Source organism: Mesorhizobium sp. WSM4815 (genome assembly GCF_055811575.1).
Genome location: NZ_JBVVQS010000097.1, coordinates 1 through 57,042, shown reverse-complemented (window position 1 = coordinate 57,042; position 57,042 = coordinate 1). Strand labels below are relative to the sequence as shown.

The 57,042-nt window shown below is 61.9% G+C and carries 50 protein-coding genes and 1 pseudogene (1 of these 51 only partly in view); 37 read left to right on the top strand and 14 right to left on the bottom strand.

The window, feature by feature from the left end; translation table 11 throughout:
- The 3 genes in view from AC0L2B_RS19945 to AC0L2B_RS19935 are tightly spaced (at most 42 nt apart) and all read left to right on the top strand, a layout consistent with a single transcriptional unit that may run on beyond the window.
- Positions 1-1,031, top strand: partial view of a multicopper oxidase family protein gene (locus tag AC0L2B_RS19945; protein WP_473746556.1) — the 3' portion only. Its footprint begins 328 nt before the window's first position; 1,031 of the gene's 1,359 nt are visible here — the last part of the coding sequence; the start codon falls outside the window, past its left edge; the stop codon is at positions 1,029-1,031.
- Positions 1,032-1,073: 42 nt separating this feature from the next.
- A complete protein-coding gene (locus AC0L2B_RS19940) occupies positions 1,074-1,562 on the top strand; it encodes a cupredoxin domain-containing protein (protein WP_473746555.1) in 489 nt (162 codons plus the stop codon).
- Positions 1,563-1,587: 25 nt separating this feature from the next.
- Positions 1,588-1,872, top strand: a complete 285-nt coding sequence (locus AC0L2B_RS19935) for a copper-binding protein (RefSeq protein WP_473746554.1) — start codon at positions 1,588-1,590, stop codon at positions 1,870-1,872.
- Positions 1,873-1,999: 127 nt separating this feature from the next.
- Here the strand turns inward: AC0L2B_RS19935 and AC0L2B_RS19930 are convergent.
- Together AC0L2B_RS19930 and AC0L2B_RS19925 are read right to left on the bottom strand one after the other, a co-directional pair.
- A pseudogene (locus AC0L2B_RS19930) lies at positions 2,000-2,199 on the bottom strand (histidine kinase dimerization/phospho-acceptor domain-containing protein); the annotation flags it as partial.
- 23 nt (positions 2,200-2,222) lie between these two features.
- A complete protein-coding gene (locus AC0L2B_RS19925) occupies positions 2,223-2,783 on the bottom strand; it encodes a hypothetical protein (RefSeq protein ID WP_473746553.1) in 561 nt (186 codons plus the stop codon).
- A gap of 460 nt (positions 2,784-3,243) precedes the next feature.
- Here AC0L2B_RS19925 and AC0L2B_RS19920 point away from each other — a divergent pair, with 460 nt between their 5' ends.
- On the top strand, positions 3,244-3,681 hold the full coding sequence (locus AC0L2B_RS19920) for a YqaA family protein (RefSeq protein WP_473746552.1): 438 nt from the start codon (positions 3,244-3,246) through the stop codon (positions 3,679-3,681).
- Between the two features lie 1,006 nt (positions 3,682-4,687).
- Here the strand turns inward: AC0L2B_RS19920 and AC0L2B_RS19915 are convergent.
- The 3 genes from AC0L2B_RS19915 to AC0L2B_RS19905 all read right to left on the bottom strand — a co-directional run bounded on the left by AC0L2B_RS19915 (position 4,688) and on the right by AC0L2B_RS19905 (position 8,097).
- Complete coding sequence (locus tag AC0L2B_RS19915; protein WP_473746551.1) at positions 4,688-5,377, bottom strand: gamma-glutamylcyclotransferase; 690 nt, start codon at positions 5,375-5,377, stop codon at positions 4,688-4,690.
- Positions 5,378-5,636: 259 nt separating this feature from the next.
- Positions 5,637-7,142 carry a winged helix-turn-helix domain-containing tetratricopeptide repeat protein gene (locus AC0L2B_RS19910; RefSeq protein WP_473746550.1) on the bottom strand — a complete coding sequence of 502 codons (1,506 nt, stop codon included), beginning with the start codon at positions 7,140-7,142 and terminating at the stop codon, positions 5,637-5,639.
- Positions 7,143-7,410: 268 nt separating this feature from the next.
- The gene (locus tag AC0L2B_RS19905) at positions 7,411-8,097 is read right to left on the bottom strand and encodes a gamma-glutamylcyclotransferase (RefSeq protein ID WP_473746549.1); all 687 of its coding nucleotides are present in this window, start codon (positions 8,095-8,097) and stop codon (positions 7,411-7,413) included.
- Between the two features lie 728 nt (positions 8,098-8,825).
- Between AC0L2B_RS19905 and AC0L2B_RS19900 the strand changes: the two genes are divergently transcribed.
- From AC0L2B_RS19900 to AC0L2B_RS19885, 4 genes are all read left to right on the top strand, one after another.
- Positions 8,826-12,419: a GAF domain-containing protein gene (locus tag AC0L2B_RS19900; RefSeq protein WP_473746548.1), complete on the top strand. Its 3,594-nt coding sequence runs from the start codon at positions 8,826-8,828 to the stop codon at positions 12,417-12,419.
- Positions 12,416-12,805, top strand: coding sequence for a response regulator (locus AC0L2B_RS19895; RefSeq protein ID WP_473746547.1), 390 nt, complete (start codon positions 12,416-12,418; stop codon positions 12,803-12,805). The genes AC0L2B_RS19900 and AC0L2B_RS19895 overlap by 4 nt, the downstream gene beginning before the upstream one ends.
- The gene (locus AC0L2B_RS19890; RefSeq protein WP_473746546.1) at positions 12,802-14,052 is read left to right on the top strand and encodes an adenylate/guanylate cyclase domain-containing protein; all 1,251 of its coding nucleotides are present in this window, start codon (positions 12,802-12,804) and stop codon (positions 14,050-14,052) included. Before AC0L2B_RS19895 ends, AC0L2B_RS19890 begins: the two co-directional genes overlap by 4 nt.
- 584 nt (positions 14,053-14,636) lie before the next feature.
- The gene (locus AC0L2B_RS19885; protein ID WP_473746545.1) at positions 14,637-14,903 is read left to right on the top strand and encodes a BrnA antitoxin family protein; all 267 of its coding nucleotides are present in this window, start codon (positions 14,637-14,639) and stop codon (positions 14,901-14,903) included.
- Positions 14,904-15,204: 301 nt separating this feature from the next.
- Here AC0L2B_RS19885 and AC0L2B_RS19880 read toward each other — a convergent pair whose 3' ends face one another.
- From AC0L2B_RS19880 to AC0L2B_RS19870, 3 genes are all read right to left on the bottom strand, one after another.
- Complete coding sequence (locus AC0L2B_RS19880; RefSeq protein WP_473746544.1) at positions 15,205-16,035, bottom strand: hypothetical protein; 831 nt, start codon at positions 16,033-16,035, stop codon at positions 15,205-15,207.
- Positions 16,036-16,215: 180 nt separating this feature from the next.
- Positions 16,216-17,697: an ATP-binding protein gene (locus AC0L2B_RS19875; RefSeq protein WP_091593908.1), complete on the bottom strand. Its 1,482-nt coding sequence runs from the start codon at positions 17,695-17,697 to the stop codon at positions 16,216-16,218.
- On the bottom strand, positions 17,694-18,413 hold the full coding sequence (locus tag AC0L2B_RS19870; RefSeq protein ID WP_023798507.1) for a response regulator: 720 nt from the start codon (positions 18,411-18,413) through the stop codon (positions 17,694-17,696). Before AC0L2B_RS19870 ends, AC0L2B_RS19875 begins: the two co-directional genes overlap by 4 nt.
- A gap of 311 nt (positions 18,414-18,724) precedes the next feature.
- Between AC0L2B_RS19870 and AC0L2B_RS19865 the strand changes: the two genes are divergently transcribed.
- The 8 genes from AC0L2B_RS19865 (at position 18,725) to soxA (ending at position 25,065) form a co-directional block, all read left to right on the top strand.
- Entirely contained in the window at positions 18,725-19,195 is a 471-nt protein-coding gene (locus tag AC0L2B_RS19865) for a (2Fe-2S)-binding protein (protein ID WP_254026014.1), read from the top strand.
- 11 nt (positions 19,196-19,206) lie between these two features.
- The gene (locus AC0L2B_RS19860; protein WP_473746543.1) at positions 19,207-21,381 is read left to right on the top strand and encodes a xanthine dehydrogenase family protein molybdopterin-binding subunit; all 2,175 of its coding nucleotides are present in this window, start codon (positions 19,207-19,209) and stop codon (positions 21,379-21,381) included.
- Positions 21,368-21,730, top strand: a complete 363-nt coding sequence (locus AC0L2B_RS19855) for a c-type cytochrome (protein ID WP_473746542.1) — start codon at positions 21,368-21,370, stop codon at positions 21,728-21,730. Before AC0L2B_RS19860 ends, AC0L2B_RS19855 begins: the two co-directional genes overlap by 14 nt.
- Positions 21,717-22,979 (top strand): FCSD flavin-binding domain-containing protein, encoded by a 1,263-nt coding sequence (locus tag AC0L2B_RS19850; protein WP_473746541.1) that lies wholly within the window; start codon positions 21,717-21,719, stop codon positions 22,977-22,979. Before AC0L2B_RS19855 ends, AC0L2B_RS19850 begins: the two co-directional genes overlap by 14 nt.
- A complete protein-coding gene (soxX, locus tag AC0L2B_RS19845) occupies positions 22,976-23,446 on the top strand; it encodes a sulfur oxidation c-type cytochrome SoxX (RefSeq protein ID WP_473746540.1) in 471 nt (156 codons plus the stop codon). The genes AC0L2B_RS19850 and soxX overlap by 4 nt, the downstream gene beginning before the upstream one ends.
- Before the next feature lie 103 nt (positions 23,447-23,549).
- A complete protein-coding gene (locus AC0L2B_RS19840) occupies positions 23,550-23,966 on the top strand; it encodes a SoxY-related AACIE arm protein (protein ID WP_473746539.1) in 417 nt (138 codons plus the stop codon).
- The gene (gene soxZ, locus AC0L2B_RS19835) at positions 23,966-24,286 is read left to right on the top strand and encodes a thiosulfate oxidation carrier complex protein SoxZ (protein WP_473746538.1); all 321 of its coding nucleotides are present in this window, start codon (positions 23,966-23,968) and stop codon (positions 24,284-24,286) included. The genes AC0L2B_RS19840 and soxZ overlap by 1 nt, the downstream gene beginning before the upstream one ends.
- On the top strand, positions 24,286-25,065 hold the full coding sequence (soxA, locus tag AC0L2B_RS19830; RefSeq protein ID WP_473746537.1) for a sulfur oxidation c-type cytochrome SoxA: 780 nt from the start codon (positions 24,286-24,288) through the stop codon (positions 25,063-25,065). Before soxZ ends, soxA begins: the two co-directional genes overlap by 1 nt.
- A gap of 134 nt (positions 25,066-25,199) precedes the next feature.
- Here the strand turns inward: soxA and AC0L2B_RS19825 are convergent, their stop codons facing one another.
- Positions 25,200-25,802: a cupin domain-containing protein gene (locus tag AC0L2B_RS19825; RefSeq protein ID WP_473746536.1), complete on the bottom strand. Its 603-nt coding sequence runs from the start codon at positions 25,800-25,802 to the stop codon at positions 25,200-25,202.
- A 139-nt stretch (positions 25,803-25,941) separates the two neighbouring features.
- Between AC0L2B_RS19825 and AC0L2B_RS19820 the strand changes: the two genes are divergently transcribed.
- From AC0L2B_RS19820 to AC0L2B_RS19795, 6 genes are all read left to right on the top strand, one after another.
- Positions 25,942-26,181 carry a hypothetical protein gene (locus AC0L2B_RS19820; RefSeq protein ID WP_473746534.1) on the top strand — a complete coding sequence of 80 codons (240 nt, stop codon included), beginning with the start codon at positions 25,942-25,944 and terminating at the stop codon, positions 26,179-26,181.
- A 255-nt stretch (positions 26,182-26,436) separates the two neighbouring features.
- Entirely contained in the window at positions 26,437-27,402 is a 966-nt protein-coding gene (locus AC0L2B_RS19815; RefSeq protein WP_473746533.1) for a LysR family transcriptional regulator, read from the top strand.
- Between the two features lie 139 nt (positions 27,403-27,541).
- A complete protein-coding gene (locus AC0L2B_RS19810; RefSeq protein ID WP_473746532.1) occupies positions 27,542-28,555 on the top strand; it encodes an amino acid ABC transporter substrate-binding protein in 1,014 nt (337 codons plus the stop codon).
- A gap of 172 nt (positions 28,556-28,727) precedes the next feature.
- Entirely contained in the window at positions 28,728-29,915 is a 1,188-nt protein-coding gene (locus tag AC0L2B_RS19805) for an amino acid ABC transporter permease (protein ID WP_473746531.1), read from the top strand.
- A 3-nt stretch (positions 29,916-29,918) separates the two neighbouring features.
- A complete protein-coding gene (locus AC0L2B_RS19800; protein ID WP_473746530.1) occupies positions 29,919-31,058 on the top strand; it encodes an amino acid ABC transporter permease in 1,140 nt (379 codons plus the stop codon).
- A 167-nt stretch (positions 31,059-31,225) separates the two neighbouring features.
- Positions 31,226-32,404: a MalY/PatB family protein gene (locus tag AC0L2B_RS19795; protein ID WP_473746529.1), complete on the top strand. Its 1,179-nt coding sequence runs from the start codon at positions 31,226-31,228 to the stop codon at positions 32,402-32,404.
- 100 nt (positions 32,405-32,504) lie between these two features.
- Here AC0L2B_RS19795 and AC0L2B_RS19790 read toward each other — a convergent pair whose 3' ends face one another.
- A complete protein-coding gene (locus AC0L2B_RS19790; RefSeq protein ID WP_473746528.1) occupies positions 32,505-33,383 on the bottom strand; it encodes a GNAT family N-acetyltransferase in 879 nt (292 codons plus the stop codon).
- Between the two features lie 255 nt (positions 33,384-33,638).
- Here AC0L2B_RS19790 and argE point away from each other — a divergent pair, with 255 nt between their 5' ends.
- The 5 genes from argE (at position 33,639) to AC0L2B_RS19765 (ending at position 38,778) form a co-directional block, all read left to right on the top strand.
- Positions 33,639-34,763, top strand: a complete 1,125-nt coding sequence (argE, locus tag AC0L2B_RS19785; protein ID WP_473746527.1) for an acetylornithine deacetylase — start codon at positions 33,639-33,641, stop codon at positions 34,761-34,763.
- A 16-nt stretch (positions 34,764-34,779) separates the two neighbouring features.
- Entirely contained in the window at positions 34,780-35,703 is a 924-nt protein-coding gene (locus AC0L2B_RS19780) for a 2-hydroxyacid dehydrogenase (protein ID WP_473746526.1), read from the top strand.
- Positions 35,704-35,716: 13 nt separating this feature from the next.
- Positions 35,717-36,073: a cupin domain-containing protein gene (locus AC0L2B_RS19775; RefSeq protein WP_473746525.1), complete on the top strand. Its 357-nt coding sequence runs from the start codon at positions 35,717-35,719 to the stop codon at positions 36,071-36,073.
- Positions 36,074-36,240: 167 nt separating this feature from the next.
- Positions 36,241-37,284: a tartrate dehydrogenase gene (locus AC0L2B_RS19770; protein ID WP_473746524.1), complete on the top strand. Its 1,044-nt coding sequence runs from the start codon at positions 36,241-36,243 to the stop codon at positions 37,282-37,284.
- Positions 37,285-37,302: 18 nt separating this feature from the next.
- Positions 37,303-38,778 carry an NAD-dependent succinate-semialdehyde dehydrogenase gene (locus tag AC0L2B_RS19765; RefSeq protein WP_473746523.1) on the top strand — a complete coding sequence of 492 codons (1,476 nt, stop codon included), beginning with the start codon at positions 37,303-37,305 and terminating at the stop codon, positions 38,776-38,778.
- 801 nt (positions 38,779-39,579) lie between these two features.
- On the opposite strand, the gene AC0L2B_RS19760 is transcribed toward AC0L2B_RS19765, so the two are convergent.
- A complete protein-coding gene (locus AC0L2B_RS19760; RefSeq protein ID WP_287174371.1) occupies positions 39,580-40,269 on the bottom strand; it encodes a haloacid dehalogenase type II in 690 nt (229 codons plus the stop codon).
- 320 nt (positions 40,270-40,589) lie between these two features.
- Here AC0L2B_RS19760 and AC0L2B_RS19755 point away from each other — a divergent pair, with 320 nt between their 5' ends.
- Complete coding sequence (locus AC0L2B_RS19755; RefSeq protein WP_473746693.1) at positions 40,590-41,432, top strand: GNAT family N-acetyltransferase; 843 nt, start codon at positions 40,590-40,592, stop codon at positions 41,430-41,432.
- Positions 41,433-41,462: 30 nt separating this feature from the next.
- A complete protein-coding gene (locus AC0L2B_RS19750) occupies positions 41,463-42,839 on the top strand; it encodes an aminotransferase class III-fold pyridoxal phosphate-dependent enzyme (RefSeq protein WP_473516660.1) in 1,377 nt (458 codons plus the stop codon).
- 40 nt (positions 42,840-42,879) lie between these two features.
- Here AC0L2B_RS19750 and AC0L2B_RS19745 read toward each other — a convergent pair whose 3' ends face one another.
- From AC0L2B_RS19745 to AC0L2B_RS19735, 3 genes are all read right to left on the bottom strand, one after another.
- The gene (locus AC0L2B_RS19745; RefSeq protein WP_023798454.1) at positions 42,880-43,356 is read right to left on the bottom strand and encodes an Lrp/AsnC family transcriptional regulator; all 477 of its coding nucleotides are present in this window, start codon (positions 43,354-43,356) and stop codon (positions 42,880-42,882) included.
- A 10-nt stretch (positions 43,357-43,366) separates the two neighbouring features.
- The gene (locus tag AC0L2B_RS19740; protein ID WP_473746522.1) at positions 43,367-44,440 is read right to left on the bottom strand and encodes a tartrate dehydrogenase; all 1,074 of its coding nucleotides are present in this window, start codon (positions 44,438-44,440) and stop codon (positions 43,367-43,369) included.
- A gap of 79 nt (positions 44,441-44,519) precedes the next feature.
- Positions 44,520-45,845 carry an NAD(P)/FAD-dependent oxidoreductase gene (locus AC0L2B_RS19735; protein WP_473746692.1) on the bottom strand — a complete coding sequence of 442 codons (1,326 nt, stop codon included), beginning with the start codon at positions 45,843-45,845 and terminating at the stop codon, positions 44,520-44,522.
- A gap of 687 nt (positions 45,846-46,532) precedes the next feature.
- Between AC0L2B_RS19735 and AC0L2B_RS19730 the strand changes: the two genes are divergently transcribed.
- The 8 genes from AC0L2B_RS19730 to AC0L2B_RS19695 all read left to right on the top strand — a co-directional run bounded on the left by AC0L2B_RS19730 (position 46,533) and on the right by AC0L2B_RS19695 (position 56,913).
- Positions 46,533-48,197, top strand: coding sequence for an ABC transporter ATP-binding protein (locus tag AC0L2B_RS19730; RefSeq protein WP_473746521.1), 1,665 nt, complete (start codon positions 46,533-46,535; stop codon positions 48,195-48,197).
- A gap of 38 nt (positions 48,198-48,235) precedes the next feature.
- The gene (locus AC0L2B_RS19725; protein WP_473746520.1) at positions 48,236-49,906 is read left to right on the top strand and encodes a peptide ABC transporter substrate-binding protein; all 1,671 of its coding nucleotides are present in this window, start codon (positions 48,236-48,238) and stop codon (positions 49,904-49,906) included.
- A gap of 85 nt (positions 49,907-49,991) precedes the next feature.
- Entirely contained in the window at positions 49,992-50,942 is a 951-nt protein-coding gene (locus tag AC0L2B_RS19720) for an ABC transporter permease (RefSeq protein ID WP_473746519.1), read from the top strand.
- A gap of 35 nt (positions 50,943-50,977) precedes the next feature.
- On the top strand, positions 50,978-51,856 hold the full coding sequence (locus AC0L2B_RS19715) for an ABC transporter permease (RefSeq protein ID WP_473746518.1): 879 nt from the start codon (positions 50,978-50,980) through the stop codon (positions 51,854-51,856).
- A 115-nt stretch (positions 51,857-51,971) separates the two neighbouring features.
- Positions 51,972-53,222, top strand: coding sequence for an NAD(P)/FAD-dependent oxidoreductase (locus AC0L2B_RS19710; RefSeq protein ID WP_373420407.1), 1,251 nt, complete (start codon positions 51,972-51,974; stop codon positions 53,220-53,222).
- Positions 53,204-54,709 (top strand): threonine synthase, encoded by a 1,506-nt coding sequence (thrC, locus tag AC0L2B_RS19705; RefSeq protein WP_473746517.1) that lies wholly within the window; start codon positions 53,204-53,206, stop codon positions 54,707-54,709. Before AC0L2B_RS19710 ends, thrC begins: the two co-directional genes overlap by 19 nt.
- Positions 54,710-54,742: 33 nt before the next feature.
- Positions 54,743-55,687 (top strand): homoserine kinase, encoded by a 945-nt coding sequence (locus AC0L2B_RS19700; protein WP_473746516.1) that lies wholly within the window; start codon positions 54,743-54,745, stop codon positions 55,685-55,687.
- Positions 55,688-55,725: 38 nt separating this feature from the next.
- Positions 55,726-56,913, top strand: coding sequence for a glycine C-acetyltransferase (locus tag AC0L2B_RS19695; RefSeq protein WP_473746691.1), 1,188 nt, complete (start codon positions 55,726-55,728; stop codon positions 56,911-56,913).
- Positions 56,914-57,042: the final 129 nt, after the last annotated feature.

Here is a 57,042-nt window from a genome sequence, read left to right as displayed (position 1 = left end):
ATCGAGTCCGCATCTTCGTAACAAACAAGCTGCCGGAGCACACGACGATCCATTGGCACGGCATGATCCTGCCCAACGGCATGGACGGAGTGACCGGTCTAACCCAGCCCGGCATCCCGCCCGGCAAGACCTTCGTCTACGAGTTCGACCTCGTGAAGAGCGGCACATTCATGTACCACCCGCACGCCGACGAAATGGTCCAGATGGCCATGGGCATGATGGGCTTCTTCGTCATTCATCCCAAAGACCCGAAGTTCATGCGCGTGGACCGCGATTTCGTATTCCTGCTGAACGCTTTCGACATCGAACCGGGGTCGTACGTCCCGCGCATCATGGAGATGACGGATTTCAATCTCTGGGCATGGAACAGCCGCGTTTTTCCGGGGATCAGCCATCTTCCAGTGGCGAAAAACGACCGGGTCAGGGTCCGGGTGGGCAACCTGACCATGACCAATCATCCGATCCACATGCATGGCTACGATTTCGAGGTGACCTGCACCGATGGCGGCTGGGTCCGGCCGGAGGCGCGGTGGCCGGAGGTGTCGATCGACATCCCCGTCGGCGCCATGCGGGCATATGAGTTCGAAGCCAAATATGAGGGCGACTGGGCAATCCATTGCCATAAGTCGCACCACACAATGAACGCGATGGGCCACGACGTGCCGACGTACATCGGCGTCGACAACTCCAAAGTCACCGACAAAATCCGCCGGGTCCAGCCCGATTACATGGCCATGGGTGACCGCGGCATGGCCGACATGGGCGAGATGGAGATGCCGCTTCCCGACAACACGATCCCGATGATGACCGGCTGGGGCCAATTCGGCGCCATCGAGATGGGCGGCATGTTCTCGGTCGTGAAGGTTCGCGAGGGCCTCGCCTCGAACGATTATGCCGATCCGGGCTGGTACCAGCACCCGGAGGGAACCGTGGCTTACGAGTGGAAGGGGGATGTCCCCGCTCCGACGAAATCAGGCGACGCAAAAACGATGGCCCCGGCAGCGCACGGCGGTCACGGCAAACAGCGATGAGAACCGAAACCCCTCAACCTCAACCATGAGAGAAAGTGCAGCATGAAACATATAATCGCAGCGACCGTTTTGATGGCGGTCAGTTCGGGAGCAGCTCTTGCCGGTGGAACCCACGCTGGAGGCCATGGCGACAAAGCCGCCACGATGCCGATCGGCAGCCCTGGCGAGGCTGGCAAGGCAAAGCGGACCATCAAGATCTCAATGTCGGAGAAGGACGACGGAAAAATGTTGTTCCAGCCGGCCGTGCTCAAGGTGAAGAAGGGCGAGACCGTTCGCCTGGAGTTCGTCAACAAGGGCCAAGTCGACCACGAATTCGTCATGGACGTCCATGACGGGATCATGGAGCACAAGGCGCTGATGGAGAAATTCCCCGAGATGGAGCACGCCGATCCCAATTCGATCCGGCTGGCGCCCGGCGCCAGAGGCGAGATCATCTGGACGTTCGCCAACGCCGGCGAATTCGGCTTCGCCTGCCTGATCCCGGGTCACTACGATTCCGGCATGAAGGGCGATATCACCGTCGCCCACTAACCCCCAAATCGCAAAGGAAGCAGTCATGAAGATATTGATAAGAGCTTTCTCGACCCTCGCGCTCGCGCTCGCCATCGGCGGGAGCGCGTTCGCACAGGAATACGTGAAAGGCGAAGTCGTCAAAGTCGACGCCAAGCAGAAAAAGCTGACGATCAAGCATGAGCCGCTGACCAATCTCGACATGCCAGCGATGACGATGGTGTTCGTCGTCGCGGAGGGCGGCATGATCGAGAAGGTCAAAGCGGGTCAGGCAATCGAGTTTGCAGCCGACCGCGTCAACGGGCGCATCACGGTCACCGATATCAAGTGATCCACGACTAGCGCCGCGGGTTGCAAATCAACCCGCGGCCGCCGTCCGATCAGGCAAAAACGCGCTTCATGACGAGGGGGCCGCGCAGAATGTTATCCAGAGATTCTCTTTCCAATCGTCAGGTGCCCTCGCGCGCGAAGGCGAGCGCTGCTTCCGTCACCGTCTGAATTTCCTCGATGGTCTTCAGCATTTTTCCTGGAGATCGTGATCCTGGACGAACTCGGCGCGCAGCCGGGTCAGCGGCGTGCGCAGGTCGTGGCTGATCGTCGCCAGCATGCGCGTGCGGTCCTCGACGAAACGCTGCAGGCGCTCCTGCATGCGGTTGAGCGGGCGTGCCTGTCGCTTTGGGATCATCGTCCTATTCTCAAGACCACTTTTCGCCCATCGGAAAGGATTCCTGTTCCTGTGCCAGCTGGAGGTTGTCTGCTGGTCAGCGAGAACACGAATCGGGTTGAGAGTTGCCCGCAAACCATCGTTCCTTCTCCACGCGAAAAGGTAAGATTGATGGTAGTTGTCCCTCGGCATTCGACCCCGGTATTGGTCTGCCCGCGAATAGTTCCGCGCCGTGTGATGCTGTTGACGGCAGCCGTCCCGGAAAAGGAGAGCGTCCCATCAATAGTCTGACCGGAGACTGGTGCCGTAATGATGAGCGGGTTTTGCGCCTGCGCGTAGCCGGCAGCGTAGCCGACACCCCAGGCAATCAACATTGTCGCTAAGATCCGCCGGAAAGTACGGTGCATTTGGACGATTCCTGTTGAGACCGCTGCAGTGCAGACTGCGAGACGGTCATGCTCGGCCTTGCCTGCCAGTCGGTCGTGTCCCACCGCGTGGTGTAGGTCGGCGGTAGCGAAGCCGCTCGCGAGCGCGCCCTCAACAGCGCTGTAGCGAGCGAGCGGTGTAGCGGCGGTCATCGGTGTTCTTCAGTAGGGTTGAGTTGCTGACACAACCTGGTTCGAAGGAACCACCGATGACCAGCGACATGATGAACCTGCGCACGCTCGTAGAGAAGACCCCCCGACGCCGATATCCTGCGCGAGATGATCGGCTTTGCCGCCGAGCCGCTGATGGAGTTGGTAGCGGCCCTGCTTATGACTTGATCCTGCTACCGCATATCCGTGCCCCCTTAATGTTCAGAGGCCATTGGCGGAAGCTCTTGACCTTGCCAGCGACCGGAAGTCCTTATCCTGTGGTTTTGGAGCGATAGGGAAGGCGATGTCGCGTCTAGCAGCCGCGTCGGCCAGGAAAAGTGTTTATCAATCCCGGATATCGGGCACCATGCGAACTACAACAATGTTGAGGGAAAGGCGGTGGCGGACTCATGGTCGTGATCGATGTGCAACCCTGAAGCCCGCTCCGCAAGGCGAAACGTAGATGGATATCTTTGCCATCTACGGCGGCCTGTTTGCGATTGCCTTCGCGGCGGCGACCATCCTCCCGGCGCAGTCGGAGGCCGCCCTTGCAGGGCTTCTCGCCACCGGTTCCTTCTCGCCTGCAATGCTGGTTCTCGTCGCCAGCATAGGCAACATCCTGGGCTCGGCGGTGAACTGGGGGCTTGGTCGAGGGATCGAACGCTTCCGGGACAAGCCCTGGTTTCCGCTGCGTCCGGCGAGGCTCAACAACGCGGTGAAATGGTATCGCCGTTATGGAAAATGGTCGCTCCTGTTAAGCTGGATGCCGATCATCGGCGATCCACTGACCGTGGTCGCCGGGGTTTTGCGCGAGCCGCTATGGAGCTTTGTCGCAATCGTCGCCGTCGCGAAAGTTTCGCGTTATCTGGTTGTCGCCGGAGCGGTGCTCGGTCTGATGTGAAATCGAAACGGCAGCCATCGCAGCAGGCAGCTGCGTTCACCTTTGGTTGCACTGCAACAAAGCGTCCGCATGAAGAATGCTCCTCTTCGAACCCGCGAGCCGGATCACGATTCCCCGGCCCGTGACCATGGCCACGGTGGCGTCTGGAAATTTGGCAGCGCAGAGACTAGTTGGCCCCAGTACATTATTGGGACACAGATATACGGTAGCGATGAAAATCTATGACGCTCGACCCCGTGGCTGGACTCCCGCCCAGGGTGGGAAGTTGCCGTTCGTCTGGTCGATCGGAACGAGCAGGTAGCGCCATGCTCAGACATTCGCGGTGCTTCTCCAGAGCGGACGTTAGCTCATCGGTAGGAGTCGACCTGCGGACCATGCCTGATGGTAGATGTAGGGAACGGCGTGACCCCGAGGGCGGACGCGGTGGAGAGGTCCGGTATTTCGGCGAGGCGTTCCCCGCGCGTCGTCACCGGAACATCGTAGCCGTGAAGCCGAACCGTGACGGTCCCGTCATCGTGAACAAGGGTCACCTCGCCATCGTGATCGTGTCGCACGGCTTGGCTGAAGACCAAGGCCTATTCGATCGACGAATACGAACTTCTTGGCGTCGAGCGCGAGGCAGGCAAGCCGGCTTTCGCGCTCATGGCCGAGCGCGGCACGGACGCTATGTCGGCTCGGCTTTCATTACCTTGAACCGGGAGTTGCGCGAACGGCTCTGGAAACGGGTGCAGGAGCATGCAGGAGCCCCGCCAAACGGGATGAAACGGCCGGCGACGCAATGGTTCAAGCCGGGGCTGATCGGCCGCATGAAGCATCTCCGCGGCGAGGAGAATCTGCGCCATGCCTCGCTGCAGGATTTTCGGGAGGAAGACTAGGGTAAAACTCAGTCATTCTGGCTATGCCGCGAATGGCCGAGATGGGTTAGGCCCTGCCGTTTGAATCGGTCGGCGGCAACGAGCACAGAGCGCCAACTGCAGACGCTTGAAGAGATGTGCGCTCCGTTGGCTCAGAGAACGTTCCGCTCCGCCGGGTTTCGCTCTATCAACTCTGCCACAAGGCGTTGAAGTCGCCAGAGGTTGCGGTCGCGTATCCCCTTGGCTTCGAGGTGAGAAACCGTGTTGAGCAAGTACTCGGCCCCGGTGCCCCAATGACCGCAGGCCCGGGCCAGGACATCGGCAACTGCTTCAAGTGACTGACGACCGGCATAAAGAGGCGAGGCGCGGTTCATAACAAAGGTCAACGCCGGCGTGGCTCCCGAGGCGGTCTCGACCGTGATCCAGCGGGGCATGCTATTGGCCGGCTTGTAGGTGAACTCGCGTCGAAACAATTTGCCGAATTGGCGTTCGAGGTTGTCCTCTGGTAGGTCGTACAGGACGCCCCGGCATTGCCCTCCACGATCGAGGGCCATCATAAGGCCGGGCTGCTCTGGCGTGCCCCGAAAACGGGTCATGCGGAAGCAAAAAGCACGATGCCAACCCCGAGCAGCGCCTAGTTGCTCACCGATGTGCTCGATCTCCGGCTTCCAGATCAACGAGCCGTAAGCGAATAGGCGGGTCGGTGCCTTCGGGGCCGGATGAGCTCGGATCATTTGCTCGACCCAGCGGTCGTAGTCAGCATCGGTGTGTAGCTCGGCACCTGCCGTCAAACCCTGGTCTTGAACGACCTTGTGGACCCGCGCGACATGGTCCGCGGTCAAGGTCAGCTTTCTCCTTTGGCTTGGCATCCCGTGCTCCATCGGATCAGGATCGCGTATCCTTGGCAGATGCTACCGGCGTTGCAAGATACGAACCGACGCACGGCTTGAATGCGCCATTTGCTGACCTTCCTGTCGCTTCTCCAAAGCTGCCGTTCGTGCTTCGGGCGGTGTCGAACCCGAAGCCGACCAAGTGGAGTTACGGTCAAACGTCCCGAAATCGCGAACAGCTGTCATCCCCTCCCGCCGAGGACATGCGGCGCTATTCTGCCTGTGCGGATGCCTTCCTCACGCCTTCGACAAGATGCTCGATATCGGCAGCGTGCTCGAAGACAATGCCATTCTTGACGTAATCCAACGGGGAAAACCCTGCCACAGCGGCCGCGCCTAAGTGGTGCTTGGCGATTTGTAGTTCTCCCATCTGAGCGTAGCAGGCGGCGAGTCGGACGCGGGCACCGGGACCGAGCAGAGGCAATCTCTCAAGTTCTGTTGCCGCCGACCGATATTCACCGATTGAATACAGTGCCACAGACCGATCATAGTGGTACCAGTCCGGATGGACGGGATTGAGGCTAAGCGCCCGGTCTATCCAAGCCAGGCCATCAAGCGGCCTGCCGCGCATGGTCAGCAGATAGCCCATTTGACAAACGGTGTCGGCGTCATGAGGATTGAGGTCGAGCGAGCGTCTGACATGCTGTTCGGCGGCGTCGTGCTGCCTGAGATAAAGCCGAACGATAGCTAGAATTCGGTGACACCGCGGGTCTTCGGGGGCCAGCGTCACACCTTTGAGGGCGAGGTCGAGCGCCCCGGCAAGCACCTTCGTGGATGCCATGGCGTACCCGCCAATGATGACCTGCGACAGCGCCAGATAGGACTGTGCAACGCCGTAATGCGGGTCCTTTTCGATTGCTGCTTCAAACAACTGGCGAGCGTCCTCATTGTCTTGGGGCCGATAGCCGCGCAACGCCGCAATACCTCGAAGCACCAATTCATAGGCGGCAAGACTGTCAGTCGGCTTGCTCGACATCCGTTGCAGCCCGGCATCCTCCAGACGCGAGACGAGGCGGCTGACGATGCGATGCGCGATCTCGTTCTGGACGGAGAAAATCTCGGTATCTTGTGCCAGATATCGGTCACTCCAAAGCTGAACCCCACGGGAGGCCTCTGTCAGACGAACCCCGACGTCGAAAGTGCCGCCCAAGCGTTTGATATCGCCATCGACGAAGTAGTCGGCACCAAGCTTTTCGCCAAGCGTCCTCCACTCTTGGGCCGCTTCGCCGCTCACCGCGAAACTCGTGCTCCGTGCAAGCACCGTTACGGCCCTGAATCGACCCAAACCATTGAGAATGTCTTCAGCAATGCCGTCGGAGATCGCGGTTTCGGTCGGATCGTCGGTTCCATGGTGGAAGCGGAGAACGGCGACTGCTGGTGCGTCTGTTGTCAGGTCGGGTTCCGTTGCGACTGCCAGCATGTAACCTCGCCGGGAGACTGTGCGGACCAGCGCCTGCGCTTCATCCCCGAGGGCCTTTCTGATCTCGCGGACACACTGGGTCAGCGAATCTTCGGTGACCGTCACTTCCGGCCAGACTGCATCGAGAAGCTCCGACTTCGAAACCACACGGCCGGCATTTCGGACCAAGTGCGAAAGGAGGACCTGGGCTTTCGGCCGCAGAAAGATGATCTCACGGTCGTAAGACAACGCTCCGCTGCTGGGGTCGAAGCTGAACTTCCCCAGACGACAGGCTTGAGCTGACGCTTCGGTCGCCATCGAAAGCCGTGTTCCCGAATTGGCTAAGCCAAACCTTTATAGGCCAACGACCTGCAATTCGCATCAAGAAGGGAGGTCGGCTTGGCTCCGACGGACGTTCCAAGGAATGGTCGGTTTCAATGGCTGTCAATGCCGCTTCCAGCCCCTCCGTAATGGAGGCTTGTGACGGGCAGCACCAAAAGGTTGCCGCGCTGCTCGCGAGAAGCTCGAAAAGTTCCTGCCGGATTTCGTTTGTGCGCTCGAGGGAATGAAGCATCTCGCGTTCCTTTCAAGCCCGTTTTTCTGCTTGCAGCCGTTCGGCGACCAACGCCTGAAGCTGCCAGAGCTTCCGGTCTCGGATGCCCCTGGCTTCGAGGTGAGTGATGGTGTTGTAGAGATATTCGGCGCATGAACCCCAGTGTCCGGCTGCGGTCGCCAAAGTGTCAGCCACCTGTCCTAGTTCGAGCGAGCCGGCATAGGCGGGCGCGTTGCGATCGACCACGAATGCGAGCGCTCGGACCGGACCTTGTGCGGTCTCGAGCCCTATCCAGCGAGGCACGTTCGACGGCGGTTTTGCAGACATCTCGCGTCGCAACAGCTTGCCCAACGCCTTGGTCAATCCCTCCTCCGGCAGGCGAAAGGCGATCCCTTTGCACGCGCCACCCCGATCGAGCGCCAGCATAAGGCCAGGACGTTCCGGCGAGCCCCGCCAGCGAGTGATTTTGAGCGCAAACGCGCGATGCCAGCCGTAGGTATGTGCGATCCGTTCCTCGACGGCCGCAAACTCCGGTTTCCAGATCAGGGAGCCGTAGGCGAACACCAAGAATTCGCGGCTCTGCCCGCGTCCTGTAAGGATATGATCAACCCACCACGCATAATCCTCGTCCTGCAGATAGACAGTCCCTGAACGCGGTCCTGGATCGACGACGTGGCGATGGGCCTTGGCTACAAGTTCAGGGGTGAGGGTCAGCATCATGTTGGTACACGCTCAACGCTTTTTCGTCTCGGATCGAGCGCATTATGCCTCCGCGAAAGGGGCCTGTACCGACGTCGTTCTGAAGTTTTTCTGATTTTAGCTTGGTCTAGTCGGTGCGCGGCCGTACCACAGAATGTCTGCAGACAGGCGCAATCAAGTCATTTCGGCGGTCAATTTCGAGGGCAGGTTTCACACCCCGGCCGGACCTTCCCGAACCTCATCAGGCAATCTGAAGTCTCAACGCATCGACTGACCACATGCGCCATTTCTTGACATTTCGAGCGCTTCTGCGAACCAGACCTTCGCGCCAAGCTCCGGAATCGATCCCTCGCGGATTTTCCCTCGAAGAAGCCGAAAGGCAAGCCCTCGTCGCAAGTCAGCGGGGGAAAGAACAGTTCCTAATCCGACATTTTCGCCACCTCAACCAATATTGGCAATTTGCAGCGCATCGACACGGAGAGTCTTGCTGCGTCGTGTAAAATGGCTGCGTTGCGTCCGCTGCTTCGTGGGGACGGGGGCGCCCGGTTCCGTTGACCGGGCTGCGATTGGTCTGCAGCGCGATCAACTTGGCAATCGCGCCCAGCGCTCCGTGATCCGTATCATCGAACCGGAGGTGGTGCAGATGACACGGTTTGTCCCTAATTTTCAGGACACGAAGCGCCCGCGATCGGCAGTGGTACCAATGACGTATTCGAGCTATGCTTAACGCTGTGTCTGGGACCATTCCGATGAAGGAACTGGGTGTGCCGGGCTCGCTCATCGAGCTCGAGCAGAAGGTTGCGCTCCTCACCCAGGAGTTGGACGAGACTCGCGAGCAACAAGCAGCCGCTGCCGACGTCCTGAGGGTGATCAGCCGTTCGGCTTTTGACCTCGACGCGGTGCTCACTGCCTTGACGCAGACGGCCATCCGCCTGTGTGAGGCATCGCGCGGCGTCATATGGCTGAGCCGCAACGGGCAGCTATTCTTAGCAGCGCACGTCAATTATCCGGACGAATGGGTCGCCTATGTGCGAGCCAATCCGATCACGCCCGCAGCGGACGCAGTTACCACCTCGGGCCGTGCCGCGTTTGCTGGCGAGGTGTTCAACATTGAGGATGTGCAGAGCGACTCGCGCTGCAGCTCGCTTGCCGGCCATAAGCTCGCCGACCATGGTGCCGCGCTCGCAGTCCCGCTGAAGCGACATGGCGAGGTGGTCGGTGTGATTTCGCTGTCGCGAACCGAAGCGCGACTCTTCAGCGACCGCCAGATTGCGGTCGTGCAGACATTCGCCGACCAGGCCGTTATCGCTATGGAGAATGTACGTCTCGTCACCAGCCTCGACGACAGGAACCGCGAGGCGGCCGAAGCGTTCAGACAGCAGACCGCCACCGCCGATGTGCTCAGGGTCATCAGCCGGTCAGCATTCGACCTCCAGACCGTTCTCGATACCTTGACAGAGTCTGCAGCCCGTCTCTGTCAAGCGGACATGTCCGGCATCTGCCGTAGCGAAGGCCCCGGCTTCTACTATGCCAGCAGCTTCGGATTTCCGCCCGACTGGCTCGTCTACAACAAGAACCGTCGGCTCGACACGGGGCGTGGCTCGATCGTCGGCCGTGTGCTCCTCGACGGGGCCCTGGTGCAGGTCGCCGACGTACTCGCCGATCCGGATTATACCTATTTCGAACCGCAGGCGAAGGCCGGCTACCGAACACTGCTCGGCGTCCCCTTGATGCGCGAAGGCAAGGCGATCGGCGTGCTGGTGCTCGCCCGCCGGACGGTAGCGCCCTTCACCGACAAGCAGATCGAGCTCCTCGGAACCTTCGCAGACCAGGCCGTCATCGCCATCGAAAATGTGCGCCTGTTCGAAGAGGTCGAGGCACGCACGCGCGATCTCGGCGAAGCGCTTGAGCAGCAGACTGCAACCAGCGAGGTGCTGGGCGTCATCGCCGCTTCACCCACCGACATCCAACCCGTCCTGAAGACGGTCGTGGAAAACGCGGCAAGGCTCTGCGCGGCCTATGACGCCGCGGTTCTGCTGAAGGAGCAGGATTCGCTGGTCATCGCCGCGCATTTCGGCCCGATCCCGATCGACTTTACGAAATTTCCACTCAGACGCGATTGGGTGGCCGGTCGGTCGGTTGTCGATGCCAGGACTATCCAGGTGCCCGATCTCATGTCGGCAGGCGACGAGTTCGCGGCGGGGCGCGCAATGGCTGAGCGGCTCGGCCATCGCACCATACTGGGGACTCCCCTTCTGCGCGACGGAGAGGCCATCGGAACGATCCTGCTGCGCCGGACCGAGGTCGCACCCTTTACTGAGAAGCAGGTCAACCTGGTCGAAACCTTCGCCGACCAGGCTGTCATTGCTATCCAGAACGTCAGGCTATTCGAAGAGGTGCAGGCGCGGAACCGTGCGCTAACAGCGTCGCTGGAGCAGCAGACGGCGACCAACGACATTCTCAGCGTCATCTCGAGTTCGCCGACCGACGTACAACCAGTGTTCGACATGATCGCCGAGGCGTCGGCGCGGCTGTGCGAGGCGGAGTTTTCAGCAGTCTTTAGATACGACGGCGCGCTCATCCATTTCGTGGCTCAACATGGGCTCTCTCCGGCTGGTTATCAGGCGATTAGCGGCGCCTATCCCCTTTCGCCTGGCCGCACTGGGGCTACGGCCCGCGCGGTACTGAGTGGCAATGTCGAGCAGATACCCGACGTGTATGAGGATCCCGACTACGCGCTTGGCGATGTGGCGACGGCTGTCACCGCTCGCAGTATCGCCGCAGTGCCTATGTTGAAGAACGGCCAAGCGATCGGCGCGATTGCGGTTGCGGGATCGGAGCCAGGACTCTTTCCGGCCCAGCAGATTGCGCTCCTGCAAACCTTCGCAGATCAGGCGGTCATCGCTGTCGAAAACGTGCGCCTGTTTGACGAGGTGCAGGCGCGCACCGCCGAGCTCGGCGAAACCCTGCAGCAGCAGACCGCAATCGCCGACGTGCTGAAGGTCATCAGTCGCTCGACCTTTGACCTCCAGGCGGTGCTTGGCGCTCTTGCCGCGACGGCTACGCGCGTATGCGAAGCCGATATGGGCTCTATCATGCGCCGCGATGGCGAAACCTATCAATTTGCCGCGAATGCAGGATTCCCGCAGGAACTGGTGGACTATGCGAAAGAAAACCCTCTGACGATCGGCCAAGGCAGCGCCACTTCGCGTGCGGTGCTGGACCGGCACACCGTGCACCTGCCGGACGTGCTCGCCGACCCCAGCTACACCTTGACCGACTTTCAGAGCCTCGGCGGCTACCGCTCGTCGCTCGCCGTGCCGCTGGTCCGTGAGGGATCGGCAGTCGGCGTCTTCATCCTGACCCGCTCGACTGTGCGGCCGTTCACTGAAAAGCAGATCGAACTCGTTGAAACGTTTGCCGATCAGGCCGTTATCGCTATCGAGAATGTGCGCCTGTTCGAGGAAGTGCAGAAGCGCACCAGCGAATTGTCGAGCTCCCTGGAGGAACTTCGGGCCGCTCAGGATCGGCTTATCCAAACCGAGAAGCTCGCTTCGCTTGGCCAGCTCACCGCGGGCATCGCGCATGAGATCAAGAACCCGCTCAACTTCGTCAACAATTTCTCTGCCGTCTCCCTGGAACTTGTCGAAGAGCTGCGGCAAGCGCTGGACAGTGCCTCTTTGGACGGACCAATTCGCAAAGAGGTCGACGAACTGACTGGACTGCTCAAGGGTGACCTCGAAAAGATCGTGCAGCACGGCAGGCGAGCCGACTCGATCGTCAAGAACATGCTGCTCCATTCGCGACAAGGATCCGGAGAGCACCGGCCGACCAGCATCAACGCCATCGTCGAGGAGAGCCTCAATCTCGCTTATCATGGGGCCCGCGCCGAACGGAGGGATTTCAACATCACAGTCGAGAAGTCCCTCGATCCCGACGCCGGCGATGTCGACTTGTATCCTCAGGAGATCACGCGCGTGCTGCTCAACCTGATCTCCAATAGCTTTCATGCGACAACGCATCGCGGCCAGGGCGATGGCAACGCCTATTCGCCGGTGCTGTGCGCCTCGACGAAGAGCCTTGGCGACAAGGTCGAGATCAGGCTGCGCGACAACGGCACTGGCATCCCGCCGGAGGTGGTCGAGAAGATGTTCAACCCGTTCTTTACCACGAAACCAGCTGGCGAAGGGACTGGGCTCGGCCTGTCGCTCAGCCACGACATCATCGTGAAACAGCACGCGGGCACGCTCGAAGTGGACACAAAGCCGGGCGAGTTCACCGAGTTCCGCATCCTGTTGCCACGCGGCGCTGCATCGGTCGGCAAGAAGGCAGCCGCCCAATGAACCCGCTCATACTGGTGGTCGACGACGAACCAGACGTCGAGGTCCTGTTCCGCCAGCAATTCCGCCGGGACCTGCGTTCTGGCCGCTTCGCTATGGAATTCGCGCTCTCTGCACACGCGGCTCTTCGCGTGATCGGGGAGGTGGAGGGCACGACGTTGATCCTTATTCTCTCCGACATCAACATGCCGGGCATGAGCGGGCTCGAATTCTTACCGAAGGCGAGAGAGGCCCGTCCCGATGTACCGGTGATCATGATCACCGCCTATGGCGACTCCGAGACCAAGCGTACTGCGATGGAGGAAGGCGCCGCGGCGTTTCTGACCAAGCCGATCGACTTCTCCGCTTTGCGAGCGGAAATCGAAACCAGGCTACGGTGGGTCGCGTGACTGCGCACATCCTGGTGGTCGACGACGAGCCGGACCTGGAGGAGCTGGTCAGGCAGAAATTCCGCTGTCATATCCGCGACGGCGCGATCAGCTTCATGTTCGCCCGCGATGGTGTGGAGGCCCTGGCGATACTCGATGGAAACCACGACATAGACATGGTGGTGAGCGACATCAACATGCCGCGCATGGACGGCCTTTCGCTCCTGCAACGGCTGCAAGAGGCCGAGGCTCAGCTGTCGACCATCATCGTCTCGGCGTATGGCGACATGACCAACATCCGCACGGCGATGAACCGCGGCGCCTTCGACTTTCTCACCAAACCGATCGACTTTCCCGACCTTGAGGCTACGATCGCCAAGACGCTGCGCCACATCGAGATCCTGCGCGAAGCGCGGCGCCGTCAGGCCGCGGCCGAGCGGGCGCATGCGGCTTTGTCGCGCTACTTCTCTCCTAACCTCGCGGAGCGGCTCGCGGGCGCGCAAGACAGCATCGATCTCGCTGGGCAGCGGCGCGATGTGGCGGCGCTGTTCACCGACATTGCCGACTTCACGATGCTGGCCGAAACGATCGAGCCGAGCGTGCTCGGTGACCTGCTCAACGACTATCTCGCTGGCATGAGCGACATTGTCTTTGGGCATGAGGGGACGGTAGCCAAGATCGTCGGTGACGCGCTTCACGTATTGTTCGGTGCGCCCGGCGACCAGCCGGATCATGCGGTACGGGCGATCGCGTGCGCGCTCGACCTCGACGCCTTCTCTCAAGCCTTCCGGGAGACCTGGCACCAACGCGGCATCGCGCTCGGCGTGACACGCATCGGCGTCAATGCAGGGCCTGCAATCGTCGGCAATTTCGGCCGCGGACGTTTCTTCGACTACACCGCCTACGGCGACTCCATCAACATAGCGGCGCGGCTGGAGGCGGCAAACAAGCAGCTCGGCACGCGCATCTGCGTCAGCGAGGCTGCCGCCAAGCAAGTGCCCGATTTTCGCGGCTTGCCGGTCGGAGACCTGGTGCTGAGGGGTAGGTCCGAACCGCTGCGCGCCTTCGAGCCACTCAGGCGGGAGCAATACGACGAGCCAGCAACGGCCGCCTATCTACAGGCATTTGCGAAGCTGGAAACTGGCGATCCGGGCGCGCTTGCCGCGTTCGCCGCTGAAGTCGGACAGTGGCCTGAAGATCATTTGGCCAGTTTCCATCTCAGACGCCTCTTGAACGGCGCGGTAGGCGCCAGGATCTCGATTGATTGAGGCGCCCCGCTTGAAGGTTGGGGGAAGGAAAGGCGGACCCCAACATGCTACCACGTGATCACCTACGTCTTCGTGTGGCGACGCTATCGTTACGGAGACGTCCGAACGCGTCCTATCGGGCTCGCGGGACGCTATCAGCCGAATCAACGACGACTGCTCGTTGATCTCAGAGCCGATCATAAGAATCTCCGTTTCTGGTCATGGGCTCTGCTTGCGGTGAAAGTCGGCTTTCGGGCGACGAAGTCGGCCGATGAAGGGCAGCTCAGGGTCAGAACTTCCGGTTCAGGCTGTGGCGGCGGAAAGACAGAGAGAGGTCGAACCTTGCCGATCAGGCATCGGCGAAACGCTACCGTGAATCTGTGTCCCGACAATGGACAGGGGCCCAGCTGCTCCGCCGCCATCAAGGGCGTAGCCACCAACACGCCGGCAAAGAATGCAATGGCGCGCATTTCCTGCTCCCGGGGAGGCGAGACCATTGCCTCTTGCGTCGACATTCGATTCACTGTTCCAGGCAGTGGCCGAGGCATCCAGACGCGTTTTGCTTGCATGTCTCATCCTTCCGTTATCTCAAGTCAGGACCATCAATGGCAAATCCTCCGCGCCGACCGACAGATCCAATGGCTGCCGCCGAAGCCGCCTTCAAACCTGCCAGGAAGCCGAGCGCACCGGTTCGCGAAACCGCAGCTGCTCCAAATGTCAGAGAGCTTGTTTCAATCAGGATTGATCGAGCTGTCCTGGATTATTTCCAGGGCGACGGACCGGGCTGGCAGGACCGCATTAACGACGCTTTGCGGGCCGTGGTCGAAAAGCGGATCGCCGCCGAGGACGACCGTCCGGACGACATCACCTGAGCATCGCAGAGCCGCCGGCGGAGCTGGCGGCGAGCCAAATTGAATATGTTCTGCACGTCGGTTTGACAGGTTTGCTGGCCATGCCTCAGAGACAATCTCGAAAGCTCGCGATGATTGCTGGGTAACCACTGGCGGCGCCACGATCTTGCCGCCCATAAGCACACCGGAGGTGGCGTGCACAGAGTTTCGATCTCGTAGACCTTATCAAGCGGACCCAGATTCCGTTCGTCTGGTGCCGTAGACTGCTGCGGCAGGAGGCAGGTGTAAGCACCCAGTTCGAAATCGCGCTGAGTCACCGCGCCTATTGCCCGCCCCGTTCGATCCGGCTTGCGCTAAGCCTGAAATCAATCTTGATTTTTGCTGCACGCAACGCAGCGACCAGGTCGTCACTCATAAAAATGTCGTTGAATACCGTCTGCTCGCTCCAAAGGTCGGCGCCTTCCAGCGCGGCAGGCGACAGAGCAAGGCCATCGTCCTTGACCAATGATTCGACACCCCAGATTTGCCTTTGTATCGCCTTGTCGTAATAAAGCTTTCGGATCGCTTCGCTGTTGGATTGCTCTGGTAGGAAGCTGTCCTTAGGCCCGCCAAAATTGAGCAGGAAGAACTCCCCGTTTACCGGGGTTTCCAGATCGGCCTTGTAGACCGGCAGGGGCACGAGTCCACCGGCGCCGAGATTGAAGCGCGACAGCACCTCCGCCAGCTTGCCTTTGACGGCCATGAACGGCCCGGCATAGAACAGGTCACCGACCCTCTTGAAGCGCGTTTCCTCCCACACTGCGACCGCTTCGGTCATCTCGGTTCGCTCCAGCGGGACGCCTTGTCTGTGACGACGCAGCGCGGCAAGCACTCTCTCACTAGCAACAGGGATTTCGAAGCGCGCGGGCTCCCAGTCCTGGCCATAGAACTTTGCGCGCAGACCCTGCTTGTTGCCGATCCGCGAGTCGCTCCTGACGCGACTGATCCAGACGCTGCCGCTCATGCCGCTTCCCTTCCCAAGCCGTTGTTTTGGTCCGCCGACGGCATCCGCTGGGGTTCGCCGGCGGCCAACCCGCCGTGGATAGGCGAGCGCATAATTCGCGGCGAGCCCGATCTGGTCAAGGGACAGCGGCGAATGAGCGGCATGGATCACTGCGGCCGTGTCGCGATTGGCAACATGTCGGCGACGTCATGGACGAGGCGTTCCCGCAAACACCGGCTGGCCGCCGAGGACGTCCGGCTCGCGCACCGGGCCGCGATCATGGCGCGCCGTTTAATTAGTCACGATGTTAGGAAAATGTGAGCGCCTGGCGCGATCGCGGGACAGTTTCGGTCAAGCCGGCAAGGATCGCAGTCCGGTCGGAGGGCTCGTCTCAGGCACCGGCGCCGGGGCAAGCTGCCTGGCCATGTCGATGAGCGGCAGCCTGACGATCGCGCGAAGGCCGTTGCTCCGGTTTTCCAGCACGATGTCGCCGCCGTGGTGGCGGGCGATGGCGCGGGCAATCGACAGGCCGAGCCCGACGCCGCCGGTCTCCCGGTTGCGCGACTGCTCCAGGCGGAAGAAGGGCGCGAACACCTGTTCCATGTCGGCTTGCGGAATGCCGGGCCCGGCGTCCTCGACCACAATGTCCAGGCTGTCGGTGCGCCTGACCAGGCTCACCTTGGCCTGCTCGCCATAGCGGACGGCATTTTCGACGAGGTTGCGGATCGCCCGGCGCAGCGAGTCCGGCCGGCAGCGATACAGCACCTTGGGCCCGTCGCTGACGGTGACGTTTTGGCCCAGCTCCTCGAGGTCGTCGCAGAGGCTGCCGACGAGCGCCGAAAGATCGACGGTTCGCGTCTCCTCCACCGCGGCGTCCTCGCGCGCAAAGGCGAGCGCTGCTTCCGTCATCGTCTGGATTTCCTCGATGGTCTTCAGCATCTTCTCCTGGAGATCGTGATCCTGGACGAACTCGGCGCGCAGCCGCAGCGAGGTCAGCGGTGTGCGCAGGTCGTGGCTGATCGCCGCCAGCATGCGCGTGCGGTCCTCGACGAAGCGCTGCAGGCGCTCCTGCATGCGGTTGAACGCCTCTGCGGTCTGGCGGATGTCGTCCGGCCCTGATTCCGGCAGCCGCGGCACGGCCTCGCCGCGGCCGAACAGTTCTGCGGCATTGGCGAGCCGTCGCAGCGGACGCGCGATTGCCTGCGCCCCGAAAATCGCTATAGCGGACAGGATTAGCGCGGTGAGCGCCAGCGATATCGCCGATTGCGCGGTCCAGAAGGCGCTCGGCATCACCTTGGCGTAGGCGGCATTCAGCCAGGTGCTGTCGTCAAGGCGGACGGAAAGCCCCATGCCGTTTGGGGCGCCGTCCAGATAAAGAAACTTGGCAGGCCGCGTGAACGGGCTGCCACTGCCGGACAGGTCCAGCATGCGCGGCGGCACCGAAGGATCGGCGGCAGCGACCGCGTTCGAGGCCTGCCCGTTCATGTAGGCTGCATATTTGGCGGCAATGCCGGGCAGCGGCTTGGCGAGTTGCGTCAGCGCCTCCTGTTGCCAGGCGAGGGGATTGCTCGGCCCGTCGTGCGAGGTCCAGAAGCGCGTATAGGCCGTGCCGCTGACGTTGAGGATGTCGGGTCGAAGCGAGGGCGGCGTCGTGTCCAGCAAGATGGCAAGCGAGGACGTGCGGCTGACGAACTCGCCCTTGGCCGCCGCGTGCAGGGCTTGTCCGCGCTCGTCCCACGAGATCAGGAAGGTGATCGCCTGCGACAGGGCGAGCGCAAGCAGCACCAGCATGAGGAAGCGGGCCGCCAGGCTGCGTCTCCATAACAGCATCATGCCTGGGCCACCTCGGCGGTGAAGCAGTAGCCGCCGCCCCAGTGCGTCTTGATCAGCATCGGATTCTTCGGGTCCGCCTCGATCTTCTTGCGCAGCCGGCTCACCTGGTTGTCGACGGCCCGGTCGAAACCGTCGGCCGAGCGCCCGACGGTGAGGTCGAGCAGCTGATCGCGGCTGAGCACGATCCCGACATGCTCGATAAAGGCGGTGAGAAGGCGGAATTCGGCCGTGCTGAGCGCGACCGCCACGCCGTCGAGCCCGACCAGCTCGCGGCGGCCGACATTCAGGGTCCAGCGGTCGAAGCGCAGCGCGTTCGACTTGAGCCGACCGCGCTGCGGCGGCAGGCTGTGGACGCGCCTGAGCACAGCCTTGATCCGCGCCAGCAATTCCCGCGGATTGAACGGCTTCGTCAGGTAGTCGTCGGCCCCGATCTCGAGGCCGACGATCCGGTCGACCTCCTCGGCCATGGCGGTAAGGAAGATGATCGGAACGTCGACCGTTCCGCGCACGTGCCGGCAGGCGGCAATGCCGTCCTCGCCCGGCATCATGACGTCGAGGACGATAAGATCGGGCAGGCTGCGGTCGAGCAGCCGCTTGAGCGCGGCCGTGCTGTCGGCGACGCTGACGCGATAACCCTGCTGCGTGAGGTATTTCCCCACGAGATCGCGGATGTCCCTGTGGTCGTCGACGACCGCGATGTGCTGCGCCACTTCCATGCAATGCTCCAAGGTCGCCGCTGAATAGTCGGTCAGTATCGACGATATCTAGTTTGCGTCTACACGGATGATCACCTTCCGCGCCATGGCGGCAATCTCGCCCGACATCAACAAAGCGTGAGAAGTGTAACGAAATGTATCAGAGCACTGCGCCCGCGACAACTTGCGATGAACTGCCGGTGTTCGGGACAAGGTTCTGCGACAGCTCCCGCCTAACTTGGCCCCGTCGCTAGCCGGGACGTCCGGTCTTTGTCGCCAGGGGCGGCATCCAGACTCGATCCTCGCCAGCCTTTGATCGAAAGGATTGCACAATGGCCAGATTGATCATCAACGGCACGCCACGTGACATCGAGGTCGATCCGGACACGCCGCTGCTGTGGGTGATCCGCGAGCAGATCGGGCTTACCGGAACGAAGTACGGTTGCGGCGTTGCCGCCTGCGGCGCCTGCACCATCCATATAGACGGCGTCGCCACGCGCTCCTGCGCGCTTCCGGTGAGCGCGGTCGAGCCCGACCAGCAAATCACCACCATCGAGGGGCTTTCGCCGGACAGCTCGCATCCGGTCCAGCAGGCCTGGCTGGCGCTCGACGTGCCGCAATGCGGCTACTGCCAGGCCGGCATGATCATGGCTGCGGCGGGTCTGCTCATGCAGAACCCGAACCCCGCGGACGAGGACATCAACGCCGAGATCACCAACATCTGCCGATGCGGCACCTACAACCGGGTGCGCGCCGCGATCAAGCTGGCCGCCAAGGCCGGCGAAGCCACGCAACGCGGTTGAGGAGAGCAGTCATGAACGCCACAATTTCCCTCTCCCGCCGCAGCTTCATCATCGGCGTGGCCGCCACAGCCGGCGGCTTGTCCCTCGGATTCAACGTGCCGTTCATCAAGCCGGCACTGGCCGATGGCAGCGAGGCGGCGCCGGAGATCAATGCCTGGGTGGTGATCAGGCGCGACGATACGGTGGTCATCCGCATCGCCCGCTCCGAGATGGGGCAGGGGACACTGACCGGCCTTGCGCAACTCGTCGCCGAGGAGCTGAACTGCGACTGGTCCAAGGTCACGACGGAATACCCGTCGCCGGCCCAGAACCTGGCACGCGACCGCGTGTGGGGCAATTTCTCGACGGGAGGCAGCCGCGGCATCCGCGAGTCGCACGAGTATGTGCGCATTGGCGGCGCCGTTGCGCGCGAGATGCTGATCGCCGCCGCGGCCGCCGAATGGGGCGTCCCGGCCAGCGAATGCACCGCAAGGATGGGCATGGTCACGCATGCAGCGTCGGATCGCGCCACCTTTTATGGACAGCTGGCTGCCGCCGCCGCGCGAATGACGCCGCCCGCCAATGTCACGCTCAAGGACCCGAAGGATTGGATCATAGCCGGCAAGCCGCTGCCGCGGCTCGACACGGCCGACAAGCTTAACGGCAGCCAGGTCTACGGCAGCGATCTCAAGCTGCCGAACATGCTCAACGCGGCGATCCGGGCCTGCCCGTATTTCGGCGGCAAGGTGGAGAGTTTCGACGCGGCGGCGGTGGCGGGCATGCCGGGCGTGCGCGCTGTCGTTCAAGTCGACGAGACCGCCGTTGCGGTTGTCGCCGACACCTGGTGGCGGGCGAAGACCGCTCTCGATGCCTTGCCGATCGTCTGGGACGAAGGCCCCAACAGGCAGGTCACCAGCGCCTCGATCGCGGCGATGCTCGAAGAGGGGCTCGCCGCAAATGACGCCTTCATCGGCGCCAGGCAAGGTGACGCCGGTGCTGTCCTGTCCGCCGCCGGACGCACGGTCACGGCGACCTATGCCTTCCCCTACCAGAACCACGCGACCATGGAGCCGATGAACGCGACGGCGCTCTACACGCCGGAGCGCTGCGAGGTATGGGTGCCGACCCAGAATGGCGAGGCGAGCCTTGCTGCAGCGGCCGAGGCCGCCGGCCTGCCGGTGCAGCAATGCGAGGTGCACAAGATCCATCTCGGCGGCGGCTTCGGCCGGCGCGGCAACTTCCAGGACTATGTGCGCCAGGCGGTCAGCATTGCCAGGCAGGTGCCGGGAACGCCGGTAAAGCTCATGTGGTCGCGCGAGGAGGATATGCTGCACGGCGCCTATCACCCGACCACAAGATGCCGGCTGACGGGCGCACTCGACGCGGACGGCAACCTGACCGCTCTGCACATGCGCATATCCGGCCAGTCGATCCTTGCTGCGGTACGGCCGCAGGGCATGCAGAACGGCATGGACCCGGTGGTCTTCCAGGGCCTTGTCCTCAGCGGCACCGAAGGCACGCTGGGATATACGGTCGACAATCTGCTTGTCGACCATGCCATGCGCAACCCGCCGATCCCGCCAGGCTTCTGGCGCGGCGTCAACCTCAACCAGAACGCGCTCTACGTCGAGTGTTTCATGGACGAACTCGCCCATGCGGCCGGCGTCGACCCGCTCGCCTTCCGCCGCAAGCTGATGGCCAAACATCCAAAACATCTCGCCGTGCTGGAGGCGGTTGCCGAACGGATTGGCTGGGACAACCCGGCCGCGGCCGGCGTTCACCGCGGCCTGGCGCAGATCATGGGTTTCGGCAGTTATGTGGCGGCGGCAGCGGAGGTTTCGGTCACCGATGGGCAGCTCAGGATCCATCGCATCGTGGCGGCCACCGATCCGGGTCATGTCGTCAACCCGGCACAGGTGGAGCGGCAGGTCGAGGGCTCCTTCGTCTATGGCCTTTCCGCCTGCATCTACGGCGAATGCACCGTCAATGGCGGGCGCATGGAGCAGGAAAACTTCGACAGCTACGAGGTCCTGCGGATGGCCGAAATGCCTGATGTGGAGACGATCATCCTGCCGTCCGGCGGCTTCTGGGGCGGCGTCGGCGAGCCGACCATCGCGGTCGCCGCGCCGGCCGTCCTCAATGCGATCTTCGCCGCCACCGGAAAACGCATCCGCACGCTGCCGCTGAAGAACCATGACCTCGCATGATACGAGGCGCGCAAAGAACAGGCCTGGCGGACGGGCGCTCGCGCCTGTCCTGCTTGCGGCGCCTGTCCTGCTTGCGGCGCTTGCGGCCAGCGCGCCGGCATGGGCCGACGCGGCGCCTGGTGCTACGGCATGCACCGGCTGTCACGGGCCGGCGGCACTCGGCTCAGCCATCCCTTCGCTCGACGGCCACGCGGCAGACGACATCGTCGCCCAGATGCAAGCATTCCGTTCCGGTGACCGCAAGGCGACGGTCATGGACCGCATCGCCAGGGGATTTACCGAGGCGGAGACGCGCGCCATCGCCGAATGGCTCGCCAAGCCGGAGGCCGCACGCCATGCCCAGCCGTAGAGCCCTGATCGGCGGCGTCGCGGCCAGCGTCACCGCGGCCGTCCTTGCCGCGCCGCAGCTGCGCGCACAGACGCAGCCCGGCGTAATCGTCGTCGGCGGCGGCTTTGCCGGGGCAAGCTGCGCCCGCGCGCTGAAACGGCTGGATCGCGATCTTGCGGTGACGCTGATCGAGCCAGAGCCCGCCTATCTGGCCTGCCCGTTCAGCAATGAAGTGATTGCCGGGCTGCGCGGCATCGAGGCGCAGACCTTCCACTATGACCAGTTCGGCGACATCGCGCTGATCCGCAAGCGGGCTGTCGCCGTCGATGCCGAGCGCCGGCACGTTCGGCTGGAGGATGGTACCGACATCGGCTACGTCAGGCTGGTGCTGGCGCCCGGCGTCGACCTGCGCTTCGACGCCTTGCCGGGCTACGACGAGGCGGCGGCTGCGATCATGCCGCATGCCTGGAAGGCGGGCGCGCAGACGCTGCTGCTGCGCGACCAGCTCGCGGCGATGCCGGACGGTGGGATCGTCGTCCTCGCGGCGCCAGCCAATCCGTTTCGCTGCCCGCCCGGTCCCTACGAGCGGGCAAGCCTGATCGCGCATTATCTCAAGACCAGCAAGCCCAGATCCAAGCTGATCATCCTCGACGCCAAGGACGCCTTTTCGAAGCAGCGGCTGTTCGAAGCGGCCTGGCAAGAACTCTATCCCGGCTTGATCGAATGGGTGCCGTTGTCGTCGGGCGGCAGGGTGACGGAAGTCGACCCGGCGACAAGGACGCTGGTGACCGAGTTCGGCAATCACAAGGCCGATGTCGCCAACGTGATCCCGCCGCAGCGTGCGGGCGCGATTGCGCAGTCGGCCGGCGTTGCCGACCAGACGGGCTGGTGCCCGATCGACCCGGTCACCTTCGAGTCCCGCCTACAGCCGGCGATCCACGTCATCGGCGACGCGGCGATCGGCGGGGCGATGCCGAAATCCGCCTTCAGCGCCAACGCCCAGGCAAAAGCTTGCGCCGCGGCGGTCGCCGCCCTGGTCAGGGAGCGGCCGCCGGCGCAGCCGAAGCTCATCAACACCTGCTACAGCCTGGTCGCGCCCGGTTATGGCATTTCAATCGCTGGGGTCTACCAGCCGCGTGACGGGCTGCTTGCCGAGGTGGAAGGTGCGGGCGGCACCAGCCCGCTCGAAGCGCCGCTTTCCGTCCGCGAACTGGAAGCGGCCTATGCGCAGGACTGGTTCCGGACGATCACCAGTGAAGTGTTCGGATGATGAGGCTGGCTTTTCTGGCTTTTTTGGGATTGCAGCTTGCGGCCTCGCCCGGTGCCGGCGAGGAGAGAGGGTCTTATGAGGAGACTGGGTCTTATGTCGTGACCGGCGATGCGATCATGCAGCCTCTGGTCGGAGGCAAGGGTGATCCGGCGCGCGGCGCTGCGCTGATCGCGGACCGGCAGCGCAGCCTCTGCACGCTCTGCCACAGCGGGCCGTTTCCCGACGCGCATCTGCACGGCACGCTGGCGCCCGACCTGACCGGCGTCGGGGCAAGACTTTCGCAAGGCCAGATCCGGCTGCGCGTGGTCGACATGAAGCGGCTCGTGCCGAACACGATCATGCCTTCCTACTATCGGGTCGCGGCTGAGCAAGGCCGGCGTGTCGCCACCGTCTGGCGCGGCAAGCCGATCCTGGGCGGCGCCGATATCGAGGATATCGTCGCTTATCTCACGACGCTGAAGGGGTGATCATGCACGAAGACCCGCTTGGAGTTTACGCAGGCCCGGGAGTTTACGCAGGCCCGGGAGTTTACGCAGGCCTTGTCGGACGGCGGGCGTTTCTTCGGGCGGCATGACCGGCCTGCTGGTGATCAGCCTGCCGCGCTGGGCCGTTGCCCGTCCGAGCCTCAAGGAAGCGATCCGGACCTTCACCGGCGGAGCCAACGTTCTCGACGGCCGCGTCCGGCTCGACCTGCCGCCTCTGGTCGAGAACGGCAACGCGGTCGGGATCGCGGTCGTCGCCGAGAGCCCGATGACCGAAGACGACCATGTCCGGCGCATCGCAGTCTTCAACGAGAAAAACCCGGAGGAGAATGTCGCGGTTTTCCACCTCGGGGCGCGCTCCGGCCGCGCCATGGTCTCGACGCGGATCCGGCTCGCGACCTCGCAAGTCGTTGTCGCCGTCGCAGAGATGAGCGACGGCAGCTTCTGGTCGAGCCGGGCGAGCGCCATCGTCACGCTGGCTGCCTGTATCGAGGACCTTTCATAATGGCGCGCGCGCTCGTCAATGTGCCGAAAGTGGTCACGCAGGGCGAAGTCGTCGAGATCAAGGCGATGATCGCCCATCCCATGGAAACCGGCTATCGTATCGGCCCGAACGGCTCCAACATCCCCCGCGACATCATCCGCCGTTTCACCTGCACCTACAACGGCGAGGAGGCGTTTTCGGCCGATCTCTTTCCAGCCGTATCGGCCAACCCGTTCATTGCCTTCACGCTGGTTGCCACGACGAGCGGCACGATCGACTTTACCTGGACCGACGATGCCGGGAAGACCCAAACGGCGTCGGCTGAAATCACGGTGAACTGATGCATGCGCTCTGGCGGCTTGCAGCCGTCGCTGTCGCCGCTATTTGCGGCATTGTCTCTGCCGCCGGCATCGAAGACGGCGAGAAGCGCTCCGGCTTCGACTTCATGACGCCTCAGACGCAAGCGCTGCAGGCCGACGACATGAGCAATCCCGGCATGCTGTGGGTGCTGCAGGGCGAGCAGCTCTGGCAACAGGCGCAGGGCAGGGCGGATGTCGCCTGCTCCGGCTGCCATGACGATGCGCGTCAGACGATGCGCGGCGTTGCCGCGCGCTACCCGGCCTTTGATGCGGCGACGGGCCGGCCGATCGACCTTGCCGGACGTATCAACTCCTGCCGAGCGGAGCGGCAGCAGGGCGAGCCGCTGGCGCCGGAATCCGAGGCTTTGCTCGCCCTGACGGCCTATGTGACGCATCAGTCGCGCGGCATGCCAATCACACCGGCGACCGACGCCCGGCTCGCGCGGTTTCGCGACAACGGCCGGCGTCTGTTCCAGAGCCGCATCGGACAGCTCGAGCTCTCCTGCGCCTCCTGCCACGACGACAATTGGGGCAAACGGCTCGGCGGCAGCGTCATCCCGCAGGCGCATCCGACCGGCTATCCGCTCTACCGACTGGAATGGCAGACGGTCGGTTCGCTGCAGCGGCGCCTGCGCAACTGCATGATCGGGGTCAGAGCCGAGCCCTTCGAATTCGGCGCAGCCGAACTCGTCGACCTGGAGCTCCATCTGACGGAGCGGGCCCGCGGCCTTCTGGTCGAGACGCCGGCCGTGCGGCCGTGATGCCAGACAGCGGATGGTTGTTCACGTGCCGCCGACGGACAGTTGATTGCAATGCGGCGCTCGGCCGGTAGCCTGAGCTGCGCACTCCCACGCTCTTGCATTCTGTGCTTGTCTTCGATCGATCTGCGCCTAGTTCAAGTCTTCTTCCAATTTTGCAGAAGCGGCCCTTTGCTCCCATAGACGGGATCCTTGCGTGGACGACCTACCTTCCGGATCGTGGCCAGCGCGCCATCATGCTCCTGGGCAGTCGTGCATTCGTCATAGGTCCCAAATGGAGGGTAGGCGCCGACAACCAGAAAATTGTCGGACGCCGAAAGGCATTGGTGCCCGGTGCCGGCCGGAAGAACCGCGACGTCGCCGGCCTTCAGTGACAGGGTTCGTCCCTTCTTGCCTCCAAACCGGACTTTGGCCGTACCGGCCGCAACCCCGAGCACCTCATGTATTCGTGAATGGTAGTGAACGTAGTCGTAGATGGCATTCCGCCAGCTATCCCCCCATCCATTGGCCTCAAAAAGCTCCTCCAAGACGGCTGCGGGATCAAATTCTTCGGGCAGCCTCACTGCGCTGCGATAGACGACAAGCGGCCAAAACGGATGATTGGGGACCAGGCCATCATCCTTGAACCAAAACTCATTTGCTTTTCGCCGCCTTACAAGATCGGTTACCTCTTGCCTGCCCGGTGCTGCGAAACCGGTAACCTGCTCGACGGCTTTCTTGGTACTCTGCAGAATGCTCATGATGTTGCCTTGCATTGCTGGTTGTCAGAGGACGACTCTTCATGCCGATTCAACCGGCTGCATGCCGGGTCGGTTCCGCTACCTTTTGGCCCACGGCAATCCAGCCGGATTTGTTCGATGACCGCAGGAGATAGTCGGCATGAGTAACGTGGTAACGCTGCATGGTGACAAGCGCTGGAAAGCGGTTCTTGTCTACGGCCACCAGAACGGCCCGATTACGATCGAACACTATCTTGAAGAGATTTCCGAGCTTCATAACATCATTGAACACGGCTCGGACGGGAACACCCTGATTGCGTGCACGGTGACAATCAACCGTCCCGACGGTGGTGAGGAGCAGAACAGCGAGGAAAAGGAGGCACGCCGTGAACATCGGTGAGATCCGCGGGAAACTATATTGAGTGCTGCCCACGCAAGCAGCACTCAAGCATCTGAAATCCGGTATCGATTCCTGCGGATGTACCCGTCAGACTCGAGGCCCCGAGCAAGTGCACAATGTGCTTGCAATCCCTGGCGAGGGCAGGGCCAGCAATCGAGCGTTCTCGCCTCATCATGAAACCCAAGGCCTTATCGGCTCTCTGTGGTGGTCATTTTTCGGTGCTGATTCATGACAAACCATGCATGACAAACATTCATGGGCAATCTCATGAGCTTCGATGACCTCGACCTGAATTTGCTGCGCGTGTTCGACGTCATGATGCGCGAAAGAAGCGTCACGCGTACGGCATGCGAATTGGGAAGAACGCAATCTGCGATCAGCCATTCCTTATCCAGGCTGCGGCACCTTTTCGGCGACAGACTGTTCACGCGCGATGGAGGCGTTATGAGGCCAACGCCGCGGGCGGTCGAGCTTCTGCCAGACATTTCGGCCGGATTGGCAACGATTCGAGCCTCGATTGATCGCCATCAAACTTTCGATCCCGCAACCACGCGGCGGAACTTTCGTGTCGGGCTCACCGACTACCATGCGATGATAATCATACCCCGTCTTCTGCGGGAGTTTTCCAGGCAGGCGCCCGGTGCCACGTTGAATATTATTCCAGCGAACGGGCTCGATATCCCGTCCTCGGTTCATCTTCGACAGATCGACTGTGCATTGACTGGAGCAGTGATCAAGGATGACCCAAGCCTTTTGAAGATCGAACTGGGCCAGGATCGTCTCTTCTGCGCAGTTTGGAGCGGCAGCCAAATCGCAAGTTCGGCGATGTCATTGGAGACATACCTGTCAGCGTCTCACTTGCAGGTTTCCGCCGATGGTGTTTCCAGGGGACTTGCGGATGCCGCGCTCAAGGAGCTTGGTTTGCGGCGGAACGTGGTCGCGACGATATCGAATTATCTGGCACTGCCGTGGGTCTTGCGAGGCACCGAACTTGTTGCTCATTGTGGTGACGGAATCCTCCAAATTCTTGATAAAGCGAGTGAAGTGACTCTCCTTTCGCCGCCGCTGCCGATCCCGAATGTGAGCGCGTGGTTGCTCCTTCATCCGCAAATGGCCACGGACCCAGGGACGATCTGGCTCAAAGAAGTTCTCTCAAACATCTACTCTGAGTCACAGATTAAAAAGAGAGAAATTGTTTCTGAGAGAGAACAGAAGAAATAAACAGGAGACACACGGCTGAAACCATTACGAGTGCAGCCATTGTATGAGCAGACCTCATAGTCATCATGACGAGAATGAATTTGACCAATAATGAGGCCTGCGCAACCTTGGTGCTCCACAAAAAATAAGGGGAACCAAGATGCAAGCAATTCTCAAGAGTCTGGTCGGAGCAGCGGTAGGGCTCGTTGTAACCAACGCGTCCGCCGCGACGATCGAAAATGTCAGGAAGAACGGAGTTCTGACCTGCGGAACCAACTCAGCGACGGCCGGATTTAGCCTTCCAGACAATGAGGGCAAATGGACCGGGTTCGTGGTCGACTATTGTCGCGCTGTTGCAGCAGCGGTTCTGGGCGATGCGCAGAAGGTAAGGTTCATTCCGCTTACGCCGAAGGACCGGTTCACCGCGCTTCAGTCGGGCGAGATCGATATACTCGCACATAACGCAACCTGGACGTCATCGCGCGACACGTCTCTCGGAATACTTTTTGCGGGCACGTATTTCTACGATGGCCAGGGTTTTATGGTCCGCAAAGCGGAGAACGTCGGTTCGGCCAAGGATCTGGATGGCGCATCCATCTGCGTCACCCAGGGCACTACGACAGAATTGAATCTCGCCGATTACTTCCGGTCGCATTCGATGACATTCTCGACCGTTGGGTTTGCCGATGAAGAAGCCGTCGTAAAGGCATACGACGAAGGTCGCTGCGACGTCCTCTCCGCCGATACGTCCACCTTGAATGCATCGCGCCAGCGCATGGCGAAGGCCGACGACAGCATCGTGCTTCCCGAACTAATCTCCAAGGAGCCGCTTGGGCCTGCCGTGCGGCAGGGCGATGATCATTGGCTCAACGTGGCCAAATGGACGCTCCTTGTCATGGTCGCAGCCGAAGAATTGGGCGTAACCCAGCAGAATGTCGATGAAATGAAGTCGTCGGACAACCCGAACATTCGCCGGCTGCTCGGAGCGGAGGGCAGCCTCGGAAAGGATCTCGGGCTTGGCGATAGCTGGTCCGTGGACGTTATCCAGCAGGTCGGCAACTATGGCGAAGTGTTCGATCGCAATATCGGCAAGGCCTCGCCGCTCAAGATGGAGCGCGGCCTGAACGCTCTTTGGAGTGAGGGCGGTCTCCAGTACGCCCCGCCGATCCGCTAGGCCGGGTCGGTCACAAGCCGCCGGCGATTGCGCCGGCGTCTTAAAGCGCGTCGGGGTTGAATGGAGTCATGCGACACGCATTAAGTTCTTGTTTATGCATGTCGTTATCGCAAAACCGCTGCGCACTTTTGCGCGACATGCATTAGTTCTGCACCAACACAGGAACAGGGTCATGTCCGACGTGCTGCTCGCCGCGCCCTCGCGCAGGAGCCTGCCCCTGCACGACGCCAAGGTCCGCGGCATCATCTATCAGCTTTTGCTGGCGGCCAGCCTGCTGGCATTGGCCGTGGGCATTGCCGTTCAGACTGCGTCGAACATGAGGGCACGCGGGATTCCGCTGTCCTTCGGCTTCTGGAACGAGACCGCCGGCTTCGACATCAATCAGACACTGATCCCCTACGACACGCTCTCCACCTACGGCCAGGCGTTCTGGGTCGGCGTGGCCAACACCCTCTACGTTAGCTTGCTTGGGATCGTGTTGGCCACAGTCTTGGGCTTTGTCGTCGGCATTGCCCGCCTGTCACCGAACTGGATCGTTTCAAAAGTCGCGGCCTCCTATGTAGAGATCATACGCAACATCCCGTTATTGCTGCAGCTTTTGTTCTGGTACAATGCAGTCCTGAAAGCACTGCCTGCGCCGAGGGCGTCGATCGAACTCCCCGGCGGCATCTATCTGAACAATCGCGGTCTCATCATTCCGGAAATCCAGCTCTACGCAGGAGCAGGTACCGTGGGACTTGCATTCCTGGCGGCCAGCATCTGCTGCGTCGCTTTTTGGTCCTACGCCAGGCGCGCACAGAACCGCACCGGAAAGCAGCTGCCCGTGCTTTGGGTCAGCCTCGCTGTCTTGATCGGACTGCCTCTGATCGTCTTCCTCCTGGTCGGTTCGCCGGTGTCGTTCGTGACGCCAGAGTTGAAGGGGTTCAATTACCGGGGTGGACACCAGCTTTATCCGGAGTTCGCCGCGCTTCTGATCGGTCTGTCCGTCTACACCGCTTCCTTTATCGCGGAAATTGTCCGCAGCGGAATCCAGGCTGTGCCGAAAGGCCAGACCGAAGCCGCCCATGCGCTCGGGCTTGCGCCGGGCAAAACGCTTCGCCTGGTCATTGTTCCGCAGGCACTGCGCATCATCATACCGCCCCTGACCAGCCAGTACCTGAATCTGACGAAGAATTCCTCACTCGCGGTGTTTATCGGCTACCCCGACCTCGTCCAGATTTTCGCGGGAACGGTGCTCAACCAGACCGGCGCCGCCATCCAGGTGATGGCGATCACGCTGTCGGTCTATCTCGCGATCTCCCTCGTCATGTCGATGGCCATGAACGCTTTCAATCAACGTTTCGCGATCGTCGAGAGGTGATGCATGAGCGGCCAGTCCCTGCATCCGCCCCTCGTTAGCGCTCCGCTTCTGCCGTCTATGGCGCCGCCTTCTGGAATCCGGCCGAGCCCGGCGACCTGGATCAGAAAGAACCTGTTCTCGACACCGTTCTCCGGCGTGCTCACGATCTGCTTCACAGTTCTCGCTGCATGGCTTTTGCATCAATTCGTGAGTTTTGCAGTCTTGGACGCAGTCTGGGCAGGCGCACAGGAAGAATGCCTCGCCAACCCTGACGGCGCCTGTTGGCCGTTCATCGTGGAGAAATTCGACTATCTCCGCTACGGAGCATATCCGGTTTCCGAGCGCTGGCGGGTGGACCTGACGCTGGCAATCGGCGCCGTGCTGATCGTCTGGCTGCTGTGGAAACGGGCGCCGCGGCGCAACGTGGCGGCGTTGCTGTTCTTTGTTGCCTACCCAGCCGTCGCCTTCGCGTTGTTGCGCGGTGTCGCGTCCTTCAATCTGCCGGTCATCGATACCGTCTTGTGGGGTGGGCTGCTCATCACGCTGCTCATGTCGATCGTGGGCATCGTCTTCTCGCTCCCGCTCGGTGTGCTTCTCGCGCTTGGCCGACGATCGGAGCTTCCCCTCGTCAGAGCAGTGTGTGTGATCTTCATCGAGGTCGTCAGGGGTGTGCCGTTCATCACGGTGCTGTTCATGGCGAATTTCATGATGCCGCTCTTCGTCCCCGACTATCTGACGCCCGATCGGCTGCTGCGTCCGCTGATTGCAATAGCGCTGTTCTCGTCGGCCTACATGGCCGAGGTGGTGCGCGCCGGCCTTCAGGCGATCCCGAAGGGGCAATATGAGGCGGCAAAGGCGCTCGGCGTCAGCTACTTCACCATGATGCGTCTGATCATCCTGCCGCAGGCGCTCACTATCGTCATCCCAGGCATCGTCTCGACATTCATCGGGCTGTTCAAGGACACGACGCTGGTGGCGATCGTCGGCATTGCCGACTTCCTGAGAGCCGTCGAAACGGCGCGTGTCGACCCGAACTGGGCCGGGCCGACGATCTCCTCGACCGGCTATCTCTTCGCCGGGCTGGTCTACTGGATTTTTTGCTTCGGAATGTCCCGGTACTCGCAGTCGATGGAGCGCGCGTTGGCGCGTGGCCACAGGAGCTAGGAAGCGGAGTATGCGACAGGCAGTTTCAGCAACGAGGCACGTGGCGCAAATCCTCAAATAGCCCGCCAAAAGTTCGAGCAGCCGCGAGCGGCGAAAACCACACCGGAAACCAGGCAATGGCTTGTGCAGATGCATCGCAACCGACGGTTGCGGAAAGAAATGTTGGAATGATCGACTTCGACAGGATCTATGATCGCCACCAGTTTGGGTCAGTCAAATGGGCCAATCAGTGGGACGAATTCTCGCCTCGGGTCGAGGGCGAAGATCTGCTTTCGCTGTGGACCGCGGACATGGATTTTCGCGCGCCTGAAACCGTCATCGCACGGCTGCGGGAAGCGGCGGACCATGGAATCTATGGCTATACCCGCCGCGACCCCCGTCACTACGAGATTGTGCAATCATGGTTCGCGCGTCGGCACGGCTGGTCGCCGGCACTGGAATCGCTGCTGCCGGCGCCTGCGATCATGCCGTCGGTAGCCGCGATGCTTCGGACCTTCACGAAGCCCGGGGACGGGGTGATTGTGCAGTCTCCCATTTACTCGCCCTATTTCGAAATGATTCAGGGGAACGGCAGGAAGCTGCTGGTCAACAGGCTAAGGTTGCAGGATAACCGATATGAACTCGACCTGGAGAACTTCGCGAAACTGGCAGCCGGCGCCAAGGCCTTCCTGTTGTGTAATCCGCACAATCCAGCTGGAAAGGTGTGGACGCGCGGGGAATTGACGGCGCTGAACGATATCTGCGAGCGCTACGGCATCCTTGTCATATCTGATGACATCCATTGCGATATCAGATTGTCGGATCGCCCGCACATCGTCTTCTCGTCCCTCTCGGAGGATGCCGCGGAAAAGTCATTCATCTGCACGGCTCCAACGAAGACCTTCAATCTGGCCGGCGTGCCCTCCGCAACCGTGTCGGTGGCCAACAAGCAGCGGCGCGAGGCGCTTCTGGCCACCATGCAGGCATCGTTCATGGTCAATGCCAACTTCTTTGGACGGCTGGCGCTAGAGGTCGCCTACAGCACCGGCGCGCCGTGGCTGGATCAGCTGACGCGCTACATCGGCGGTAATGTCGATTTCGTCCTCAACTTCGCCGAGGATCGCCTGCCGGGCATCACACCGATGCGGCCGGACGCTTCCTTCCTGGTGTGGCTGGATGCGCGCGGGCTCGATCGGAAGGTCGGAGGCGTTCAACGGTTTTTCGTCGACCGAGCCGGAGTCAATTTGTACGACGGGCGCGTCTATGGACCCGGCGGTGAAGGCTTCATTCGCCTCAATGTCGGTTGCCCTCGTCCGCTGTTGCGCAGAGGGCTCGAACGCATGTCCAGGGCGCTGGAGTCGTTGTGAGAGCGTTGACGGGACCGGAGCGGCCCTGCGGCATCGGCGATAGCCGCCCTGCGGCATCGGCGATAGCCGCCCTGCGGCATCGGCGATAGCGTGCTTGCATTCAGCTCCAGGCGTGGCTGGCCAATCCATAGACCCAGGGCTCGTTGCTTTCGCGGTTCAGAAAGCGGCGGCCTTTGGACATCGTCGTCACGGTCTCGGCAATGCCGAGGCCGCTCTGCTGCAGAAACTCGGCAAACACGCCATCCTTCTCGCGCGTATCGACGCGGGCGAATCGACCTGCCAGCTTCTTCAGATGGACGGCTGTGAGGTGGACCGCGTCCTGGTCGTTTCGGGCTATTGTGGGACCAATCACATGGCCGCGCCCGAACTCGCGACACATGGAATAGCCAACGACCTCGCCGCCGCGACTCAAAGTGGCGATCGAGGCATCCTGCGAGAGCAACGCAAGCAGCCTTGCACGGTTGGTCCCGAATGCGCGCGCGTCCAGTTCGGTGATCTCGCGAAGTCTGCCGCTGGGCAGATCACTTAATTCACCATCCGGAGCTGGCATTGGCGGGAGTTTTTGTGGGATCTCGCCCTGGCGCATGTAGACGATCGCCTCGTTCGTGAAGCCGAGCGATACATACAGAGGATAGGCGGCATGGGTGGCATTCAGGGCCAGATTGCGATCCCCGCACTGCTCGAGGACCTGGTCCATGAGCCATCGGCCGCCTCCCTGCGCCTGTGCGCGAGGCGTCGTGATCACCAGGCCAATGGTGGCAAAATCGTCCCCTTGGGGAAACCACATCGCGCTTCCGAAGACGCGCCCGATTCCGTCAACGGCGACGATGCCGTGGCCGGCGCGGCGCAACAAATCCCAGTCCTTGGGGCGATGCGGCCAGCGGACCGAAATCGATAGTGCATGCAGCAGATCAACATCGACATCGTTGATGTCGCGCGCGACCAGTTCAAAGGATTTCAGGCGTACTGATCTCTGCATCTCAGTCGATCCGCTCCTTCAACGAATGTCTTTCAACGAATGCCCAGGGCACGCGGTGTTAACTCCTGGCGCCGATAGCCATGTTTGCGACAGGCTTCATTTGCAGCAGCATTACAGTGGAACGCCAGCAGGTTTCGCTGGTTCGAGGCGTTTTTTCGCAATCTTCAACCAAAGCACGACGCGATTCGGCAGGGAACACTGCTGCTCAGGGATAGGCTGGGCGCAACCTACAGTGTGCAAGCAGAGCGGATCGCCATGAACGTGGAAGAAATCCTCGCGACCCTGATTGCGTTTCCCTCAGTTGTGGGCACGCCAAACGGTGAGATCGTCGATTGGATCCGCGACTACTGTCAGGCAGCCGGAGCCGAGGTGACGGTTCTGCCCGGTCCCGAGGGCGACCGGTCCAACCTGTTCGTCACGGTCGGCCCGCGTGGCGGTCGGGGCTACGTCATCTCCGGACATATGGATGTCGTGCCGGCCGGCGAGCCGGAATGGAGCTCGGATCCGTTCGTCCTGCGTCGCGAGGGCGGCAGGCTTTACGGCCGTGGCACCACCGACATGAAGGGCTTTCTCGCCTGCGCATTGGCCGCGCTGCCAGGACTTGCGGCAATGAACCTGCGGCAGCCAGTCCATCTCGCATTCTCCTACGACGAAGAGGCGGGGTGCCGTGGTGTGCCGCATCTCCTGGCTGCGTTGCCGAGCCTGTGCGAGAGGCCGCTTGGCGCAATTGTCGGCGAGCCCAGCCGGATGCAACCTGTGCGTGCGCACAAGGGAAAGGCCGCCGCGCGGCTCGAGGTGATCGGGCGATCCGGCCACTCGTCACGCCCCGATCTCGGCCTCAATGCCGTGCACGCCATGGCGGGCGTCATCACGCACGCCGTGGCATACGGCCAATCCCTCGCCGGCGGCCCGCTCGATCATAATTTCGAGCCCCCATATTCTTCCTTGCAGGTGGGCGTCATCGCCGGTGGACAGGCGGTCAACATCATCGCTGGCCACTGCACAGCCGATATCGAGGTGCGCGCCGTGCCGGGCGTTTCCCCAGCCTCCCTGCTCGAGCCGGTCAAAGCCCGGCTTTTCGATCTACGCGAGGGCGGCTTCGAGGTGGCTTGGCACGAGTTGAGTTCCTACCCCGCCCTTGCGCCGGCGGATGGGAGCAAGCTGGCGGCCGTCCTGACCGAGCTGACCGGGCAGGAGCCGCTCACAGCGGTCAGTTACGGCACCGAGGCCGGACTTTATCAGCAGGCCGGTATCGATGCGATCATTTGCGGCCCTGGCGAAATTTCCCGCGCGCATCGTCCCAATGAATACATCGAGATCGGTGAGCTTGCTGCCTGCCAGAGCATGATCGAGGATCTCGGCGCGCGCATCGCGGCGTGAACTAGAGGCGGGTTCCATGGCATTCCTTTTCAATTCCGATGCGGCGCGTGCCGCGGTGTTCCGCGAGATTTTTGCGCGCGAACTCCCGGATCTGGAATTCTTCCATTCCGGCGATGAGTTGGAGCCGGACAAGGTGCGCTATCTCATCACCTGGACGGTGCCGGACGACATCTCCCGCTATCGCAACCTGGAAGTGCTGTTTTCGATCGGAGCCGGCGTCGACCAATTCAAGCAAGACGTTGTGCCAAGCCATGTGAAGCTTGTGCGCATGGTCGAGGACGGCATCATCCGCATGATGCAGGAATACGTCGCGCTTGGCGTGTTGGCGCTCCACCGGGAGATGCCCGCCTATCTCGAGCAGCAGAAGAGGTGCCTCTGGCAACCGATTGCCGCTCGACAGGCGGCTGAGCGCCGGGTCGGCTTTCTTGGTCTTGGCATGCTGGCGCAGGCGGCAATCGAACGCCTGAAGCCATTCCAGTTTCCGCTTGCCGGGTGGAGCCGCAGCGAAAAGCGGATTGAGGGAGTCACCTGTTTTCACGGCGCCGATCAGTTGCCCCGCTTTCTGAAGCAGACGGACATTCTCGTCTGCCTGCTGCCGCTGACGCCGGAAACCAGCGGCATTCTCGATGCAAAACTCTTCTCCTTGCTACCAGCCGGGGCGCGGCTGCTGCATGTCGGCAGGGGTCCGCAACTCGACCAGGCCGCGCTGATCGACGCGCTCGATACCGGTCACGTAGCTGCGGCGATGCTTGATGTCACTGATCCGGAACCGCTCCCGGAAAACCATCCGCTGTGGTCGCATCCGAAGGTGATGATAACGCCGCACATTGCTTCGGTGACACAACCACATACGGCGGCGCAAGCCGCCGTCGACAACGTCCGGCGCCACCGCGCCGGCGAAGAACTGATCGGCCTCATCGATCGGACACTCGGCTACTAACCAGGAGACCCACATGTCACTGCTGACCACGATTGACACAAATCCCGCCTTCTCGCCGAAGGAGGCATTGCCGCTGCCTGAGCGGCTCATTTCCGGCACTCCATCCTTCAAGAGCTGGGCGCAGGATGCCTCGAAAGGTGAGAAGGTTCTGACCGGCGTCTGGGAAGCCACCCCCGGCGAGACGCATTCGATCAAGGGCACCACCTACGAGTTCTGCCATATCCTTTCGGGCCTCATCGAAATCGAGGAGAAGGGCGGCGAGACCAAGACTTACCGCGCCGGCGACAGTTTCGTGATGAAGCCCGGTTTCGTGGGTGTCTGGCGCACGATCGAGACCGTGCGCAAGATCTACGTCTGCGTTTACGACTGAGTTCAGTGCTCAAGGTACGGCCGAGTAGAGCGCGCGGCGGTTCCAGAACAATCGGCTATCCAAGTTCGGCCCGACGCGATTCGACGCTGGCGGGCCGCTTATTCTCGACGAAAAATGCGGCGCGCGGTCCGCTATGGTTCCGCTAGTGCGAATGAGGACCTCGATCGATGAAGACCTATGACATAGCGCTCATCCCCGGCGACGGCATCGGCAAGGACGTGACCGGGGCGGCATGGCAGGTGATGCAGGCCGCGGCCAAACGGGGCGGTTTCGCCCTTGATGGCACACGCTTCCCATGGTCGTGCGCCTACTACCTGGAAACCGGCGCAATGATGCCGCCAGATGGCATCGAGACACTCCGAAAATTCGATGCGATCTATCTCGGCGCTGTAGGCTGGCCCGCGGAAGTACCCGACTCAGTATCGCTTCACGGACTGCTGCTGCCGATCCGGAAAGGGTTCACGCAGTACGCCAACATACGGCCGCACAGGCTGTTGCCGGGCGTTCAGGGGCCCCTCCGCTCCGATGGTTTCGACATCCTGTGCATTCGCGAGAATACGGAAGGCGAATATTCCGGCGCCGGCGGGCGCGTGCATTCCGGCACGGCCAATGAGGTCGCGATTGAGACGTCAATCTTCACGCGTGCCGGTGTCGAACGGATCATGCGTTTCGGTTTCGAACAGGCGCGGGCGCGCGGCAAGAAGCTCGCATCCGTGACCAAATCCAACGCCCAAAAGCATTCCATGGTTTTCTGGGATGAGGTCACGCGTGAGGTGGCGAAGGACTATGCCGATGTCGAGGTCTCGCACTACCACATCGACGCCATTGCCGCCCGCATGGTGCTGGCGCCGGAAAGCCTCGACGTGATCGTCGCCTCGAACCTGTTTGGCGACATCCTAACCGATATTGGAGCGGCCATTCAGGGCGGGCTGGGTTACGCCGCCTCCGCCAATATCAATCCCGATCGCAGTGCGCCTTCCATGTTCGAACCGGTCCACGGTTCGGCGCCCGACATCGCGCATCTCGGTGTCGCCAATCCGATCGCCGCGATCTGGTCCGGTGCGATGATGCTCGAGCATCTGGGCGAGGGGCATGCTGCGGCAGACGTGATGTCGGCAATCGAGTCCATAACCGCGCGGGGCATTGGCACGATCGCAGGCAAGGACCGGACTGAAACAATCACGCAAGCCGTGCTTGCGGCGTTGAGCTGAAAGGGCAGAGGAAAGACCATGAATGCGATAACGAAGATTGGCACGTTTGACGATGCGGACCTGTTCCGCCAGCAGGCGTTGATTGGCGGTGTGTGGCGGGAAGCGGATACAAAGGCCGCCGTCGAGGTCACCAACCCTGCCACCCTGGCCGTTCTTGGCAGCGTTCCCGATATGGGCGGCGACGACACCCGGGCCGCGATCGGTGCTGCGGCCGAGGCATTCAAAAGCTGGAAGAAGACGACCCATGCCGAGCGTGCGAGATTGCTGGAGCGCTGGCACGACCTCATTCGCCAGCACGAACAGGATTTGGCGCTTCTGCTGACGCTGGAGCAGGGCAAGCCGCTTGCCGAGGCGTCGGCGGAAATCCGCTACGGCGCATCCTTTGTAAAATGGTTTGCGGAGGAGGCGCGCCGCATCGGTGGCTCGACCATTCCGTCACCCACCGCCGATCGCCGCATTCTGGTTCTCAAGGAAGCCGTCGGCGTCTGCGCCATCATCACGCCGTGGAATTTCCCCAATGCGATGATCACGCGCAAAGTAGCACCGGCGCTGGCCGCCGGCTGCACGGTTGTCGTCAAGCCGTCGGAGTTCACACCCTTTTCGGCGCTCGCGCTCGGTGTCCTGGCGGAGCGGGCGGGCATCCCGGCAGGCGTTATCAACGTCGTGACCGGCATGCCGGGCGAGATCGGCAAAGAGCTGATGGCCAACGAAACGGTGCGCAAGATCTCGTTCACCGGTTCGACCCGCGTCGGTGCGCTGCTCATGCGTGGCGCGGCCGACAGCATCAAGCGGCTGAGCCTGGAGCTTGGCGGCAACGCGCCCTTTATCGTCTTTGACGACGCCGATCTGGATAACGCAGTTGAAGGGGTGATCGTATCCAAGTTCCGCAATGGCGGTCAGACCTGCGTTTGCGCGAACCGGATTCTCGTGCAGGAAGGCGTTTACGACGCTTTCGCCGAAAAGCTGAGCCAGCGCGTCACGCGGATGAAGGTTGGCGCGGGGACCGACGAGGGCACTGAGATCGGCCCGATGATCAACACGGCCGCGATCGACAAGATCGAGCGTCACATTGCGGATGCGAAGAAAAAAGGCGCGCAGATCCTCGCCCAAAGCGAGGCAGTGCCCGACGGCAGGCAATATGCGCGGCCCGTCGTCCTGGGGGAGGCTACTACCGAGATGCTGCTGGCATCGGAAGAGACCTTCGGTCCGGTGGCGCCGCTTTTTCGCTTCGAGACGGAGGAACAGGCCATCACCATCGCGAACGCTACGCCGTTCGGCCTTGCCGCCTACTTCTACACCGACGACCTCAAGCGGTCATGGCGTGTCGCCGAGGCGCTGGAGTTCGGCATGGTCGGGCTCAACACAGGCCTGATCTCGACCGAGGTTGCGCCTTTCGGCGGTGTCAAGCAGTCAGGCATGGGGCGGGAAGGATCGCAACTCGGCATCGACGAATATCTCGAGGTCAAGACGCTCCATGTTGGCGGGCTTAATTAATAGAGGCCTTTCGGAGTCGCAACTGCGAACTAAAGTGCGTCGCGTTTGACCGGCCTCATGCGGCGCGCTTTAGGTTGTTGTTTATGCTGTCGCTATCGCAAAACCGCTGCACACCCTCGGTCAGGCCCAGGGTCAGGCCCGAGGGCATCCCTTTGCGCGACATGCATTGGACCAACTCCCTTTCAGCGGCCGATTTTCAGTGGCAATCGCAAGCCTCCGAGATTGGCCGAAGCATCCCTCCACTTCGTCATCCCAGGGCGGAGCAAGGAGCGAAGCGACGCGGCGTAGACCCTGGGATCCATGCCGTTGCCTGGCGGCAGTGCTCCTGCGGAGCAGAACCGTAGCGGCCGGTGAAGCGCGAGCCGTTGCCGGACTTGTGCTCCGGCATGCGGCGGCCGAGGTCGTGGCGACGCCGATGTAGATCGTGTCGCGCTTCTGGTGGCATTGGCCGGCAGAAGGGTGACGTGCACCGTTGCGCATGCGAGCGCCGTTCTGAGCCGTTGCATTCTTCGGCTGGCGTAACGGCATGGATCCTAGGGTCTGCGCCGCGTCGCTCCGCTCCTTGCTTCGCCCTAGGATGACGAAGTTGGGTGGCCTATGCCAATCGCCAGCGTTGGAGATTGGCTGCCCGACCGGCAGGCAGCAGAATGGATGACAGGGTCTGCGCCGCGTCGCTTCGCTCCTTGCTCCGCCCTGGGACGACGAGCGAGAGACATGCACCAGCAATCAGAAAGGGGCGGTCGAACCGCCCCTTTCTCATTTCGATACTTCGGATGGCGCGATGCCGGAGGCCCGCCAGCCTCAAGCAACTTCCCGAACGGGCTCCAGGCCGACCGCGGCGGCCAGCCCGCCGATATCCTTGATCTCGGTATATTCGTAGAAGGGGTTCGCGGGCTCGTGGCCGCGGTTCACCCAGACCTTGCTCTTGATGCCGAGATCGTAGGCGGTCATCAGATCGTAGCGGAACGAGGAGGAGACATGAGTGATGTCCTCCGGGCCGCAGCCGAGCTTGTCGAGCATGTATTCAAAGCCCTTCATCAGCGGCTTGTAGGCGCCAACCTCTTCGGCGGTGATGACGGTGTGAAAGGGCGCGCCGAGCTTTTCCACATTCGACATGATCAGGCTGTTCATGGAGTTGGACAGGATCACCAGTGGGATTTCCTTGGCCACTCTGGACAGGCCAGCCGGGACGTCGGGGTGCGGACCCCAGGTCGGCACTTCGTCATAGATGCGTTGGGCGTCTTCGGGTTTGAACTGGATACCGATGCGCTTGCAGCTGCGTTCGATGGAATTCTGCACCACCTCGAGGAAGGGTTTCCATGGCCCCAGCACCTCGTCAAGGCGATAGCCTCTAAAAGCCTCCACGAAGCTGGCCATTGCCTCTGGGGAGAGGCGCTCGCCGTAGACGCGCCGCGCGGCACCGGCCATATCGAAATTGGTGAGCGTGCCGTAGCAATCGAAAGTGATGTATTTCGGTCTGAACGTCGACATGGCGACCATCCTCCTGGTTTTCTCGGCACAGCGTGCCTGTACCACAATCACCATAGGCGGAGATCTGGAAGACTAACGGCCGCATTCGCCGCGACCTGAAGCAGATCGTTTCGTATTGCATCGCCGGTTTGGCAGAGAGTTGCGCCAGGAGTCCTTTCGAGCTTTGGGAGCGGCGCGGCCTGTCGGCCTTGCTTCGGCAGAAGATGCGGCGCGAGCGGCGAAGGATAGTGAAAACGCGTCGCGCCTGGCTGCCGGTCGGGAGGAACTGCTGTCTTTGTTCGTCTACCGTCAGCACTGAAGACGAAGGCTGGAAATTCATCATGACCACACAACAGATCATCCTTGAAGAGATGACACCGGGGCACCTGGAAGGCGCTGTCGAGTTGTCTCGCCAAGTCAATTGGCCGCATCGTCGCGAGGATTGGGAACTGGCCCAGTCGGTCAGCCAGGGGATCGTCGCCCTGGAAGAAGAACGCGTGGTGGCGACGATCATGATGACCCCCTACGGCGACAATACCGCCGCCATCAACATGGTGATCGTCGATGCGGCGATGCGCGGCCGCGGACTCGGCCGAAAGATGATGGAAGAGGCGCTGGCCAAGGCGGGTGAGCGCACCTGTTGCCTGACGGCGACACAGGAAGGCCTGCCGCTCTATGAGAAGCTGGGCTTCGTCACGACTGGCGAGATCGTGCAGCATCAGGGCGAGGCGTTGGCAGTTTCGGCGCCGGCCCGTGTATCCTGGGCAGAGAGCGGCGATCTTGCCCGCCTTGAGGTGCTGGATCGCGAGGCATTTGGCCATGACCGATCGGCGCTGATGAAACGGGTTTTCGAGCGCGCGAAGCTCGCTGTCATTCGCGATGAAGGCGTTGCCCAGGCCTTTTCCGCCATCCGGCCATTCGGCCGGGGGCTGGTCATCGGCCCGGTGGTGGCGAGAAACGGTACCGAGGCCAAGGCACTGATCGACTTTCTGCTCGCCCATCATCGGGGCAAGTTCGTGCGTGTCGACACCGACGTCTCAACGGATCTTGCTGAATGGCTCACCGGGCGCGGGCTGGCGCATGTCGGCGGCGGGATCGCGATGCGACGCTCCATAGCCACGCACAAAGAAAGCAAGCCGGCGCATCATCGCACATATGCGTTGGTCAGTCAGGCACTTGGTTAAATCAGGCAATCGGTTGAATCGGAGGAAGAAATGCTGGCAAATTCACTGATCGAACTCGATCGCGCGCATCTGGTTCACCCGTTTTCATGCTATCGGAGCCACGAGGAGACGGGCGTGCGGGTGCTCAAATCCGCCAAGGGCGCAACGGTGACCGATGCAAGCGGGAAAACCCTGCTCGACGGATTCGCCGGTCTATGGTGTGTAAACATCGGCTACGGCCAGGAAAGTGTCGTTGAAGCAGCCGCAAAGCAGCTAAGAGAGCTTCCCTATGCGACGGGATATTTCGGGCTGGGGTCCGAGCCTGCCATTCGCCTTGCTGCCAGGCTTGCCGAACTGGCGCCCGGCGATCTGAACCATGTCTATTTCACGCTTGGCGGCTCCGACGCAATCGACAGCACGATCCGCTTCATTCGCTATTACTACCATGCCAAGGGCACGCCGCAAAAGGACCAGTTCATCTCGGTCGAGCATGGCTACCATGGCTCCTCGACGGCAGGGTCAGGCCTGACCGCAATTCCGGCTTTCCATGCAGGTTTCGGCGTGCCTTACGACTGGCAGCACAAGATTCCCTCGCACTACGCCTATCGCAATCCGGTCGGTTCCGACCCGCAGGCGATCATCGATGCATCCGTCGCGGCCCTGCGCGCCAAAATCGCGGAACTCGGTGCTGGCCGCGTTGCGGCCTTCTACGCCGAACCCATCCAGGGTTCGGGCGGTGTCCTCGTTCCACCGACAGGTTGGCTGAAGGCTCTGCACGCCGTGTGCAAGGAACACGACATCCTGTTCGTTGTCGACGAAGTTATCACTGCCTTTGGCCGCACCGGCCCCCTCTTCGCCTGCGAGGAAGACGAGGTCGTGCCGGATCTCATGACCACGGCGAAGGGACTGACCTCCGGCTACGTGCCTATGGGCGCCGTCTTCATCTCGGACCATGTGTACAATACGATCGCGGACGGAGCCGGCAAAGCGCCTGTCGGCCATGGCTATACTTATTCGGCCCATCCCGTGAGCGCGGCAGTCGGGCTCGAATGCCTGCGTCTCTACGAAGACGGCTTGCTCGAGAATGGGCGCAAGGCCGGCAAGCGCTTGATGGCAGGCCTTCGCTCGCTCGCCGACCACCCGCTGGTTGGCGACATTCGCGGTCGCGGCATGCTGGCAGCAATCGAGTTGGTCACCGACAAGGATCGCAAGACGCCGCTGCCGGCGGCGGCCGATCCGGGGCGCCGCATCTTCGAGCGCGCGTGGGCGAACGGCCTTGTCATCCGCGCCTTCAACAGCGGCATTCTCGGCTTTGCGCCGCCGCTCTGCTGCACCGATGACGATATTGATGGAATCCTCGAACGCACCCGGATGACCCTGGATCAAACCCTCGAGGACCTGGACGTGCGGTCGGCGATAAAGGGATGATCGTCCGGGCTGCCGCCGCATGCACGCGGCAGCCTCTTTCTCATCTGTCGAATATCGCGTCGAGAGGCAAATGGGATTTGACGATCGGTGACTTCAGCACGACGAAGCTGAAATATTTGTCGATTCCGATATCCAGTTCGATCATGCGCTCCATGATCGTCTGGTACTCGCTGATGCCCGCTGTGACAAACTTCACAAGATAGTCGTAACCGCCTGAAACCAGGTGGCATTCGATAACAGAATCGACCTTCTGGATTGCGGTGAGAAATCTCGCGAAGTCGTTCTGCTGGTGGTGCTTGAGCGTGACTTCGGTGAAGATCGTCAGAGTCTGCCCGAGCTTGGACACATCGATCTGGGCGGAATAGCCGGTGATGAAGCCTTCCGTCTGAAGCTTCTTCACCCGCATCAGGCAAGGGCTCGGTGAAAGGTTCACCAGGTCGGCGAGCTCGACATTCGTGACCCGCCCGTTCTTCTGCAGTTGGGATAAGATCTTGATGTCGATCTTGTCGAGCTTCATTGGAAACCTGTCAAACGTTGGAACCGCGGATCGTCCGGCAGACGGCGTCCGTCACCTCCTGCGTGGTCGCTGTCCCTCCGACGTCCGGCGTCAGCACGCCCTCACTCGTCACCGATTCCACAGCGTTCATCAACCGGACGGCCGCTGCGCTCTCGCCCAGATGTTCGAGCATCTGGGCAGCGGTCCAGAAGGTGGCGACCGGGTTGGCAATACCCTTGCCGGCGATGTCGAATGCCGAGCCGTGAATTGGCTCGAACATCGAGGGATAGCGCCGCTCGGGATCAATGTTGGCGGTCGGTGCAACGCCGAGGCTGCCCGCGAGCGCGCCCGCAAGGTCCGACAATATGTCGGCGTGGAGATTGGTGGCGACGATCGTATCGAGGCTCCGCGGTTTCAACGTCATACGCACTGTCATAGCATCGACCAACATCTTGTCCCAGGAGACGTCCGGAAATTCCGGCGCGACCTCGGCTGCGATTTCGTCCCACATTACCATGCCGTGACGCTGCGCGTTGGATTTTGTAACGACTGTCAGGAGCTTTCGCGGCCGTGACTGCGCCAGCCGGAATGCATAGCGCATGATGCGGGTGACGCCGACGCGCGTGAAGATCGCGACCTCGGTTCCGACCTCCTCGGGGAGGCCGCGATGGGCTCGGCCGCCGTGGCCCGAATACTCGCCCTCGGAATTCTCCCGCACGATCACCCAATCCAGATCGCCAGGGCCAACGCCCGCCAGCGGCGAAACAATGCCGGGCAATATCCTGGTCGGCCGCACGTTGGCGTATTGATCAAAGCCTTGGCAGATCGGCAGCCGGAGGCCCCAGAGCGTGATGTCGTCGGGCACATCGGGAGCGCCTACCGCGCCAAAGAAGATGGCGTCGAAGCGCTTCAGTTGCGCCACCCCATCTTCGGGCATCATCCGACCATGCGCCTTGTAGTAGTCTGAGCCCCAGTCGAAGTGCTGGACGCGCAGCTTGAAGTCGCCGCAGCGCCGCTGCAGCGCCTCAAGCGCCTGGAGACCGGCGGCAATGACCTCTGGGCCGATCCCGTCGGCAGGAATGGCGGCAATCTCATATTCGCGCATCGTCACTTTCCCTTCAGTGCTGGCCGCCTCGCGGCCTCGATCGCGTGTGCGACCTGATGTAGCTTGGCAAACGGTCTTCTCAGAATTCAGCGACCTTGCCCCACGCAGCTGTCTTCAGACGCTCCGGCCTATAGGGACGCGGATCGACGATCGGCTCGCTGCCGGTGATGATATCGGCGATCATATGCCCAGCGCCGGGGCCGATCCCGAAGCCGTGGCCGCTGAATCCCGCGGCGAGAAGAAAGCCCGGAATCCCCTCCACTTCACCAATTGCCGGGACGCCATCGGGCGTGCTGTCGACATAGCCCGCCCAAGCATGAGAAATCGCGACGCGCTGGAACTCGGGCAGCAATTCGCAGGCTCTTTGATAGGTCAGGCGAATCTGCCTCATGTCAGGTTTGGGGTCGAGAATCCGATTCCGTTCCATTGGTGTCACGTCGTCAACTGCCCATTTCCTCAGGCTTTCATGACCTTGACGCCAGCCCTCGAACGCTCCCGGGGCCAGACTGCGCCAGCGGCGGGCGAACATCGGCACGAACTCGCGGCTGAACCTGAGCTGCTGCGGCGTTGGATCGACTCGCGCCCGCCCGCTGATCGCCAGCGCGTATCCGCCGTTGCTGCGCCGCGTCAGCGAGACGCGCGCGGTATGCAGGGCATCCGGCAGGCCTTCTGCTCCCGGCGCTACGGCTAGAATGGACTGACGCACGGCAGCTTGCGGGAAACGGATACCAAGCTGGTTGCAGAAGGAAGAAGCCCACGCGCCTCCGGCCATGACCACGGTCGTCGTCCGGATGGTTCCGGCTTCTGTAACGACGCCGCTGACCCGGCCGGCGCTCAGTTCCAGCCCGCGCGCCGCGCAATTCTGATGCACGGTGCTGCCGGCCACCATGATGCCGCGCGCGGCAACCGGCACCGCCTTTGAAGGATCCGCCGTTCCGTCAGTTGGCGAGAACACGCCGCCTTTCCATTTGCGGCCGGTCGCCTTGCCGCGCTCGGTGGCTTCTTGCGCGCTCAGCACATGCGTCGTGACGCCAACCGTCCTTGCGAAATCGCGCCACTTTGCCCAGCCTGCCAACTCGTTTTCGTCCTGCGAGAGATAGAGCAGGCCGCAGCGGCGGAAGCCGGTGTCCTCGCCGGTCTCCTGCGCCACTTTTTCCCAGAGATCGAGGCTCCTGGTTGCCATCGGCAACTCGCGTGCGTCACGGTTCTGCTGACGGCACCAGCCCCAGTTGCGGCTGGACTGTTCGGCGGCAACGCGCCCCTTCTCCAGCAGGGCAACGCTGATGCCGCGGCGTGCGAGATAATAGGCCGTGAATACGCCGACCACGCCGCCGCCGATGACGACGACGTCCGCCTCGCGAGGCAGGGATGGGCTGGACTCGATGTGAATGAGCGGTGCGGGCATGGATGGGACTCCGGTAATTTGATGCATCCTAGCCTGCGGCCCGCAGAGGCAGGCTGCGGAGTTCATGCCTGGACGGAATTTCCTGCGGTTTGCAGCCCATAGAACAGGCAATCGTTGCCGAAAAGCGCTCGCTGGCCCCAACCTCGCAGGGGCAAGCAGGAGTGCACTTCATCCAGTCGCGTGATCTGCGGCATGGGCTTTTCGGGACGCGGCGCGCAGTGACGCAAGGCCTTTCGCGCACAAATTAGCGGACGAAGGACCTGGTTGTCTGATCCCGGTTTCTGCGCCGGCACCGGAGCAGAGTGAAATGCCGTACCTGACGTTCTTTTCAGAAGTTCCTGCCGCCCGAGGGGCAAATTTCGACGACTATGCGGATACAGAACAGTCAAACTGGCTGAAAGAACGGAGCAACCTTTCCTTATAGGGGGTAAGCTCCAGAGGACTTCCGGTAGGCAGGGCTTACGCCTTCGGAGAGTTCTCCAACAAAAGGGAACAGTGTCCGGTCCACGGACCGAATTTCATCAAGGGAGCCGCCAGGATGAGCAGAATCCGTCTCTCGCAGCCTCAGCGCTCGAAGCGCCGAGATGACCAGACGACGGACGCTATGGTGAGGCGCTTCTGCTCAAAGCGCGATGATGTGGTCCGCAACAGCGTGGACCCGCTCGGTTCAAACGGGAGATGATCGCAATGGTCGCAACGATCCAGCCTGTAGCCCCCGCCGATGTGGCGCTTTCGGTGCGCGACCTCACGGTGAATTTGCCGAAAGGCATGGAACGGACTTATGCCGTCGAGAACATCTCCTTTGATCTGAAACGCGGCCAGATCCTGTGCGTCATTGGCGAATCCGGATCCGGCAAGTCGGTCACCGCGAACGCCATCATGGGGCTACTGCCCAACGTGATCCGCGTCTCCTCGGGCGCCATCCACCTCGATGGAATGAACATCGTAGGCATGCCGCAGGACAAGCTGCGCAGCCTGCGCGGCCGAGTGGTGTCGATGATCTTCCAGGACCCGCTGTCGGCGCTCAATCCGTTGATGACCGTGGGCGCACAGATTGACGAGGTCATGGCGGCGCACGGCGTCGGCACTGCCAAATCCCGTCGCGGCCGGGCTATCGAGTTGCTGACCGAGGTGGGGCTGCCTGACCCGGAACTCATGTACCACCAGTATCCGTTCCGCCTCTCCGGCGGGCAGCGGCAGCGGGTGATGATCGCCATGGCGCTGGCGCTCGAGCCAACGATCCTGATCGCGGATGAACCGACCACCGCGCTCGACGTGACCACCCAGGCGCAGATTCTCGAGCTGATCCGCGACATTCAGCGCCGCAAGGGAATGAGCGTCATGTTCATTACCCATGACTTCGGGGTGGTGGCCGAGATCGCAGACAGCGTCGTCGTGATGGAGAAGGGTCACATCGTCGAGCAGGGTAGCGCTCAACAGGTCCTGAAGTCGCCGGGCCATCCCTACACAAGGCGCCTTATCGCAGCCGTCCCGCACCTGACCGGTGAGGACCGCGTTCCCCTGGAGAAGGCCGACAAAGCGCCGATCCTGAAGGTCGAAGGCCTGATGAAGACCTACCGCAGCGGCAGTTCCCTGTTCAGCGCGCAGCGCGTCGTGCCCGCGGTCAACGAGGTCTCGTTCGATCTGGCGCCCGGGCGCACGCTGGGCGTTGTCGGCGAAAGCGGTTCCGGCAAATCGTCGCTTGGTCGGCTTTTGATCAAGCTGCTGGACAGCGACGGCGGCGGGATTCTGTTCGAGGGCCGCGACATCGCCACGCTTTCCGAAGCCGAGTTCCGCCCGCTGCGGCCGCGGGTCCAGATGATCTTCCAGGATCCGTTTGCCTCGCTCAACCCGCGCTCGACGATCGGCCACATCCTGACCGTTGGCCCGGTCGCGCACGGGACGCCCTATGCCAAGGCGCGTGAAGAGGCGAAAGCGCTCCTGGCTCACGTCGGCCTCGATGCCGGCGCCTTTGATCGCTTTCCGCATGAATTTTCCGGTGGCCAGCGCCAGCGCATCGGCATCGCCCGGGCACTGATGTTCAAGCCGAAGCTGCTGATCGCCGATGAGGCGGTGTCGGCGCTCGACGTGTCGATCCAGGCCCAGATCCTGCAGCTGCTCGACCAGATCCAGCGGGAGACCGGCGTTTCGATGATCTTCATCACCCACGATTTGCGCGTCGCCAGCCAGATCTGCGACGAAATCGCGGTGATGCAGAAAGGGCGGATCGTCGAACGCGGTCCGCCATCGCAAATCTTCCTCGACCCGCAATCAGCCTACACACGTGAGCTGGTGGCGGCGATTCCTGGAGAGCAGCCGGGGTCTACCCGTCCGGTTGCAGCAAATGGGTAAGAGCCACGGCGGATACCGCCAGAACAAGGGGAATTCCAATGACTGAACGCTCAAACACCAAATCAAGCTACTCGCGCCGCGATGCACTGCGATTGATGGCGATAGGCGGGGCTGCAGGCCTTATTGCGCCGAATCTGTTGGGCAAGCCCGCCTTCGCCCAGAACCCGCCAGCGAGCCCAACCGGCCGTGTCATCGTCGGACTTTCGCAGGAACCTACCGTCTTCAATCCACTGATGCCGCATACCGAAGTCGACGACGCTTTGCATTTCTCGGTGTTTGATGCGCTCGTTCGCATGGACCCCAAAGGCGTTCTTCAGCCCAATCTTGTAGTCGAAGTGCCGAGCCAAAAGAACGGCGGCATTTCGGAGGACGGTCTCACCTGGCGCATTCGCCTGCGTGACGATGTCCGCTGGCACGACGGCGAGCCCTTCACGGCCGAGGACGTGAAGTTCACGCTCGAGCTCATCACCAATCCGAAATTCCGCGCGTGGCGCACGGCCGGCCATTCGCTGGTGCGCGACATCAAGGTGGTCTCGCCGACCGAGCTGACCTGGCGGATGGAGGAGGCTTTCGCCCCCTATTTGTCGTTTCTCGCCGAAACCTTCATGGTTCCCAAGCACATACTTGAAAAGGAGGCCGACCCCAACGCCGCCGCCTTCAATCAGGCGCCTGTCGGCACTGGCGCATTCAAGTGGGCGCAGCGCATTGCCGGCGATCATATCGAACTCGTCGCGAACACGGACTATGTGGGGGAAGGCCCCTATTTGGAGCGGCTCGTCTTCAAATACATCCCCGACATGACGGTGCTCTACACCCAGTTCAAGAGCGGCGACATCGATCTTGTCGACCAGGCATACATAACCGCCGACCACTACGCGGAAGCCAGCGCACTATCGGAGCGTGTGGTCAAGCTGGAGCCTGGGGCATCGGTCGAGTCCATCTATCTCAATCTTGAGAAGCCGCAATTCAAGGACCCGGCGGTCCGCCAGGCGCTCTACGCGGCAATCGACAGGACAGCGATCCTCGAAGCACTTTATTACGGGATCCACAAACCGACCGAGACGTTCATGCCGCAGAGTTCCTACTACTACAATCCGAACCTGCCGGCACAGGAGTTCAACCTCGAGCGCGCGGGCCAGATCCTCGACGAGGCCGGCTGGGTACCCGGAGCCGATGGAATACGGGTGAAGGACGGGGTGCGTCTGTCGTTCGCCAACTCCACGACCTCGGGCAACAATCTGCGTGAGCAGACGCAGCAGTTCCTGCAGCAGACATTCGCCGAAATCGGCGTCGAGATGACCATATCGAACCTGCCGGGGGCGGTCATGTGGGGCGATTTCTGGCTCAAATCGCAGTTCGAGTCAGCCATCTCCGGTGTAACCAATGTCATCGCGGGCGACCCCGACGTTACTAACCGCCTGCACAGCAAGGCGATCGTCGCCAAGGGCGGAAAGGGCTCGAACACCGGCCAATACTCCAACCCGGAGGTCGATGCGCTGCTCGAGAAGGGCGCCCGCACCTTCGATCGGGAACAGCGCCGCGCCGTCTATCTGCGCGTGCAGGAAATCGTCCGTCAGGATCTGCCGTTCCTGCCTCTGTTTGCCTATACCAACGTGTTCGGCCGCAAGGAAGGGCTGGAGGGTTTTGAGGCAAATTCCAACACCCGCGTCGCATCCTGGCATGCCGCCGGATGGCATTGGAAGGGCTGACATCCATACGCCGCCGCCTCGCGGCGGCGGCCAGTCATCGGCCCTGTCTTGAATGAGGGGCGCTGTCTTGAAAGAGGAGAGATGAATGCGCGGCTTCCTGCTCAACCGGCTCTCACAGAGCCTCATCCTGCTCCTGATCGTCTCGGTCATCGGCTTCCTCGTGCTGAACCTGCTGCCGGGCGGGCCGCTGGCGCAATTCGGGCTCGATCCCGGCATGACGCAGGACGATCTCGAGCGACTGAAAGAGCAATTGGGGCTGAACCGTCCGCTTTTGGTGCAATATTTCGACTGGGCCTGGCGGCTTCTCCAGGGCGACTGGGGCCACTCATTCCGCGACGGCACGCCTGTGCTGGCTGTGATTGGCCGGCACGTCCCTGCGACGCTGCTGTTGATGGGGACGTCCACCGCAATTGCGATCGCCATCGGCACCTGGATCGGCATTCGTGGCGCCACGCACCGCTATTCGCTGTTCGACTATATGGCGACGATCGGAGCCATGGTCGCGCTGTCAATCCCGACCTTCTGGTTCGGGCTCGTCGGCATCTACGTCTTCTCCCTGCAGCTGGGCTGGCTGCCTGCAGGCAACATGTACACGATCGGTGACGGTTCGATCCTGAACTACCTGCATCACCTGATACTGCCTAGCATCGTGCTGTCGCTGGTGCATGTCGCGATCTGGAGCCGCTACATGCGCACGGCGACGCTCGACGCCATCAGCCAGGATTTCGTCAAGACCGCCCGCGCCAAAGGCCTGAGCGAACGCCGAGTCATCATGAAGCACGTCGTCGGCAATGCGCTTTTGCCGATGATCACACTGGCCGGGGTGCAGCTTCCCAGCATCCTGACCGGCGCGCTGGTGACGGAGACAGTGTTTACCTGGCCGGGGATGGGTCGACTGTTCCTGGACAGCCTAGGCTACAGCGACTACCCGGTCGTGATGGGACTGCTGATGTTCTCGGCCATTCTCGTTATTCTGGGCAACCTGATCGCAGATATTGCCGTAGCGATCGTCGACCCGCGTATTCGTCTGGGTTGAGCGCGTAACCTCACACCCAACAGGAGGCACCCGAAATGACCGCTCTCGTCGCAAATGTAGGACCAAGCCGCTGGTGGCGCAGCCGCACCGTGCGTCGTTTCACGAGCCATCATCTGGCGTTGCTGGGGGTGGTGATGATCACCCTTCTGACGCTGGCATGCGTCTTCGGCCCGCATCTCCTGCCCTATGATTCCCTCTACATCGATTTGCGCGCCCGCTTTTCACCACCGCTGACCGGCTACCACTATCTCGGGACCGATCCTTTGGGGCGGGACGTGGCGGCGCGACTGTTGATGGCGGGGAGGACCTCATTGCTGGTGGCTTTCTCTGCCATGCTGCTGTCGACGATGATCGGAACGCTCGTCGGTGTGATCGCGGGCTACCGCGGCGGCTGGATCGGCGCAGCGCTGATGCGCACGGTCGACGGCTTCCTGTCATTCCCCTCCATCTTCCTGCTGCTTGCCTTGGCCGCGGCACTCAAGCCGAGCCCGGCTATGGTCACCGTCATCGTCGCTATCACCAGCTGGATGGAGGTAGCCCGAATTGTCGAGGCCGAGGTGCGGTCTTTGCGCGAGCGCGAGTTTGTGCTGGCCGGGCGCATGCTGGGGCTTAGCGGTGCGCATATCATGTTCCGCGAAATCCTGCCCAACGCCATGGGCCCGATCATCGTGGCCGCGACGCTGACAGTTGCGCACGCTATTCTCCTGGAAGCCTACATCAGCTTCCTGGGCTATGGCATTCAGCCGCCGCTGCCCAGCTGGGGCAACATGCTCGAGGGCGCCCAGCAGTATCTGGACAGTGCGCCCTGGCTGGCGATCATTCCCGGCGCCGCCATCACCATCGCCGTGACAAGCTTCAATTTCATCGGCGACGGGTTGCGCGATGCGCTCGACGTGCGGGACGACCGTGTCTGACCTCGCCGGCATGGACCGACCCAGCCTCCTGAAACCGCAACGAGAAGTCCCTCACGTGCACGAGCCCAAAGTCGCCAACAAGAGCACACCCTACTGGTGGGAAGCGGCGCCCGTCATGCCGCTGCCGCCGCAGCCCCTGGCGAGGACAGTCGATGTGGCGATCGTCGGCGCCGGTTATGCCGGGCTTTCGGCCGGGCTTGCGCTGGCGCGCGAGGGGCGCTCGGTTGCCGCTTTTGATGCGATGAATCCGGGGGAGGGGGCCTCGTCGCGCAATGGCGGAATTACCAGCGGGAGCATCCGGCTGGACTACGCCACGATCACCCGGCGCTTCGGCGAAGAAAAAGCCATGGCGATCGAGGCCGAGGGCAAGGTCGCGCGCGAATTCCTTTACGACTTCATCAAGTCGGAAAAGCTCGACTGCGACTTTCAACCGGTTGGCCTGTTCAAGGGCGCCATCGGATATGAACAGTACGAGAAGATGGCCCGCGGCGCCGAGGCGTTAGCAAGGAAACTGGGGATCGAATCCTACGCTGTTCCATATGCAAAGCAGCGCGACTACGTCGGCACCGACTTCTATCGCGGCGGCATGGTCAGGATGGACATCGGCGGGCTGCACCCGGCCAAGTTCCACGCGGAGCTCCTGCGGGTGGCGCTCGCTTCGGGACTGGCGGTGCATTCGAACACGCCCGTGACCTCGATTGAAAGGGATGGCTCGGGGTTCCGCGTCGCCACTTCGGCCGGAACGGTGCAGGCGCGGCAGGTGCTGGTCTGCACAAATGGCTACACCGACGGCGCCAATCCCTTCCTGCGCCGCCGGCTGGTGCCGGTTCGCAGCCGGATCATTGCCACCGAGGAACTCGCGCCTGAGCTGATGGCGCGCCTGATGCCGAAGCGGATGATGATGGGTGAGGGCCGCGAGCTTGGCTTCTATTATCGCCCTTCGCCGGACGGCAGACGCATTTTGCTCGGCGGGCGCGACAGCTCGCGTGCAGGCGATCCGGCAGCCCCGACGCTGCGTTTGCGCAACGGGCTGGGCGAAATTTTCCCAGAACTGGAGAACGTTCGTCTTTCGCATAGCTGGTTCGGCAATGTGGCGATGCACCGTGACATGCTGCCCAGGATCTTCGAGAAGGATGGCGTGGTCTATGCCACCGGATTCTGCGGTTCGGGCGTGGTCTGGGCGCCATGGGTCGGCACACGTGCGGCTCACAAGCTGATGGGGCACGGCGAGCAGGCGCGCACCGCGTTCGACTTTCGGCCGCCCGCGGCCGTCCCGTTCTATCGCGGCAATCCGTGGTTCATCCCGGCCGTTATCAAGGGCTACGCCCTGCAGGACCGTATCGCCTGGTGGCGCGCCAGCCGCTGAAGGCCGAACGGTTGGCGGTCTATCGACCCTTGCCGAACGATAGCGGCAACAAGGAACAGCATCACATGCACTACATCTCCACGCGCGGCCATCCCGAACGCAGGAAGTTTTGCGAGATTCTGCTTGAAGGTCTCGCCCCGGATGGCGGCCTCTATGTGCCTGAGGTCTACCCTCGGCTGGATGATGCCACGCTGGATCGGTGGCGGGGCTTGTCCTACCCGGTGCTCGCCTTTGAAATCCTGTCGCTCTACATCGACGATATTCCGCCCGCTGACCTGAAGGCCATCTGTGCAAAGACCTACAGGCCCGAGGTTTTTGGGACCGCCAGGATCGCGCCCGTGCGAACGCTTGAGAGCGGTCTCCATGTGGCGGAACTGTCGAACGGTCCCACCCTGGCGTTCAAGGACATGGCGATGCAGTTGCTCGGCAATTTGCTCGAGTATGAACTGGCGCGGCGGGGTGTGGAGCTGAATATCCTCGGGGCAACCAGTGGCGACACGGGCAGCGCGGCGGAATATGCCATGCGCGGCAAGAAGGGCATCCGCGTCTTCATGATGTCGCCGCACGGACGCATGAGCGCCTTCCAGCAAGCCCAGATGTTCAGCCTGCAGGACGACAACATTCACAACATTGCCATCGAAGGGGTGTTCGACGATTGCCAGGACATCGTGAAAGCCGTGTCGGGCGATGCTGACTTCAAGAGGCGCCACCGGATCGGCGCCGTCAATTCGATCAACTGGGCCCGGCTGGTCGCTCAGGTGGTGTATTACTTCTCTGCCTATTTTCAGGTGACTGAAGAGAATTCGTCAGAGGTCGACTTTGCCGTTCCCTCGGGCAATTTCGGCAACGTCTGCGCCGGTCATGTTGCGCGTATGATGGGACTTCCCATTTCCCGTCTCCTCATTGCGACCAACGAGAACGACGTGCTCGATGAGTTTTTCCGCACTGGGGTGTATCGCGTGCGGGGCCGGGCAGATACCTATGAAACCTCGAGCCCATCCATGGACATTTCCAAGGCCTCCAATCTCGAGCGTTTCGTGTTCGACTTGCTCGGTCGCGACGCCAGCCGGACGAGATCGCTGTTCGACGATCAACTGCGCGAAAGCGGGTCGTTCGATCTCAGCGGGGATCCGGCCTTCGGGACGGCGGCGGACCATTTTGGTTTCCGCAGCGGGAAGAGCACCCACGCCGACCGGTTGCAGACGATCCGTGACGCGTGGCACCGCTTCAACGCGCTGATCGATCCACACACTGCAGACGGCATGAAGGTCGCGCGCGAGCATTCGGTTTCGGATGTGCCGATGATCGTGCTCGAGACGGCCCTGCCGGTCAAATTTGCGGAGACCATCAGAGAGGCCCTGGGCCGAGAGCCAGTTCCTCCGCAACGGTTCGACGGCATAGAGGGTTTGCCGAGACGGTTCAAACTGCTTTCCGCCGATGCACAGACCGTGAAGACCTACATCGCTGAAACGCTGCAGGCTTGCTGAAAGGCTGCTTCCACGACCGGGACCTCTTTCGCCATGGCCGTATATACCGAGTTGTCACCTAACGAAGTCGCAACTTTCTTTCAGGCTCTGGGCCTGGGACAGCCGAACTCCGTTCGCGGCAGCGCGAGCGGAATTGAGAACACGAACTACTTTGTCGACACCGAGGCAGGCGAATATGTGCTGACCCTGTTCGAGCGGCTCACATTCGAGCAATTGCCCTTCTACCTTCACCTGATGAAGCACCTTGCGGCGCGGCGAATGCCGGTCCCGGATCCGGTTGCCAACGTCAGAGGCGAAATCCTTCACACGCTGAAAGGCCGGCCTGCCGTGATCGTCAACAGGCTTCCTGGCGAGAGCGTGACGGCGTCGACAGAGTCGCATTGTCGCGCTGTCGGGGAGATCCTGGCGCGAATGCACGTGACCGGGAGCGATTACCCACGGCGGCAGGCTAATCCGCGCGGCCTCGAATGGTGGAACGCGGTGGTGCCGGTGGTCGGCCGATGCGTATCTGAGGGACAGCGCTCGCTGCTCACGAGCGAACTGGCCTTTCAGAACCAGATCGCCGTGTCCTCCACCTACGAGGAACTCCCAAGCGGGCCGGTGCACGCTGATCTCTTTCGTGACAACGTGTTGTTTGAAGGTGGTCACCTGACCGGCGTCTTCGATTTCTACTTCGCCGGATGCGACACCTTTCTTTTCGATATAGCCGTGTGCCTCAATGACTGGTGCGTCGATAGTGGCACCGGCCGCCAAGACACTAAGCAAGTTGCCGCCTTTCTCGGCGCGTATGAGTCAGTTCGCGCGCTCACTGGACCCGAACGCCTATTGCTTCCTGCGATGCAGCGCGCTGGAGCATTTCGTTTTTGGTTATCGCGTCTCTGGGATCTGTACCAGCCCCGGGAAGCTGCGCTCCTCAAAGCACACGATCCAAGCCACTTCGAGCGCATGTTGCGCGTGCTCCGGGGAGAAGTCGCATGAGCAAGACCGCGAAGATCACCAATGGAAATGGAAGCACGATGGCACCGACTCTCAAAGACCACGTTGGCGAGCTGCTTTCGCAGATCGAGACGGAGGGCCTGTACAAGCGCGAGCGAGTCATCACCTCGCCCCAGTCGTCCGAAATCGAGGTTGGCGGCCGCAAGCTGCTCAATTTCTGCGCCAACAACTATCTCGGCCTCGCCGACAGCGAAGAGCTGCGCGAAGCGGCGAAGGCCGCGCTCGACCGATACGGCTACGGCATGGCCTCGGTGCGCTTCATCTGCGGCACACAAGAGGAACACAAGCAGCTCGAGGCAAAGATATCGAGCTTCCTCGGTATGGAGGACACAATCCTCTACGGTTCCTGCTTCGACGCCAATGGCGGTCTGTTCGAGACGCTGCTTTCCGAGGAGGACGCGGTCATTTCCGACGCGCTGAACCACGCCTCGATCATCGACGGCGTCAGGCTCTCCAAAGCAAAACGCTTTCGCTATGCCAACAACGACATGGCGGCGCTCGAGGAGGAATTGAAGAAGTCCGAAGGCAGCCGCTTCAAGCTGATCGCCACCGATGGTGTATTTTCCATGGACGGCATCATCGCCAATCTGAAGGGCGTCTGCGATCTCGCCGACAAGTACAATGCCATGGTGATGGTCGACGACAGCCATGCCGTCGGCTTCGTCGGCAAGAACGGGCGCGGCTCGGCCGAGCATTGCGGCGTCGAGGGCAGGGTGGATATCATCACCGGCACGCTCGGCAAGGCATTGGGCGGCGCCTCGGGCGGCTACACGGCGGCGAGCAGGCCGGTGGTCGAATGGCTGCGCCAGCGCTCGCGTCCCTATCTGTTTTCCAACACGCTGATGCCTGCTATCGCCGGGGCCTCGCTGAAGGTGCTGGACATGATCGAGCAGGGCGGCGGCTTGCGCCGCCGGCTCTACGACAACGCCTCGCGCTTCCGCGCCAACATGGAAAAAGCGGGCTTCACGCTGGCGGGAGCCGACCACCCGATCATTCCGGTGATGATCGGCGATGCCGCGCTGGCTTCGCAAATGGCCGACATGCTGCTTGAGCGCGGCATCTACGTGATCGGCTTTTCCTTCCCCGTCGTGCCGAAGGGCCAGGCGCGCATCCGCACGCAAATGTCGGCCGCCCATTCCAGCGCCGATATCGACCGCGCGGTCGAGGCGTTCGGCGCGGTCGGGCGCGAACTTGGTGTGATTTCCTGAACGACCGGAACCGAAAAGAGATTCCGGATCAAGAGTTTCAAGGGAAAAAAGAATGTCGAACATGATGAAGGCGCTGGTCAAGGCCAAGGCCGAGCCGGGCATCTGGATGGAAGAAGTGCCGGTGCCGGA

Excerpts from the sequence above, each read along its gene's own strand:
- AC0L2B_RS19940 (WP_473746555.1), top strand. The coding sequence starts at position 1,074 with ATGAAACATATAATCGCAGCGACCGTTTTGATGGCGGTCAGTTCGGGA.
- AC0L2B_RS19935 (WP_473746554.1), top strand. The coding sequence starts at position 1,588 with ATGAAGATATTGATAAGAGCTTTCTCGACCCTCGCGCTCGCGCTCGCC.
- AC0L2B_RS19925 (WP_473746553.1), bottom strand. The coding sequence starts at position 2,783 with ATGACCGCCGCTACACCGCTCGCTCGCTACAGCGCTGTTGAGGGCGCG.
- AC0L2B_RS19920 (WP_473746552.1), top strand. The coding sequence starts at position 3,244 with ATGGATATCTTTGCCATCTACGGCGGCCTGTTTGCGATTGCCTTCGCG.
- AC0L2B_RS19910 (WP_473746550.1), bottom strand. The coding sequence starts at position 7,142 with ATGGCGACCGAAGCGTCAGCTCAAGCCTGTCGTCTGGGGAAGTTCAGC.
- AC0L2B_RS19905 (WP_473746549.1), bottom strand. The coding sequence starts at position 8,097 with ATGATGCTGACCCTCACCCCTGAACTTGTAGCCAAGGCCCATCGCCAC.
- AC0L2B_RS19900 (WP_473746548.1), top strand. The coding sequence starts at position 8,826 with ATGAAGGAACTGGGTGTGCCGGGCTCGCTCATCGAGCTCGAGCAGAAG.
- AC0L2B_RS19895 (WP_473746547.1), top strand. The coding sequence starts at position 12,416 with ATGAACCCGCTCATACTGGTGGTCGACGACGAACCAGACGTCGAGGTC.
- AC0L2B_RS19885 (WP_473746545.1), top strand. The coding sequence starts at position 14,637 with ATGGCAAATCCTCCGCGCCGACCGACAGATCCAATGGCTGCCGCCGAA.
- AC0L2B_RS19875 (WP_091593908.1), bottom strand. The coding sequence starts at position 17,697 with ATGATGCTGTTATGGAGACGCAGCCTGGCGGCCCGCTTCCTCATGCTG.
- AC0L2B_RS19870 (WP_023798507.1), bottom strand. The coding sequence starts at position 18,413 with ATGGAAGTGGCGCAGCACATCGCGGTCGTCGACGACCACAGGGACATC.
- AC0L2B_RS19865 (WP_254026014.1), top strand. The coding sequence starts at position 18,725 with ATGGCCAGATTGATCATCAACGGCACGCCACGTGACATCGAGGTCGAT.
- AC0L2B_RS19860 (WP_473746543.1), top strand. The coding sequence starts at position 19,207 with ATGAACGCCACAATTTCCCTCTCCCGCCGCAGCTTCATCATCGGCGTG.
- AC0L2B_RS19855 (WP_473746542.1), top strand. The coding sequence starts at position 21,368 with ATGACCTCGCATGATACGAGGCGCGCAAAGAACAGGCCTGGCGGACGG.
- AC0L2B_RS19850 (WP_473746541.1), top strand. The coding sequence starts at position 21,717 with ATGCCCAGCCGTAGAGCCCTGATCGGCGGCGTCGCGGCCAGCGTCACC.
- soxX (WP_473746540.1), top strand. The coding sequence starts at position 22,976 with ATGATGAGGCTGGCTTTTCTGGCTTTTTTGGGATTGCAGCTTGCGGCC.
- AC0L2B_RS19840 (WP_473746539.1), top strand. The coding sequence starts at position 23,550 with ATGACCGGCCTGCTGGTGATCAGCCTGCCGCGCTGGGCCGTTGCCCGT.
- soxZ (WP_473746538.1), top strand. The coding sequence starts at position 23,966 with ATGGCGCGCGCGCTCGTCAATGTGCCGAAAGTGGTCACGCAGGGCGAA.
- soxA (WP_473746537.1), top strand. The coding sequence starts at position 24,286 with ATGCATGCGCTCTGGCGGCTTGCAGCCGTCGCTGTCGCCGCTATTTGC.
- AC0L2B_RS19825 (WP_473746536.1), bottom strand. The coding sequence starts at position 25,802 with ATGAGCATTCTGCAGAGTACCAAGAAAGCCGTCGAGCAGGTTACCGGT.
- AC0L2B_RS19820 (WP_473746534.1), top strand. The coding sequence starts at position 25,942 with ATGAGTAACGTGGTAACGCTGCATGGTGACAAGCGCTGGAAAGCGGTT.
- AC0L2B_RS19815 (WP_473746533.1), top strand. The coding sequence starts at position 26,437 with ATGGGCAATCTCATGAGCTTCGATGACCTCGACCTGAATTTGCTGCGC.
- AC0L2B_RS19810 (WP_473746532.1), top strand. The coding sequence starts at position 27,542 with ATGCAAGCAATTCTCAAGAGTCTGGTCGGAGCAGCGGTAGGGCTCGTT.
- AC0L2B_RS19805 (WP_473746531.1), top strand. The coding sequence starts at position 28,728 with ATGTCCGACGTGCTGCTCGCCGCGCCCTCGCGCAGGAGCCTGCCCCTG.
- AC0L2B_RS19800 (WP_473746530.1), top strand. The coding sequence starts at position 29,919 with ATGAGCGGCCAGTCCCTGCATCCGCCCCTCGTTAGCGCTCCGCTTCTG.
- AC0L2B_RS19795 (WP_473746529.1), top strand. The coding sequence starts at position 31,226 with ATGATCGACTTCGACAGGATCTATGATCGCCACCAGTTTGGGTCAGTC.
- AC0L2B_RS19790 (WP_473746528.1), bottom strand. The coding sequence starts at position 33,383 with ATGCAGAGATCAGTACGCCTGAAATCCTTTGAACTGGTCGCGCGCGAC.
- argE (WP_473746527.1), top strand. The coding sequence starts at position 33,639 with ATGAACGTGGAAGAAATCCTCGCGACCCTGATTGCGTTTCCCTCAGTT.
- AC0L2B_RS19780 (WP_473746526.1), top strand. The coding sequence starts at position 34,780 with ATGGCATTCCTTTTCAATTCCGATGCGGCGCGTGCCGCGGTGTTCCGC.
- AC0L2B_RS19775 (WP_473746525.1), top strand. The coding sequence starts at position 35,717 with ATGTCACTGCTGACCACGATTGACACAAATCCCGCCTTCTCGCCGAAG.
- AC0L2B_RS19770 (WP_473746524.1), top strand. The coding sequence starts at position 36,241 with ATGAAGACCTATGACATAGCGCTCATCCCCGGCGACGGCATCGGCAAG.
- AC0L2B_RS19765 (WP_473746523.1), top strand. The coding sequence starts at position 37,303 with ATGAATGCGATAACGAAGATTGGCACGTTTGACGATGCGGACCTGTTC.
- AC0L2B_RS19760 (WP_287174371.1), bottom strand. The coding sequence starts at position 40,269 with ATGTCGACGTTCAGACCGAAATACATCACTTTCGATTGCTACGGCACG.
- AC0L2B_RS19755 (WP_473746693.1), top strand. The coding sequence starts at position 40,590 with ATGACCACACAACAGATCATCCTTGAAGAGATGACACCGGGGCACCTG.
- AC0L2B_RS19750 (WP_473516660.1), top strand. The coding sequence starts at position 41,463 with ATGCTGGCAAATTCACTGATCGAACTCGATCGCGCGCATCTGGTTCAC.
- AC0L2B_RS19745 (WP_023798454.1), bottom strand. The coding sequence starts at position 43,356 with ATGAAGCTCGACAAGATCGACATCAAGATCTTATCCCAACTGCAGAAG.
- AC0L2B_RS19740 (WP_473746522.1), bottom strand. The coding sequence starts at position 44,440 with ATGCGCGAATATGAGATTGCCGCCATTCCTGCCGACGGGATCGGCCCA.
- AC0L2B_RS19735 (WP_473746692.1), bottom strand. The coding sequence starts at position 45,845 with ATGCCCGCACCGCTCATTCACATCGAGTCCAGCCCATCCCTGCCTCGC.
- AC0L2B_RS19730 (WP_473746521.1), top strand. The coding sequence starts at position 46,533 with ATGGTCGCAACGATCCAGCCTGTAGCCCCCGCCGATGTGGCGCTTTCG.
- AC0L2B_RS19725 (WP_473746520.1), top strand. The coding sequence starts at position 48,236 with ATGACTGAACGCTCAAACACCAAATCAAGCTACTCGCGCCGCGATGCA.
- AC0L2B_RS19720 (WP_473746519.1), top strand. The coding sequence starts at position 49,992 with ATGCGCGGCTTCCTGCTCAACCGGCTCTCACAGAGCCTCATCCTGCTC.
- AC0L2B_RS19715 (WP_473746518.1), top strand. The coding sequence starts at position 50,978 with ATGACCGCTCTCGTCGCAAATGTAGGACCAAGCCGCTGGTGGCGCAGC.
- AC0L2B_RS19710 (WP_373420407.1), top strand. The coding sequence starts at position 51,972 with ATGCCGCTGCCGCCGCAGCCCCTGGCGAGGACAGTCGATGTGGCGATC.
- AC0L2B_RS19700 (WP_473746516.1), top strand. The coding sequence starts at position 54,743 with ATGGCCGTATATACCGAGTTGTCACCTAACGAAGTCGCAACTTTCTTT.
- AC0L2B_RS19695 (WP_473746691.1), top strand. The coding sequence starts at position 55,726 with ATGGCACCGACTCTCAAAGACCACGTTGGCGAGCTGCTTTCGCAGATC.